General features: G+C 68.9%; 39 protein-coding genes (1 of these 39 running past the window's edge). 26 read left to right on the top strand and 13 right to left on the bottom strand.

Going from position 1 to position 57,671, the window contains the following annotated elements:
• A protein-coding gene (locus G5A46_RS19600; RefSeq protein ID WP_163852348.1) for a class I SAM-dependent methyltransferase crosses the window boundary here: on the top strand, positions 1-604 show its 3' portion. 587 nt of this gene lie to the left of the window's left edge; only the last 604 of its 1,191 coding nucleotides appear in the window; its start codon lies beyond the left edge, outside the window; the stop codon is at positions 602-604.
• A gap of 318 nt (positions 605-922) precedes the next feature.
• Here the strand turns inward: G5A46_RS19600 and G5A46_RS19595 are convergent, their stop codons facing one another.
• Entirely contained in the window at positions 923-8,860 is a 7,938-nt protein-coding gene (locus G5A46_RS19595; RefSeq protein WP_163852346.1) for a tandem-95 repeat protein, read from the bottom strand.
• A gap of 505 nt (positions 8,861-9,365) precedes the next feature.
• On the opposite strand from G5A46_RS19595, the gene G5A46_RS19590 reads away from it, so the two are divergent.
• The 3 genes from G5A46_RS19590 to G5A46_RS19580 all read left to right on the top strand — a co-directional run bounded on the left by G5A46_RS19590 (position 9,366) and on the right by G5A46_RS19580 (position 11,805).
• Positions 9,366-10,064, top strand: a complete 699-nt coding sequence (locus G5A46_RS19590) for a ParA family protein (RefSeq protein ID WP_163852344.1) — start codon at positions 9,366-9,368, stop codon at positions 10,062-10,064.
• Position 10,065: 1 nt separating this feature from the next.
• Positions 10,066-10,371, top strand: coding sequence for a chromosome partitioning protein ParB (locus G5A46_RS19585; RefSeq protein ID WP_163852342.1), 306 nt, complete (start codon positions 10,066-10,068; stop codon positions 10,369-10,371).
• Positions 10,372-10,776: 405 nt separating this feature from the next.
• Positions 10,777-11,805 (top strand): replication initiator protein A, encoded by a 1,029-nt coding sequence (locus G5A46_RS19580; protein ID WP_163852340.1) that lies wholly within the window; start codon positions 10,777-10,779, stop codon positions 11,803-11,805.
• An 88-nt stretch (positions 11,806-11,893) separates the two neighbouring features.
• Here the strand turns inward: G5A46_RS19580 and G5A46_RS19575 are convergent, their stop codons facing one another.
• Together G5A46_RS19575 and G5A46_RS19890 are read right to left on the bottom strand one after the other, a co-directional pair.
• On the bottom strand, positions 11,894-13,336 hold the full coding sequence (locus G5A46_RS19575; protein ID WP_163852339.1) for a glycosyltransferase family 4 protein: 1,443 nt from the start codon (positions 13,334-13,336) through the stop codon (positions 11,894-11,896).
• Between the two features lie 62 nt (positions 13,337-13,398).
• Complete coding sequence (locus G5A46_RS19890; protein WP_163852338.1) at positions 13,399-17,271, bottom strand: glycosyltransferase; 3,873 nt, start codon at positions 17,269-17,271, stop codon at positions 13,399-13,401.
• 306 nt (positions 17,272-17,577) lie between these two features.
• On the opposite strand from G5A46_RS19890, the gene G5A46_RS19565 reads away from it, so the two are divergent.
• Positions 17,578-19,203, top strand: a complete 1,626-nt coding sequence (locus tag G5A46_RS19565; protein WP_163852336.1) for a long-chain fatty acid--CoA ligase — start codon at positions 17,578-17,580, stop codon at positions 19,201-19,203.
• A 544-nt stretch (positions 19,204-19,747) separates the two neighbouring features.
• Positions 19,748-20,449 (top strand): TetR/AcrR family transcriptional regulator, encoded by a 702-nt coding sequence (locus tag G5A46_RS19560; protein ID WP_163852334.1) that lies wholly within the window; start codon positions 19,748-19,750, stop codon positions 20,447-20,449.
• 93 nt (positions 20,450-20,542) lie between these two features.
• On the opposite strand, the gene G5A46_RS19555 is transcribed toward G5A46_RS19560, so the two are convergent.
• A complete protein-coding gene (locus tag G5A46_RS19555) occupies positions 20,543-21,262 on the bottom strand; it encodes a GntR family transcriptional regulator (protein WP_163852332.1) in 720 nt (239 codons plus the stop codon).
• Between the two features lie 125 nt (positions 21,263-21,387).
• On the opposite strand from G5A46_RS19555, the gene G5A46_RS19550 reads away from it, so the two are divergent.
• Genes G5A46_RS19550 through G5A46_RS19540 form a run of 3 tightly spaced genes read left to right on the top strand, consistent with a single transcriptional unit; the run spans position 21,388 to position 25,813 of the window.
• Positions 21,388-23,457: a TRAP transporter permease gene (locus G5A46_RS19550; RefSeq protein ID WP_163852330.1), complete on the top strand. Its 2,070-nt coding sequence runs from the start codon at positions 21,388-21,390 to the stop codon at positions 23,455-23,457.
• A 43-nt stretch (positions 23,458-23,500) separates the two neighbouring features.
• The gene (locus tag G5A46_RS19545) at positions 23,501-24,478 is read left to right on the top strand and encodes a TAXI family TRAP transporter solute-binding subunit (protein WP_163852328.1); all 978 of its coding nucleotides are present in this window, start codon (positions 23,501-23,503) and stop codon (positions 24,476-24,478) included.
• Between the two features lie 6 nt (positions 24,479-24,484).
• The gene (locus tag G5A46_RS19540) at positions 24,485-25,813 is read left to right on the top strand and encodes a class-II fumarase/aspartase family protein (protein WP_163852326.1); all 1,329 of its coding nucleotides are present in this window, start codon (positions 24,485-24,487) and stop codon (positions 25,811-25,813) included.
• Between the two features lie 443 nt (positions 25,814-26,256).
• Here G5A46_RS19540 and G5A46_RS19535 read toward each other — a convergent pair whose 3' ends face one another.
• Complete coding sequence (locus G5A46_RS19535) at positions 26,257-26,997, bottom strand: LuxR C-terminal-related transcriptional regulator (protein ID WP_204318822.1); 741 nt, start codon at positions 26,995-26,997, stop codon at positions 26,257-26,259.
• A complete protein-coding gene (locus G5A46_RS19530; protein ID WP_163852323.1) occupies positions 26,997-29,930 on the bottom strand; it encodes a sensor histidine kinase in 2,934 nt (977 codons plus the stop codon). The genes G5A46_RS19535 and G5A46_RS19530 overlap by 1 nt, the downstream gene beginning before the upstream one ends.
• 164 nt (positions 29,931-30,094) lie before the next feature.
• On the opposite strand from G5A46_RS19530, the gene G5A46_RS19525 reads away from it, so the two are divergent.
• Entirely contained in the window at positions 30,095-30,784 is a 690-nt protein-coding gene (locus tag G5A46_RS19525; RefSeq protein WP_163852320.1) for a hypothetical protein, read from the top strand.
• Positions 30,785-30,922: 138 nt separating this feature from the next.
• On the top strand, positions 30,923-32,374 hold the full coding sequence (locus tag G5A46_RS19520; RefSeq protein ID WP_204318821.1) for a surface lipoprotein assembly modifier: 1,452 nt from the start codon (positions 30,923-30,925) through the stop codon (positions 32,372-32,374).
• A gap of 330 nt (positions 32,375-32,704) precedes the next feature.
• Here G5A46_RS19520 and G5A46_RS19515 read toward each other — a convergent pair whose 3' ends face one another.
• Complete coding sequence (locus tag G5A46_RS19515; RefSeq protein WP_163852316.1) at positions 32,705-33,769, bottom strand: hypothetical protein; 1,065 nt, start codon at positions 33,767-33,769, stop codon at positions 32,705-32,707.
• A 13-nt stretch (positions 33,770-33,782) separates the two neighbouring features.
• Positions 33,783-34,949, bottom strand: a complete 1,167-nt coding sequence (locus G5A46_RS19510; protein ID WP_163852314.1) for a nucleotide sugar dehydrogenase — start codon at positions 34,947-34,949, stop codon at positions 33,783-33,785.
• Between the two features lie 317 nt (positions 34,950-35,266).
• On the opposite strand from G5A46_RS19510, the gene G5A46_RS19505 reads away from it, so the two are divergent.
• From G5A46_RS19505 to G5A46_RS19450, 12 genes are all read left to right on the top strand, one after another.
• Positions 35,267-36,049, top strand: coding sequence for a hypothetical protein (locus G5A46_RS19505; protein WP_163852306.1), 783 nt, complete (start codon positions 35,267-35,269; stop codon positions 36,047-36,049).
• 1 nt (position 36,050) lies between these two features.
• A complete protein-coding gene (locus G5A46_RS19500; RefSeq protein WP_163852304.1) occupies positions 36,051-36,293 on the top strand; it encodes a hypothetical protein in 243 nt (80 codons plus the stop codon).
• A 444-nt stretch (positions 36,294-36,737) separates the two neighbouring features.
• Positions 36,738-38,090, top strand: coding sequence for a polysaccharide biosynthesis/export family protein (locus G5A46_RS19495; RefSeq protein WP_163852302.1), 1,353 nt, complete (start codon positions 36,738-36,740; stop codon positions 38,088-38,090).
• Positions 38,091-38,379: 289 nt separating this feature from the next.
• Positions 38,380-38,994 carry a response regulator transcription factor gene (locus G5A46_RS19490; protein WP_163852300.1) on the top strand — a complete coding sequence of 205 codons (615 nt, stop codon included), beginning with the start codon at positions 38,380-38,382 and terminating at the stop codon, positions 38,992-38,994.
• A gap of 242 nt (positions 38,995-39,236) precedes the next feature.
• Entirely contained in the window at positions 39,237-39,746 is a 510-nt protein-coding gene (locus tag G5A46_RS19485) for a putative pterin-binding protein (RefSeq protein WP_163852298.1), read from the top strand.
• 60 nt (positions 39,747-39,806) lie between these two features.
• Positions 39,807-42,614, top strand: a complete 2,808-nt coding sequence (locus G5A46_RS19480; RefSeq protein ID WP_163852296.1) for a PAS domain-containing hybrid sensor histidine kinase/response regulator — start codon at positions 39,807-39,809, stop codon at positions 42,612-42,614.
• A gap of 799 nt (positions 42,615-43,413) precedes the next feature.
• Complete coding sequence (locus G5A46_RS19475) at positions 43,414-43,560, top strand: hypothetical protein (protein WP_163852294.1); 147 nt, start codon at positions 43,414-43,416, stop codon at positions 43,558-43,560.
• A gap of 4 nt (positions 43,561-43,564) precedes the next feature.
• On the top strand, positions 43,565-44,530 hold the full coding sequence (locus tag G5A46_RS19470; protein ID WP_163852292.1) for a glycosyltransferase family 2 protein: 966 nt from the start codon (positions 43,565-43,567) through the stop codon (positions 44,528-44,530).
• Between the two features lie 34 nt (positions 44,531-44,564).
• Complete coding sequence (locus G5A46_RS19465; RefSeq protein WP_163852290.1) at positions 44,565-45,599, top strand: glycosyltransferase family 2 protein; 1,035 nt, start codon at positions 44,565-44,567, stop codon at positions 45,597-45,599.
• A complete protein-coding gene (locus tag G5A46_RS19460) occupies positions 45,599-46,651 on the top strand; it encodes a glycosyltransferase family 4 protein (protein ID WP_163852289.1) in 1,053 nt (350 codons plus the stop codon). Before G5A46_RS19465 ends, G5A46_RS19460 begins: the two co-directional genes overlap by 1 nt.
• Before the next feature lie 629 nt (positions 46,652-47,280).
• A complete protein-coding gene (locus G5A46_RS19455; protein ID WP_163852286.1) occupies positions 47,281-47,586 on the top strand; it encodes a helix-turn-helix domain-containing protein in 306 nt (101 codons plus the stop codon).
• A gap of 77 nt (positions 47,587-47,663) precedes the next feature.
• A complete protein-coding gene (locus G5A46_RS19450) occupies positions 47,664-49,448 on the top strand; it encodes a hypothetical protein (RefSeq protein ID WP_163852284.1) in 1,785 nt (594 codons plus the stop codon).
• A 205-nt stretch (positions 49,449-49,653) separates the two neighbouring features.
• Here G5A46_RS19450 and G5A46_RS19445 read toward each other — a convergent pair whose 3' ends face one another.
• The 4 genes from G5A46_RS19445 to G5A46_RS19430 all read right to left on the bottom strand — a co-directional run bounded on the left by G5A46_RS19445 (position 49,654) and on the right by G5A46_RS19430 (position 53,751).
• Positions 49,654-50,961, bottom strand: a complete 1,308-nt coding sequence (locus G5A46_RS19445; protein WP_163852283.1) for an HlyD family type I secretion periplasmic adaptor subunit — start codon at positions 50,959-50,961, stop codon at positions 49,654-49,656.
• Between the two features lie 96 nt (positions 50,962-51,057).
• Positions 51,058-52,836 carry a type I secretion system permease/ATPase gene (locus tag G5A46_RS19440; RefSeq protein WP_163852281.1) on the bottom strand — a complete coding sequence of 593 codons (1,779 nt, stop codon included), beginning with the start codon at positions 52,834-52,836 and terminating at the stop codon, positions 51,058-51,060.
• 140 nt (positions 52,837-52,976) lie between these two features.
• Positions 52,977-53,546: a hypothetical protein gene (locus G5A46_RS19435; RefSeq protein WP_163852279.1), complete on the bottom strand. Its 570-nt coding sequence runs from the start codon at positions 53,544-53,546 to the stop codon at positions 52,977-52,979.
• Between the two features lie 10 nt (positions 53,547-53,556).
• Positions 53,557-53,751, bottom strand: a complete 195-nt coding sequence (locus G5A46_RS19430) for a DUF6447 family protein (protein WP_163852277.1) — start codon at positions 53,749-53,751, stop codon at positions 53,557-53,559.
• A gap of 73 nt (positions 53,752-53,824) precedes the next feature.
• Here G5A46_RS19430 and G5A46_RS19425 point away from each other — a divergent pair, with 73 nt between their 5' ends.
• Positions 53,825-55,270: a tetratricopeptide repeat-containing sulfotransferase family protein gene (locus G5A46_RS19425; protein WP_163852275.1), complete on the top strand. Its 1,446-nt coding sequence runs from the start codon at positions 53,825-53,827 to the stop codon at positions 55,268-55,270.
• Between the two features lie 90 nt (positions 55,271-55,360).
• Here G5A46_RS19425 and G5A46_RS19420 read toward each other — a convergent pair whose 3' ends face one another.
• Positions 55,361-56,347, bottom strand: coding sequence for a glycosyltransferase family 2 protein (locus G5A46_RS19420; RefSeq protein WP_163852273.1), 987 nt, complete (start codon positions 56,345-56,347; stop codon positions 55,361-55,363).
• A gap of 146 nt (positions 56,348-56,493) precedes the next feature.
• Between G5A46_RS19420 and G5A46_RS19415 the strand changes: the two genes are divergently transcribed.
• Positions 56,494-57,276, top strand: coding sequence for a sugar phosphate nucleotidyltransferase (locus G5A46_RS19415; protein WP_163852271.1), 783 nt, complete (start codon positions 56,494-56,496; stop codon positions 57,274-57,276).
• On the top strand, positions 57,261-57,671 hold a 411-nt coding region (locus tag G5A46_RS19410; protein ID WP_163852269.1), incomplete at its 3' end, for an NAD-dependent epimerase/dehydratase family protein. The genes G5A46_RS19415 and G5A46_RS19410, both read left to right, overlap by 16 nt.

The raw sequence follows: 57,671 nt of genomic DNA, 5'->3' as shown, positions 1-57,671 counted from the left end.
CGAGGTGCCGGATGCCACCCGGATCTGGCAGACCGGCGCCTTCGAGGACATCTATTACGAGCATTGCAGCTATTTCACCGCCGGATCTCTGGCGCGGGCGCTGCGCCGCGCGGGCTTTGGCCTGCTGGAGCTGCGGCGCGAATACAACGGGCAATACCTGGTGGCCGAAGCGGTGGCCGATCCCGCCCGCGACCGCCCCGCCCCCCTGGCCGAACCGGCGCGAGAGACCACGCGCGCCATCGCCGGTCTGGCCACCCGTGCGGCGGCACAGATCACCGGCTGGCAGGGCTGGCTGCGCGGCGCCGCGCGGCGGGGAGAGCCGGTGGCGATCTGGGGATCGGGGTCGAAATGCGTGGCCTTCCTGCGCGCCATGGGGCCAGAGGCCGCCCGCGCCGTCACCACCCTGGTGGATATCAACCCGCACCGCGCGGGCCACTTTGCCCCCGGCATGGCGCTGCCCGTCTCCCGCCCCGAGGATCTGACCCGGTCCCCCCCGGCCAGGGTGATCGCGATGAACCCGATCTATACCGCAGAGATCACCGCACGCCTGGCCCGGCTGGGACTGAGCCTGCCGGTGCAGGCCCTGGGCACCCCGCCCGCCTGACACCTCGTCCGGCCCCCGCCTGCGCGCGCGGCGCGGTGGGCGGCGCCCGGTCCCCTGCCGGGGCACCCCGCCCCTGCCCCGTCGGGCAGGCCGACCGGGTTTGGCCCGCCTTCCATCCAACGGCGGCCGGAGCGGCGCGCCTCTGGCCCTCCCACCGGTCGAGCCCCGTCTTGCAGCCGGGCCGGTCTTGCGACCGGGGTCCGACCGCCGGGAGCAGCCCCCCCGAACCGCCCCCGCACAGAAAAACCGCCGGCCCCTGGGGACCGGCGGTTTCCGTTTCTGTCAGGCGGCGACCGAAGCCGCCGCGCTGTATGGATCTTAGGGAACCGGAGTGATCGCGATATCGATATCCGAGGACGTCACCACACCGACCAGGTTGGGCAGGTCGATGATGATATCGTCGATCCCGGTATCGGAAACGAATGCATCATCGTCGATGGACGCCCCGGTCCAGGCGGTGTTGCCCAGGACGTCGATCCGCAGCTGGTTGTTGACCTCGTCGAAGATGATCGTGCCTTCGACATTGGAGGCCGCCGTGGAGCTCCCGCTCGAGAAGGTGGCGAAGTTGATCAGGTCCGTGCCATCGGCATAGCTGGTCCCGCTCAGCACCCCATCAAGATCGCCACCGTCGATCCGGATCTTGTCCGTACCGGCCACGAAGTCGGTGATCACCATTGCGGTGTCATACCCCGGCTGGCCGCCGGCATCGTCGGCCAGAACGTTGCTGCTGACCACGAAGACATCATTACCATCGTTGCCTTGCAGCGTGTCGTCGGCATTGGACGCCGTCAGCACATCGTTGCCATTGCCGCCGTAAAGGGCGGTGCTGGAGATGTCGTCGGTCGAGATGACCAGACCCAGCTTGATGTTGCTCACCTCGGCGCTGCCGTTGCCGTTGACGTCCTCGAACGCACCTTCTTCCAGGGTCAGGGTGTCGATCTGTGCCTGACCGAAGGAGGCACCAGCTTCAAGTTCCTGGAAGCCCCACACATCGCCGAAGAAGCTACCACCCGGCGAATTCATCTCCACCGTCAGCGAGGTCGCGGTCACTGCCGTGCTGCCGTCCTCGATGTCATCGGCGCCGAGCGGGCCCTGCTCGATCGAGACATTGCCCCCGGAGCCATCGACCCAGGTGATCAGGGTGCCATTGCCGCTTCCCGAACCCAGGTTACCCTCGTCGATGTCAGCGACATCGAAGGTGCCGTTGAAGGTGATCGTCCCGGCGTCGTAGTCAAAGACGGCATCCGTGATGCTGAAGTCCGGGCCGATCCGGTCGATGATCGCCGTATCGTTGGCCGTGGCCGTGTTGCCCGCCGCATCCGTCACCGTGGCGGTGAAGGTCACGGTGCTGTCTTCCTTGAACCCGGCAGAGGTGATGTCACGGTCTGCAGAGTAGAAGGATGCAAGCGTCCCCGCGCTGCCCAGCGGCAAGTTCACCGGGTTGTCCGATGCATCGACCCCGCTGGCGGACAGGACCACATTTGCCCCGCCTTCGTTGGAGACGTTGCCGGTGAAGGTGACATCGTCCTCTTCATCGGCGTTGATCACGGAACCATCCGCGATGTTCAGCGTGATCCCGACAACCGTGTCCTTGGTCAGGGACGTGTCGTCCGTGGCCAGGTTGCCCGCGATGTCCGTCGCTTCGGCGGTCACGGTGACGTTGCCTTCGGCCAGGGTGGTCAGGTTGACGCCGGTGACTTCCCAGGCGCCGTTCTCCACGGTCACATCCTGATCGATGGAGTTGACCCCATCGGAGAAGGTGACCGTGACGGTGACCCCGTCAGCGATCCCGGAGACGGTGCCGCTGGCGTTGACCGAGGAGACTTCGGCTGCGTTGATGTAGCCATCGTCGATGTCATCGGTGGACACATCGTCGATCACGATCGACGCCGTGGTGTCGATCACCAGATCCTGCGTTGCCGCAGCACTGGTGTCGGTGGCGCCGAAGTTGTCCGTGATCGTCGCCGACAGGGCGTAGGTGCCGTCAGCGATCGGGCCTGCGGCCAGCGTGAAGTCCACGTAGCCGTTGGCGATGTCAGCCGCCATCAGGACGATCGGAGCAACGGGGGCGGATGCGCCCGTCAGGGTGACCGTGTCGCCTTCCTGAGCACCCGTCCCGTCCGTTGCGGTCGAGAAGGACACACGCACCACCGGCGCATCATTGTCGTTGGTGATGAAATCGTCGCTCTCGGCGCCGGTGTCATCCGTCACGGAGGTGATGGTCGGTGCGTCGATGGCCGTCGTGTCGTCCAGGTACAGATCAACGGCCTGCATGGCGGTCACGCCGGCGTCCACCTCGATCTGGATGTCGTTGGCGTTCAGAACACCGTCATCGTTGACATCGATCCAGATGGTCGGTGCCTCGGTGCCGTTGCCCTGCTGGAAGACCCAGTCGAGCTTGTCGTTGTTGGCCGTTGCGCCGATGGCACCCTGAGCCTGGGCGAAGTTCGCCGCATTGCCGACAAAGACCACGTCACCCGGGGTTTCACCCACTTCCTGCAGCACCGATTCCTCGATCAGGATCTTGTCGGATCCGCTGACGAAGTCGGTGATCAGGTCGTGGCTCAGACCGGAGCTGTCGCTGACATTGGCGATGCGGAAGACATCGTTGCCCTCGCCGCCGGTCAGCATGTCACCCTCGGAAGAGATGCCTTCGACATCCGCGCCGCCGGTGATGACGTCATCGCCGGAGCCGCCAACGATGGTGTCGTTGAACTGACCTTCACCGCCGAAGAGCACATCGTTGCCCGTGCCGCCGTCGATATCGTCAGAGCCTGCGCCACCGTCAACGGTGTCGTTGCCCGTGCCGCCTTCGACCGTATCTTCACCATCGCCGACCATGACCTCGTCATTGCCGCCGCCAGCCTGGATGCTGTCGTCGAAGTCGTGGTCGATATCGGTGGTGATGGAGCCCGACGCGTTGGAGGCGCTGCCATCGTAGTTCACCGCGGCGTCGAAATCGTTGCCGTCGATGTTCAGCATGTCACCGGATTCAAACCCGCTTTCGACGATCGTGGCGAAGTCGCCCAGATTACCGGTGGAACCGAGGTTGACGGTTTCGACGGAGTTGTTGTCGATCACCGGGCTTTCGATCGGGAAGGGCGACCCGCTGGTGATCTCGGTGATGTTCAGCGCCTCGAAGCCGGTGACGCCGGACAGATCCGTGGCATCCGTGGCACCCTGATCATCGCTGATCGCCAGGTTGAACACGTCGCCGCCATCGCTGCCGCCGGTAATCGTGTCATCGCCGTTGATGTCGCCACCGCCCACGGCATTCACCGTGATGTCGGCCGTGGTTGCACCGGCATCGAACATGTCGTCGCCGCCAACATCCCCTTCCTGGGAGCCGTCCAGCTCCAGCGTCAGGGCGTTGGTAAAGGCTGCATCCACCGTCAGCTGGTCATCGCCATTGCTGCCGAAGACCGTGGTCAGGCCGGCATTCTCTGCCCGCTGACCCAGGGTCGCGTTGATCGCCCCGGTGGTGGAGTACAGTTCCTCGACATTGCTGACACTGATGAAATCGTCGTCGATGAAGACGCCGCCCAGCTGATCGATCGCATCATCGCCCGACCCACCGTCGAAGGAGGTGGAGGCGCCCAGATCACCGCCGGCGATCTGGAAGACGTCGTCGCCCGCGCCGCCGTTGAAGTCGATGTCGTTGTTCACCCCGGTGTTGAACTTGGACAGGGTGTCATCGCCATCGGAGCCGGTGAAGTTGAAGCTGAAGTCGGCATCGACATCCGCTTCCGGACCGTTCGGGTTGTTGTTCCCGTCGATCACGACGTTCAGGCTGTCCTCTGCCTCGCCATTGGACCCATCGATTTCGATATCGGTCACGGTGCCGACATTGCCACCCTGGAAGGTGATGCTGTGGTGTTGTTCGTCAAAGGACCCATTGTCGAACACATCCCCATCGGATTGCAGGGTGTAGCGCTCGATGCTGGTCACCGTGTCGAGGTTCACCATCAGATCGATGTTGTTGCCGCTTTCGTTCTGCAGCTCGACCGTGTCGGTGCCGGCACCGCCATCGAGGGTAGTGCTGCCCCAAGTATTGGAGTCGATCGTGCCATCGGCCACCTTGATCAGGTCGTCACCGTCGCCGGCGCGAACCTCGTCAAGATAGGCATCGCCATCCGCCTCAAGAGAAATGATATCGGCAAAGTTGGTCGCGGTGATATCCGCCTGACCCGCACCTTCCAGGAAGATCAGCCCGGCGCCAAAGCCGCTGGCATCCACCGTGTAGCTGGATGCGTTCCGGCCATCAACGACCTTGAAACCATTGCCGTTGTTGTAGGCTTCGCTCCCGAGAGAGACATCTCCGTCCCGAATATCCAGAACCTCGACATTCCCGACATTCGCGAATGCGCCATCGCTGACAGTATTCACGGTGTCCAATTGCAGAACGTCGCCCATGTTCGCCGTCATGAAGAAGGACGCCGGAACATTGTCGGTATCAAAGCTGTCGATCCCGGTATCCGCGCCACCGTCGATGCTGTCGTCAGCGCCGAAATTATCGCCAAAGATAAACAGGTCGCTGTCCGCGCCGCCGGTGATCTGAACGGTGTTGAGGCTGCCCTGCGCATGATCAACGGTGAATTTCTCCGACGCGGTCATTTTGGAGCCATCCAGGTGGATGGACTGACCGTTGTCGAAGTCCGCATGAAGCGTGATCTTTTGCTGGCCAAACAGGGAGGGGAAACCGCCAACCTTCTGCGTCACCGGGTCTACCGTATTCTCGACAAGGAGGGTTTCCACCCCGGTCACGTACTCGCCCAGGATTGCGTTGACGCCGCGACCTTCGATCACGATCGTATCATCATCGGCGCCACCTTCCACAGTGTCGTCGATGTTCAGTTCCCCGTCATCGAAGATGAAGATATCGTCGCCAGCGTTGCCATACAGTTCATCATCGCCGTCGTTCGCGGCCAGGATATCGGCCCCTGCCCCGCCTTCCAGCGTGTCGTCGTTATGGCTGCCGACCAGGGCGATGCCCTTGGTCAGGACAGACGCGTCGAAATCCAGGCTGGTCGCGTTGGTGGCGTTCACGACGATCATGTCGTTGTTGGCGCCATCATTGTAGGTTTTGAACTCGGAGACACTGCCGATGATGAATTCGAACACGCCATTGCCTTGGGAGTTCGCATCCTCAATCACGTTGATGCATTCGAACTGGGTAACGTCGTTCAGCCCATCGGTTTCACCCGAGGAATTGCTGCCGACGATGTTCAGAACGTCCGTGCTGGTATCGGCAGCGCCGGCTGCGTCATGACCACCGGCCAGGATATCGTAAGTGCCTGCGGAAGAGGTCGTGTTACGCCCCACCAGGGTCTCGCCGCGGGTCCAGACCTTGTCGGAGCCCATGCCGCCATCGACCCGCTCTTTCGAGACGTCGGAGCTGCTGCCGGTGTCGATGACATCATCACCGGAACCGCCGTTCAGAATGTCGGAGCCATCGCCACCCAGCAGGATATCGTTGCCGATGCCGCCGAGGATGTAGTCGTTGCCTTCCTGACCGCTCATGAAGTCATCGCCGGAACCGCCGAAGATGTCGTCGGCACCGCCTTCGCCACCCAGCACATCGTTACCGGCAAAACCGCGCAGCACGTCGTTTTCGTCAGACCCGTCGATCCAGTCGTTGCCGCCCGTGGTGCTGCCGTTGAAGGTCACACCCTGGTTGGCATCTGCCAGGGACAGTTCCACGCCACCGGTGCCGAAGGCGTTGATCGTGTCGATGTCATCGGGCGTATCATGGTCAAAGCCCGTGACATTCGCATCGTGATCCGCAACGCCGTTGCTGCCGAAGAGCGTGAAGGAATTGACAGGCGAGGGTGCCGTGATGGTCACGCTTCCGGCTTCCAGACGCACGTTGCTGACGATGTCGTCATCGCCCATCGTCACGCGCAGGTCGGAGGTGATGTTCAGCGTCTCGGATCCGGTGCCCTGGCCGTCGTTGTCCAGGTCGTGGATGCGGATATGGCCGGCGCTGTCCTCGACGATGATGTTGATCGTTTCGACCGCGCCATCGATGTTCAGCGTGCCCACGTCCATGCCGGAAGTGGTGGAGTTGGTGATCCGGATGTTGATGTTGTCATCACCGGAAGTCTTGGAGTCGCGGCCGTCGAAATCGACATCCACGTCACCGCCGGTGGGATCGTTGGTCAGGTTGTCCAGCGTCAGTTCAAAGGTGGTGTCACCGCCAACCTGCACACCGTCCGCGAAGTTGAAATCAACATCGGCAGAGCTGTTGGTGACGCGCAGATCCGTGGCGTCGGTGCCGGACAGATCGTAGTTCGCTTCGTCGGGGCCAGGGCCTTCCTCGCTGGTGACCTGGATGATTTCCACGCCGGTGGTCTCGAAACCGGAGAAATTCGCATTCCCCTGGGAGAAGACCTGCAGCATGTCGGCATCGCCGGCACCGCCGTCGATCTTGTCGCCCGCGTTCAGCGTGCCTTCGGCGCCGACCACGATGTCGTTGCCCGCCCCGCCGGAGATGTTGTCGATCCCCGCGGTCAGCTGGTCGTCAACCGGAGTGACGTTGATCGTCACGGTGCCGGTGTCGGCCGTACCCTCACCGTCGATGACGACGTAGGTGAAGGACGCCGTGCCGTTGAAATCGGCCGTCGGCGTGAAGGTGTAGGTGCCGTCGGCATTCATCGTCACGGTGCCGGCGCCGTTGGTCGGCTGCGACTGGACCGAGTAGGTCAGCGTGTCGCCGTCGATATCCGTCGCGGAGACGGAACCGGTTTCGGCCACATCCTCGAAGGTGTCGAGGGTGGAATCATTGGCCACGACCGGATCGTTGGTCGGCGCGACGTTCACGGTGATCGTCTCGCTCAGCGTCACGGTACCGTCGGTGACGGTGTAGGTGAAGCTGTCGGTGCCGTTGAAATCGGCGTTCGGCGTATAGGTGAAGGTGCCGTTGGCATTCACGGTCACGGTGCCGTTGGCGGCGACCGGTGCGGCCGGGCCGTAGGTCAGCGTGTCGCCGTCGATGTCGGAGGCCACGGGCAGCGTGCCGTTCAGCGTCGCATCTTCGTCCACGTTGTAGGACGCCGCGACCACGCCGGTGGGCGCGTCGTTGACCGCACCCACGGTCAGGGACACGGTGGCCGTGCCGGTGCCGCCATCCGTATCGGTGACGCGGTAGGTGAAGCTGTCGGTGCCGTTGTAATCGGCATCCGGCGTGTAGGTGTAGGTGCCGTTCGGGTTCATCGTGACCGTGCCGTTGGACGGGCCGGTTGCGACGGAATAGGCCAGATCGCCGGCCGCATCTTCGGTGTCGGCGCCGCCGACGGTGGCGGCGACAGAACCGTCTTCGGCCACGGAGGCGGAACCGCCGGTGCCCACGGGCGCGTCATTGACGGAGGCGACGGTCACGGTGATCGTGCCGGTGTCGGTGCCGCCATGGCCGTCCTTGACGGTGTACTTGAAGCTGTCGGTACCAAAGAAATCGTCGTTGGAATCGTAGGTGTAGGTGCCGTCAGCGTTCATGGAGACGGTGCCGTTGGACGGGCCGTCGCCTGCTTCGATCGTGTAGGTCAGCGTGTCGGCATCGATATCCGAAGCGGAGGCGGAGGCGGACAGGATGCCGTCTTCGTTCACGGTTTCGAAGGTGTTGGCACCGACGGGGGCGGTGTTCTGGTAGGCGGCGATGAAATCATCGGTCTCGCCCTGGGCCGCGGTCACGGTGGCGGCATCGTCGGTCACGCCATCCAGGATATTGGTGGCGGAGGCGAAGGCCTCGGGCTCGGTCGTGGCGGTGAAGGGCTCGGAATCGATGCCGGCATCGGCGGCGTCGGTGGCCCAGTCGGCGGCGACCTCGATCTTGTTCATGACCGTGGCGCGGTCATTGAAGCCCGGGCCGTTGTCCTGGGCGCCGGAAATGATGTTGATGATCAGCTGGCCGATGTTCTCGGGGTTGGATTGCAACTGGTCGACCCAGTAGTCCAGCCCTTCCTGGTCGGGCACGCGGTTGAACAGGTTCAGGTAGACCTGGCTGATGAAGACGTTGGCATTGGCAACGTTGGGCGAGGTGAAGAAGGGGTATTCCTGCGTCGTCTCGTCCTGCACGGAGAAGGAGGCGGCGATCTGGGCCAGGCTCATGCCGGCGTTGCCGTCCTCGGCCCCGTCGCGGAATTCATTGTAGCGGCCGATCCAGTAGCTCAGACCTGCGGGGTCCGGGGCGCGATCGAAGTAACCAACGTAGATCGCTGTGATGGCGTCTTTGGCCGAGAGAGCCGAAAGGTCGAGTGCCATGATAAATTTCCCTCTGTGATGCGGCGTCGGATCTGCGTCCGTTGCCCCCTGAAAAATGTTTGTCGGCCCGTCTTCAGCCCGCGAAAAATGTCTGCGCATGCCGACGAAAAAGTGCCGGTTCCGCGCGGAATGACCTCCCGGGCCAGTCCAGACGGACCGGCTCGGGAGGGTTTTACCCGCATTTTCGGTGCCGGCCAAGAACTTCTGTATAGCAAATCGTATACCCCGTAGTGAAATCACTGTAGTGCGCTGATATTAAAGTATATTTTTTGTTGATTTTCGTCCCGGAAATGTCCCTGTCGCGGCCCTTTTTTGCCCATTTCACCCGTTGCGTCATGTGCATACGGGACGCGACGTCACATATTTTAGCTTACCGGATAAGCTTAAATACCCGGTAAGTTTAAATACCGGGTAATAATAATTATCCGATAACTTGAAAAATCGGGTATTTCAGTTTATCCGGTTATAAAAAATACCGGATAACCGAAAACAGGAAGGCCCGAACATGCCCACCATCGTCATAGCCTCCCCCAAGGGCGGGGCCGGCAAATCAACCACAGCGGTTCTGCTGGGCACCGAACTCGCCCATGCCGGGGCAGAGGTCGCCATGCTGGATTGCGACCCCAACCATTCCCTCACCCTGTGGGCCGGCCGCAGCGCCCTGCCGGACCGGATCGACGTCCTGTCCGATGTCGGCGAAAGCGACATCGTGCGCCGGATCAAGGGACAGGACCAGGACGGGCGGATCGTCATCGTCGATCTCGAGGGGGTCGCTTCCCGGCTGGTCAGCCGCGCGATCTCCCAGGCCGACCTGGTGATCACCCCGATGCGCGCCACGACCCTGGACGCCACCATCGGCGCCCGCGCCCTGCAGCTGATCGGCGAGGAGGAGGAGGCCCTGGACCGCGAGATCGCCCATGCCGTCGTCTTCACCATGACCCGCGCCATCCGCTCCCGCCAGCACAAGGGGATCATCGCCTCGCTCTCCGCGCAGGGGGTCGACGTGATCGAACCGGGGCTGCTGGAACGCGGCGCCTTCTCCGCGCTGTTCGAATTCGGCGGCGACCTGCGCACCATGCCGCCGCAGGGCAACATGGAAGGCGCCCGCGACAATGCCCGCGCCTTCGCCATGGCCGTCTATGCCCGTCTGACCGGTGAGGCGGGAACCGAAGGGAAGGGGACCGCCATCCCGGCGGAGGCCTGACATGGACAGCGACAAGCCCGCCTTCTCCATCGACCTCGGCAAGCTCAAGTCCCGCCGCAAGGAACCCACCCCCGCCGCCGTCCGCAAGACCGAGGAAGTGGCGGAGAAACACGGCTTCACCGAGCGTGCCCCCCGGCGCCGGCGCGGCCGCCCCGCCAGCCCGCGCACCGGACAGGTCCATGCCAAGGTGATGCCCGAGGTCTCCCGCGCCATCGCGGCGGAAGCCAAGCGGCGCGGCGTCCAGCAAGGGGTCCTGATCGAGGAGGCCTGGGCCCTCTACACCGCGCAGCACGATCCGGAGGGCTGAGCGCAGCAGGGGCGACCGGTCCCGCATCTCTTTGCCCTTTCACCGGCGGGGCATGAGCGCCGTCCCCGCACCGGCGTCTCGCCGCAGGGTGTTAGAATCGTGTTATTAATGTGTTACGGGTTCCCGCGGCCCTGTTTTCCTGTTCATTTCCAATCCCTTGCGCAGACCCCCCGTGTGTAAAGTGGTGATTCACCGTGTGCAAAGTGGTGATTCTGCGTGTGCAAAGTGGTGATTCGAGCAGTGCCCCGCCGCCCCCTGCATGACAGGCCCCAAACCGCGCTCGGGGCGGGGGCTGCGCGGCGGGAGCGTGTGTGAAGTGTCGTTTTTCCCTTGGAGTGTGTGAAGTGTCGTTGTAGGGTCGAACGTGTGTGAAGTGTCGTTTCATCTCAGCAGAAAGCCCCCGCGATGAGCCTCTCCCATCCCCTTCTCCCGGACCGTCATCCGCAGGGTGACTTCTTCGTCTGCGATATCCTGGATGCCGCGCCCAAAGGGGACATGGGGTCGATGGAACATCCGATCTTCTCGCTCAGCACCAAACCCGATACCCGACCGCGCAAATACGAGCACAACAACATCTCCATCGAGATCAAGCCCTCCATCGACGGGCTGGCCACGGTCCATGACCGGGACGTGCTGATCTACTGCATCTCCAAGCTGATCAAGGGCATGAACGAGGGGCTTGAGCCGCAGCAGGTGATCCGCTTCCAGGCCGCCGACCTGCTGAAGGCGACCAACCGCATGACCACCGGGCGCGGCTACGACCTGCTGAAGGCCGCGATGGAACGGCTGGCCGGCACGCGGATCTCCACCAACATCACCACCGGTGGCCAGGAAGTCTTCGAGACCTTCGGCCTGATCGAACGCGCCAAGATCGTGCGGGAAACCCGCGACGGCCGGATGCAGGAGGTCGAGGTCAAGCTGAGTGATTGGGTCTTCAACGCCATCCGCGCCCAGGAGGTGCTGACCCTCAGCCGGGAATACTTCCGCCTGCGCAAGCCGCTGGAGCGGCGCATCTACGAGCTGGCCCGCAAGCATTGCGGCCGACAGGCGGAATGGCGCATCGGGCTGGACACCTTGCAGAAGAAATGCGGCTCCGGCTCTTCGCTGCGCGAGTTCCGCCGCCTGGTCCTGGCGATCGCCGACCAGGACGAGAAATTCGGCCACATGCCCGATTACGAAATCCGCTATGACGAGACCCGCGACACGCTGATCGCCCGCAGCCGCGGATCGGTCGGGATCGAACCGCGTGAGGACATCCGGATCCCGCAGCTGGATCCCGACGTCTACGACATGGCCCGCGAAGCCGCCCCCGGCTGGGACGTCCGCATGATCGAGGCCGAATGGCGCGCCTGGGCCACCGAGGTGCCCCGCAACCCGGAGATGGCGTTCCTGGGGTTCTGCAAGAAATGGTACCACCGCCGCGGACGCCCGTGACCGTCGCCCTGGCCCGCGCCGCCCGGACCGGACGTCTTGGGATGTCGCGCTGTGCGGGCCGAAGCTGGCAACGGGGGAGGGGGGTGGTTCAGGCGCCGGCGGCCAGCACGTCGCGGGCCACGTCCTGCCAGCCGCGCAGCCGCGTCTCCGCGATCCGGAGCTCCAGCGCCGCGCGGTGGCCGGGATCGGTGATCAGCCGGGCACAGGCCGCGCGCAGGCTCTCGGTGGAGGCGGGGTCGCAATATTCGACCATGTCGCCGCCCACCTCGGGCATCGAGGACACGGCGGCCACCACCGCCGTCCGCCCGTAGCCCAGGCTTTCCCCGATCGGCAGGCCCCAGCCCTCGTAGAGGCTGGGCATGATGGTAAACAGGCAGCTGCGGTACAGGTAATCCAGCTCCGCATCGCCGGGATGGTCGATCAGCTCGACCAGCCCGCCCAGATTGCCCGTGGCGGTCATCAGTGCCTCGAAATCCGCGTTGCCCCAGCCCTTGCCCCCGGCCAGCACCAGTTTCGGCATCTCGATGGTGCGGTCCGCATCCAGCCGCGCCCAGGCCCGGGCCAGCCGCCACAGGTTCTTGCGGATGTCCCAGGTTCCGACGAACAGCACAAAGGGATATTTCGCCAGCTGCCGCACCGCCGGGCTGACCCCGGGCACCGCCGCCAGCGCAGCATCGCGTCCGAGCTGGTCAGCGGTACGGTCAGCGCCGCGCTCTGCCGGGGGGGGGCTGGCCGCGTCATCGCTCTCCGGTGCCATCAGCCCGGCCTGGGCCAGCGGCACGGTGATCATCGGCCGCTCCACCCCCGCCGCCCCGAGATGGGCGCGCAGGTCGGTGGCGGTATGGTCGGAATTGGCCAGGTACAGCGTGGTGAACCCGATCGAACCTTCCAGGGCCGCCCGGAACCGGCGCCAGTGATCGGCCGGCACCAGGCCCGGCATCAACAGCGGGATCAGGTCGTGGATCAGGGTCACGACCTCCATCCCCGCGCCCTTCAGCCGGGTCAGCTCAGGCGCCAGCGCGGGCACGTCCCAGAAGGCGCCCAGCACGAACAGACGGTCCCCGGCGCGCGGGGCCAGCGGTTGACCGGCCGCCGGCCCGGTACGCCGGATGCTGACCGCCTGGCGCCACTCCTCCAGCGTGGTGCCGCGTTTCTCGAAATGGCGCCGCCGGCCGCGCGCCGCGTTCCAGCGGCGCAGGATGAGCTGGCTGACATATTGCCCGCTGCCCTCCCGCAGACCCTCCAGGCTGGGCAGGGCACGTTGGCCGACCAGGCCGGTCTGGGCGGTGAAATTGCGGTCCAGGTCGCGACCGTCGGGGGCGGGGCGATAGGGCAGGGTGACATAGCCGCCCGTCGCCGGATCGACGAACCCCAGAAAGACTTCCGCCGGGCCGGTGCCGGACGCCCCTTCCCGGACCAGGCGGGCGGCATGGTCGATGACCATCAGCGACACCCGCTGGATCCCCGAGATCCGGCTGGTGCGCGCCAGGTGCAGGCGCAGGTCGCTGACGTCGAAGATGAACCGCTGCATGGTCGAAGTCCCGTCTTTGGAAAGAGGCCGAGGAAAGGCAGCGCCGATATGACCCGCGCCGGTCAGGGGTGCAAGGCACTTGCCCCGGCATCGGCGACCAGCGCGCAGAGCTGCCGCCACAGCCGTGGCCCGAGTGTCGAATAGGCATGGGCCGCCCGCCAGTCGGCGGCGTGGTCCAGGCTGCGCGCCGCCGCGCCCCGGGCCGCGCCCAGCCCGTCCAGGATGGCCCCCAGCCCCTGCGTCATCTCCGCCGCCGAGGCGCCGGGCAGGCGCAGCACCAGGTCGGCCACGTCATCGAAGATCGGCAGCGGCGTCACCGCCACCGGGCGGCCCACCGCCAGCGCCTGCCGGACCGCCCCCGAGGCCGATTCCTGGGTCGGCCGGTAGGGAAATACCAGCAGGTCCGCCGCCGCCAGCCGGGCCAGGCTTTCGGCATCGGGCAGGAACCGGGTCTCCATCCGCACCGCCCCCTCCAGGTTCAGGGCGCGGATCCGGTCGCGCACCGTCGCGATCTCCGCCTGCGACTCGGGCACGGGATATTCCGCGTTGACCATGTGCAGCCGCACGTCCCGCCCGGTGGCGCGCAGGCCGGCCACCGCCTCCAGCAGCTCGGGGAACCCCTTCTGCGGCAGCAGGAACCCGTAGGAGGCCAGGGTCACCGGCGCGCCGGGGGCGGGCGGCACCCGCGGGGCGACCCGCGCCTGCGGCACCCCGTGGGGAAACAGGGTCACGGTCTCCGTCAGGCCGATGCGCTTCAGCCGGTTCATGTCATGCACGGAATGCACCAGGATCCGGCTGCACAGCCGCAGCGCCCGCGCCAGGCCGGGCAGGCGCCGTTCCGGGGGCAGGCCGCTGTCATCGGTGGCATGCATCATCATGACGACCTGGCGCCCCGCCTGCCGCGCCCGCGCGATCAGCGCCTCCAGATGCGGAAAGCTGAAGAAGCCGAAGTTGAACTGGATCACCAGGACCTCCGGGTCCGCCCCCTCCACCGCGGCGGCCAGCGCCCGCAGGTCGTCCTGTCCGCCCTCGTGCCAGCAGCGCAGCGTGGTGGGCTGGTCCGCCTCCGGCCGGTCCGCCGCATGGGCGGCGAAAACGGTGACCTCGTCGGGGATATGCGCGATCAGATGCGCCGAGTAGGTGGCGATGCCGCAGCGCGCGTTGAAGGTGGAGACCCAGCCGATCCGGGGCGGCGCCGCCGGCGGGCTGGCGGCGATGCGCGCCACCGCCGCGCGGCTGCGTCGGGCTACCTCTGCCCAGGAATGCTGTTCCAGCAGCTGGCGCCGGGCCTGCTCCGCCGTTGCGGCGTCCGGGGCGCCCGCCGTCCGGGCCGCCCGCATCCGGCGGGTCAGATCGGCCACGTCCGGGTCCGCCCAGACCGAATTCCATGCCCCCAGGTGGCTGTCGGCGGGGGCAAGATCATAGTCGCAGAACTGCACCAGCGGATTGCCCTCGAAAATGCGCTGCCCGCTCCAGCCGGTGGTCAGCGCGGGGGTGCCCGCCAGCACCGCCTCCGCCACCGGCAGGCAGAAGCCTTCGGCGCGGGACGGGGCGACCAGGAGATCCGCCGCGGCATAGAGGCTGCGCATCTGGCCGGGGGTCAGATCGTCCTCGATCACCCGGATCGGCGGCAGGTCGGGATGGCGCGCGCGCAGGGCGGTGACCTGGTCGTGAATGTCGTTATGGGGGTTGGGGTGGGTCTTGATGACCAGGGCGATATCGCCCCGCGTCCCCGCAGGCGCGGCCGTGGCCCCCGGACCGAAGGCCGCCGCAAAGGCCGCCAGCAGCACGTCCGGCCCCTTGCGCGGAAAGCACGAGGACACATGCAGGATCATGAAATCCGCCACAGGCAGCAGCCCGTCGGGCAGCGCCGCCGCGGCGATGTCCAGGTGATCGACGCCGTTGCCGACCACCGCCAGCGGTACCGCGATCCCCTGGTCGCGAAAGATCCGCGCCACATGCGGGGCGGTGACCAGGGCGCCTTGGAGATGGGCGTTGAAATCGCGGGCGTAATCCAGCGGCAGGCCGGTTTCCTCCCAGGCATAGCCATGCAGCAGGGCCAGCGGGCTGGCGATGTCATGGCTGCGCGGCGGGAACATGTTGCGGCTGGTGACAAAGGCCGCCTCGGGCGCCTGGTCCGCTCCGGCCCGGACCATGGCCGCCAGGTCGGGATGGGCGGCCAGGAACGCCGGGTCGGCGGGGTAGGGGCCCGGCCCCTCCGCCGAGACCAGGCTGACCGCCACATCCTGTGCGGCCAGGGCGCGGGCCGTCTCCCGGTTGACCGTGGCCAGGCTGTAGGAGCTGTCGATCGGCCCCTCCAGCCGCCAGGTCAGCGGCACGGGCAGGGCGCGGGGGCGGATCGCGTCCCGCAGCATCGCGGTCAGCGTCGCCAGGGCCCGCGCCACCCGGTCGAGATCCTCGGCCGGGGCGCGCGCCGTCTCGGGCAGGGCGGCCAGGCGATCCGCCAGCCCCCCGGTCAGCGCCGCGATCCGCGCCACGCCCGCCGTCCAGCTGTCCGGCTGCCCGTGACCTGCCGGACCAGGGCCTGCCGTCCTGCTGCCGCCCAGCGTTCCGCCACCTGTGGTCCGGCCGTCGGCGGCGTCCGCTCTCGTCTGCGCTTCCTCCGCCGTCTCCGTCCCGGTCGCGCCCCCGACCATCGGGCGGGGGGGCTTGGCGGCGGCCTGCGCCAGCACCGCCAGCGTCGCCTCGGCGGCGGCGTCCCAGGAGAACCGCGCCGCATGGGCGGCCTGGGCCCGGACCAGATCGCCCCGCCAGGGGGCGTCTTCCAGCCCGCGCCGGATGGCGGCGGTCATGGCGGCGATGTCGTCGGGATCGAACCGGGCGTCGGCGGGCACGATGACCTCCCGCAGGGCGGTGCGGTCGGCGCCCACCACCGGGGTGCCGCAGCGCATCGCCTCCAGCGCGGGCAGGCCGAACCCCTCGTGCGCGGAGGGCATCACGAACAGCGCCGCCTGCGCATAGAGCATCGGCAGATCCGCCTCCGCCACATGGCCCGCCAGCACCAGCCGCCCCGGCGCCGCCCCGTGCCGTTCCGCCGCCTCCCGCGCCCATTGCGTTTCCAGCTCCGTCAGCGGGCCGGCCAGCACCAGGTCGTGCCGGGCGCGCAACGCCTCCGGCAGGGCGGCCCAGGCCTCCACCAGGGCAAAGACGTTCTTGCGCGGCTCCGCCGATCCGATATGCAGCAGATAGGGCCGGTCCAGCCCCATCCGGGCGCGCAACGCATCCGCCGCATCCACCCCGCCGGGCATCGGGCCGAAGGCCGGGCCGGCATCCTCGGGGATGACGGTGACCCGGTCGCCGGGGATCTCCGTCGCTGCCAGAACCTCGGCCCGGGCCGAGGCGGAGATGGCGATCAGCCGGTCATGGCGGGGCAGATCCGCCAGCCGGGCCTGGAAGAAGGCGGCAAAGCGCGGATTGGGATCCAGGTACCGTGCCGGGTCGGCCAACGGGATCAGGTCATGCACCGTGGCGACCCGCGGGATCGCGGGCAGATCCTCCGCATCCTCCGCCGGGAGGGAGACGAAACTGTCCGTCTCCCCCTCGAACAGAGAGGGGCAGAAGACCACGTCAGGCGCCAGCCCGGCGATCGCCGCCTCCCGGATCCGGGCAGAGACGGCCTTGCGCCAGGCGCCGCCCGCGACATCCAGCCCCGCGCCGGGCAGACCGGGAAAGACGTGGATCCGTCCCGCCCCGTGCAGCGCGGAAAAGGTGCGTTGCACCGCCGCCACCCCGCCCAGCCCGGCGTTCAGCAGCAGGTGCAGCTCATGCCCTGCCGCTTGGGCGGCGGGGATCATCGCCTGGGTCAGGCTGGTGGCATAGCGTCCGATGCCGCGCAAACGGCTGCCGCTCTGGACGCATTGCAGGTCGATCAGGATGCGCATGATGTCCGGGCCTCGTTCTGGTTCCTTCTCCATCGCCTCCCGCCGGGCAGATGGCAAGATGCAGGGGCGGCGGGACACGACGCGGCGTCGTGCGCAACATTCTTCTGGACAATCGTTCGGAAGGCATGTCCAAACTCTGCCCGCCAGGCGGGGAGGCCAAGGCAGGGAGGCGGCACCACATGACATCACCGGCAACATGCCCCGCGACGGCCCGCCCCGGACCCGGCGCGTGCCCGGATGCATGGCACCCGATCCGCGCCCTTTCCCGTCCCTGCCCCTTTCGCCCCGCGACCCCATGACCGCCATGACCGCCGCGGCCCCATATCCAAGGAGAGACCCATGTTCGGAACGATGATGACCCAGGCGCTGACGGTTTCGTCGCTGATCGCCCATGCCGAGAAATACCATGCCGGAACGGAGGTCGTCTCGGTCGAGACGGACGGCACCACCGCCCGCTCCAGCTGGGGCGAGGCCGGGCGCAATGCCCGTCGCCTGATGTCGGCGCTGGACCGGCTGGGGATCGACCCGGGCGCGCGCTGCGGCACCATCGCCTGGAACAACCGTCGCCACCTGGAAATCTACTTCGGCGCCGCCGGCGGCGGCCGCGTGACCCATACGATCAACCCCCGGCTGACGCCGGAGCAGATGATCTACATCATCAACCACGCCGAGGACCAGGTGCTGTTCCTGGACCGCACTTTCCTGCCCGTCGCGGCCAAGCTGGGCGCGCATCTCAAGACGGTGAAACACGTCGTGCTGATGGGCCCCCGTGACGAAGAGGCCGCCGCCATGGTGGACGGCCTGGTGTTCTACGACGAGCTGCTGGAAACCGGCGATCCCGACGCCTCCTGGCCCGATCTGGACGAGAACGCCGCCGCCGCCCTGTGCTATACCTCAGGCACCACGGGCAACCCCAAGGGCGTGCAATATACCCACCGCTCCATCGTGCTGCATTCCATCGGCGGCAACCAGCCCGACGGGCTGAACATCGCCGCCCGCGACGTGGTCATGCCGGTGGTGCCGATGTTCCACGTCAATGCCTGGGGCACGCCCTATGTCGCCGCCCATGCGGGGGCCAAGCTGGTGCTGCCCGGCCCGAACCTGGACGGCGAAAGCCTGGTCCGGCTGATCGATGCCGAACAGGTCACCCTGTCTCTGGGCGTGCCGACGATCTGGATGGGTCTGCTGGCGGCGCTGGAGAAGACGGGGTCCAAGGCCACCTCCATGACCCGCACGGTGGTCGGCGGCTCGGCCCTGCCGCCCTCCATGCTGCGCGAGTTCCGCGACAAGTACGACGTGGATCTGGTCCATGCCTGGGGCATGACGGAAACCTCGCCGCTGGGCACGCTGAACCAGCTGCTGCAAAAGCACACCGACCTCCCGGAGGCCGAGCGGCTGAAGCTGCGCGAAGGCCAGGGTCGCCCGCCCTGGGGCGTCGACCTGCGCATCCTGGACGAGGCCGGCACACCCCTGCCGCATGATGGTGAAACCCAGGGCGAATTGCAGATCCGCGGCCATTGGATCGTGGAAAGCTACTTCGGCCAGGAGGCCAGCGCCCTGACCGATGACGGCTGGTTCGACACCGGCGACGTGGCCACCATCGACGCCGACGGTTTCATGGTGATCCGGGACCGCTCCAAGGACATCATCAAGTCCGGCGGCGAATGGATCTCCACCGTGGAGCTGGAGAACATCGCCATTGCCCACCCCAAGGTCGCCAATGCCGCGGCCATCGCCGCGCGCCATCCGAAATGGGACGAACGCCCGGTGATCCTGGCCGTGCCCGTCCCCGGAGAGACCCCCACGGAGGAAGAGATCCGCGCCACCTTCGAGGGCAAGGTCGCCAGCTGGCAGATCCCCGACCGGGTGATCCTTGTCGAGGATCTGCCCCTGGGGGCCACCGGCAAGGTGCTCAAGAACAAGCTGCGGGAGACCTATGGCGACGTGCTGATGGACCAGGCGTGATCCTGACGGCAGGCGCGGGGGCGGCCACCGGGGCGGCGCGCTGTCCGGCGTTGCCGCTCGTCGGAGGGCATCGCCCGGTGTCATCCGGCCCGGTCCGGCGGGGCGCGGCTCCGGGGCCGCGCGACGGCGGGGGGGCCGCCCGCTTCCGCCCGGCCGGGGCGGGCCCGGCCCGGCGCCATCCCGGCGCGACCGGGGCAGGGCGGCCCGGCCCGGCCGGCCATGGCGGGGCGTCGCCGTGCGCCGCGGCACCGGCCGGGCCGACAGCGGGCCGAAGCGCGGATCCCGCCGGTCCGGACCGCGCCGGCTGCCGCCGGGCCACAGGGGCCCGTACCGCCGAAACGGAGGCCGCCGAGGGCCGCCGCGGTATCACGGCTGCCCCGCTCCCCACCGCTGTCGCCCTTTCATCTCCGTCTCTGCCTCCGTTCCTGTCACGGGTCCTGCCCCTGCCCTTGGCCCAGACCGGGGGTCGGCGGCCTCGGGCCTCTACTTGGGTCTGGCCTCGGGCCTTCGGCCCTGCTTCGCTGCCGCGCGCGGGGGCGGCGCGGTGACCGGGGCCGATGCGCCCCGGGGCGGGCCACCGGCGCCCGGCTCCTCCGTCGGGGACAAGGCAGGCCCGGCCCGGGTCGCGGACCGCCCCGGCCCCGCTCGCCGCCTGCGCCGCAAGGAGGAGCTGGCCGATGCCGCCATCCGCACCCTCAAGCAGCTGGGCTATGCCCGCACCAGCCTGCGCGACATCGCGGAGCGGTCGGACGTGGCCGTCGGCACCCTGCATTACTACTTCGCCGACAAGACCGAGCTGATCGGTTTCTGCGTGCGCCGCTACAAGGCCAGGTTCGTGGCGACGATGGATGCGACCCTGGCCGCCGAACCGGGCACGGAGCGTCTGGCCGAACGGTTCGCCCAGGGCCTGGCCCAGTCGATCCGCAAGGAGGCGGAGGCGCATCGGCTGTGGTACGACATCCGCGCCCAGTCGATGTTCGACCCGGCCTTCCGGGAGGTGGTCCAAGAGATCGAGACCGCCCTGATCGCCCTGCTGGCCCGCTTCTTCGCGCGGCTGGAGGGGGCGCCAGCGCATCCCGGCACCGCGCTGGATGGCTACCTGCTGATGGATGCGGCCTTTTGCTACCACCTGCAACGGTTCCTGGCCGGGGACAACACCGCGCCCGGGGTCTTTGCCGATCACGCGCTGGCCCTGCTGCGCCCGCTGCTGACCCGCGAGGCCGGGGCAGAGGGTCCCCGCAGCTGACGCCGGCGAGGGTGCGCCCGCCGGTTCGGTCGCCGGGATCGCGGCAGGACGCCCCGGACCCGCGGCCGATCACGGGCGGGGGTCCGGGGCCTGTCAGGCCTGGCGCCGCAGGTTGATGTCGTAGCTGTAGTGCCGGGCCGGCAGGATGCTGAGGGTGATGATCTGGGCCGCGCCGTCCTTGTCGAGATATCGCCGGCGCAACTCCAGCGCATGATCGCCCGCCGCGACCTGGAGCGTCCTGGCATGTTCGGCCGGAACCGGCGCGGCCCGGATCGACTGGCGGATCTCGTGGATCACCACGTCGTGCCGTTCCTCCAGTAGCGCATAGACCAGGCCGGGGTAATCGGGCACCGCCTCGGCGATGTCCGAATAGGCCTCGCTCAGGTAGACATCCGTCCAGCCGACCGGCGCGGACAAGGTGTCGATATGCCGGGTCTGGCGGATCAGCACCCAGCGGCGCCCCGGCCGGTCGTCCAGCCGGCGCGCCAGGGTCTCGTCCGCGATCACCGGTACGGTCTCCACCACCTCGCGCCAGGACGGCCCGGCGAAGTGCATCAGGTCGCCGGTGGCGGACATCGAATGCACGTAGGTGCGGGGCGGCTCCACGGACAGGACACGGGTCGCGGCGCCCTGCCGACGCTCCACCAGGCCCAGGCGTTCCAGCTCCCGCATCGCGCTGCGAATGGTGGAGCGGCTGACCTCGAAACGGGCGCAAAGCGCCGCTTCGCTGGGCATCGCATCTCCGACGCGGACTTCCCCCGATTTCAGGTCAGCCATGATTCGGGCGGCGATCTCGGGATAACGCTTCTTCAATTTTCCAGCCTTTCCAGCCCCTTGGCGGGGATCCTTCCGGGGTGTCTTGACCCAGGTTCAAATATACCGCAGCCTATCCGCACAAGTCAACTTGTTCGAATAAGTTGACACGGGAGGACACAGACATGAGCAACGCCGCATCAAGCGATGCAGCCGACCTGGATGCCGAGGGGCTGGATCGCAGCCTGCCGGCGCGGCTGGCCATCGCGCTTGCCCTGGCCTCGGCGCTCTATGCGCTGTTCCACCTGGCCGTGCTGAATTTCTGGTCGATCGACGAATGGGTCTACCGGGTGATCCACGTCAACATGGGCGCCGTTCTGGCCTTTGTCGGGCTGAAGACCGTCAAGGGAGAGCGGGCGCGCCTGGTCTGGATCGCCGATGCGGCGCTGGTGGCCGGGGCGATCGGGTGCAGCATCTACGTGGCCGTGAACCTCGAGATGCTGATCATGCGCACCGGGGTCATCACCACCACCGGCGACCTGATCTGCGGCGCGGTCGGCACGCTGATCGTGCTGGAATTCGCGCGCCGCGTGTCGGGGCTGGTACTGCCGATCATCGCGCTGGTCTTCATCTCCTACGTCTTCGTGGGGGAGTGGCTGCCGGGCATCCTGCGCCATTCCGGGTTCCAGGCGGACAATTTCGCCTCCTTCCTCTACAGCCAGGACGCGATCTTCGGCATGACGGTGGCGGCCTCGTCGCGCTACATCATCCTCTTCGTGGCCTTCGCGGTCTTTCTGCAGGCCTCGGGGGCGGGGGAATATTTCATGCGCCTGGCCATGGCGCTGTTCGGCGCGGCGCGCGGCGGACCGGGCAAGGTCTCCGTCTTCTCGGGATTGCTGTTCGGCACCGTCTCCGGCTCCGCCGTGGCCAATGTCGTGGCCTCCGGTACCTTCACGATCCCGATGATGCGCCGCGTCGGCTATCCGCGCGAAAGCGCCGGCGGGATCGAGGCGGCATCCTCCTCCGGGGGGCAGCTGGCGCCGCCGGTGATGGGGGCCGGGGCCTTCATCATGGCCGAGATCACCGGCATCCCCTATTCCGAGATCGTCGTGGCGGCGGTGCTGCCCTGCCTGCTGTTCTACCTTGCGATCTTCCTGACGGTGGACCTGCAGGCAAAGCGGCTGGGCCTGCACGGGGTGCCGCGCAAGGAATTGCCCCGGCTGCGGGAGCTGGGGCGCGATGCCTTCCTGCTGCTGCCGCTGGTGGTGCTGCTCTATCTGCTGTTGTCGGGCTATTCGATCATCGCGGCGGGGACCTGGGGGCTGGCCTCGACCCTGCTGGTGCTGATGTGCCGCGAGATCGGGTTCCGGTCCCATGTGCTGGCCCTGCCGCTGGTGCTGTTCGTCGGCCTGCCCCTGACCGGGATGCAGGTGAATTTCGCCGGCGCCATCGCCAGCCTGGCCAGCGCGGCGCTGATGATCGTGCTGGCGCTGATGCGGGGCCGCGGCGGGCAGCTGCCCGCGACCCTGCGCAGCCTGGGCCGCACCACCTACGAAGGCCTGGCGGATTCCGCGCGCAAGTCGTTGCAGCTGATCAGCGTGATGGCCTGCGCGGGGATCGTGGTCGGCGTGCTTGGCCTGACCGGGCTGGGCGGACGCTTTTCCTCGGTGTTGCTGGCGGCGGCGGGCGAAAGCCAGGTTCTGGCCTTCATGCTGGCGATGATGATTTCCATCGTCCTGGGCATGGGGATGCCGACCACGGCGGCCTATGCGATCGCGGCGGCGGTGGTCGCGCCGGCCCTGCAACAGATGGGGGTGTCGGCGATCGCGGCGCATATGTTCGTCTTCTACTGTGCCGTGATCTCGGCCATCACGCCGCCGGTGGCGATCGCGGCCTTTGCCGGCGCGGCCATCGCCGGGGGCAAGCCCTGGCCGACCTCGATCCGGGCCATGCGCTACGGCATCGCGGCCTTTGTCCTGCCGTTCATGTTCTACACCAGCCCCGAGATCCTGTTGCAGGGGTCCTGGACCGAGACGCTGCATGTCTTCGTCACCGCGCTGATCGCCATCTACCTCATCGCCGTCGCCGGCGAGGGCGAGATGTTCGGCCCGGTCGGACCGGCGGTGCGGGGGCTGGCCGCGCTCGCGGCGCTGCTGCTGCTGTGGTCCAGCCTGCCCACCGACCTGCTGGGCCTGCTCATCGCGGCCGGGCTGGTGCTGTGGACGCGGCGCGCGCGCCTGCAACCGGCCCGCTGAACGTATTCTCGAAACCCCAGGGAGCCACCAGAGGAGGAACTCCATGACCAACCTGAACAGACCCATCATCGCGGCCATCGCCGCCATAGGCCTTGCCATTCCGGCGGCGGCGCAGGACCGGCCCGGTTCGATGACCATTTCCACGGCCTCGCCCGGCGGTGTCTACGCGGTCTACGGCGAGGGCGTGGCCCAGGTCGTGTCCGACGTGGTGGGGGTGCCGACCTCCACCCGCCAGACCCAGGGGCCGGCGCAGAACCTTGTCCTGTTGCAGGCCGGGCAGACGGAGCTGGCGATGACCACCTCCGGCCCCGCCTTCGAGGCGATGAGCGGCGCGCTGGAACTGGCCCCCGGCCAGGAATACGCCGGGCTGCGCGCCCTGTTCGCCATGTATCCCACCCCGTTCCAGATGATCGCCCCGGCCGACAGCGGCATCGCCGCTCTGGATGACCTGGCCGGCAAGCGTGTCGGATCGGGCCCGCGCGCGGGGACCGGCGGCACCTACTGGGTGCGCTGGCTCGAGGCGATGGGCATCGACGCCGACCTGCAATATGGCGGCATCGGCGACCAGGCCAGCCAGATGGCCGATGGCCGCCTGGACGCGGTCATCACCGCGGGCGGCATTCCGCATCCCTCGTTGTCGGAGCTGGAGAACACCCAGGATGTCACCATCTTCGGGATGGACGAGGAGACCCTGGCCGGTATCCTGGACAGCAACCCCTATGCGGTGCGGTTCACCATCCCCAAGGGCACCTACGAGACCCCCGAGGGCGACCTGACCACCGCCGCCATGTGGAACTTCGTCGTCGCCGATGCCGGCATGTCCGATGATCTGGCCTACGAGATCACCAAGGCGGTGCTGGAAAGCAACGCGCGCATGGTCTCCACCCATTCGGCCGCCCGCAACACGCTGGCCGAGAACATCCTGCAGAACACCTTCATCCCGCTGCACCCTGGCGCGGCCCGGTATTACGCGGAAATCGGGGTGGAGATCCCGGAGGCCATCGCCCCGGCGGCGGAGTAACCCGGCATGAGCCTGGCATCGACATCTCCGGGGCTGCTGTCCCGGACCACCGGCTACCTGCGGGCCTCCGGCGTCTTCGACGAAGCCGGCACCGTCGATGCCTACCTGGAAGTGGAGGCCGCCCTCGCGGAAGTGGAGGGCGGCCTTGGCGTGATCCCGGCCGGATCCGTCGCGCCGATCGTGGCCATCTGCCGCCGCGAGCTGATCGACATGGACGCGCTGCGCCGCGATGCGGCGGCGGTGGGCTATCCCATCGTCCCGCTGGTGGCGCGACTGGCGGCGCTGGCAGGCCCGCATGGGCAATGGGTGCATTTCGGCACCACCACCCAGGACGTGATGGACACCGCGCAGGTGTTGCAGCTGCGCCGGGCCCTGACCGGGGTGCTGGCGGATACCCGGCAGATCGAGGTCCGGCTGGCCCGGCTGTGCGACCGCCACCGGCACACGGCCATGGCGGGGCGCTCCAAGTTGCAGCACGGCGTCCCGATTTCCTTCGGCTACCAGGTCGCCGTCTGGCTGGATCAGATCCACCGCACGCGGACCGGGCTGGAACGCGCGCTGGAGGCGGCCAGCGTGGTGCAATTCGGCGGTGCGATCGGCACCCTGGCCTCCCTGCGGGGGGACGGGATACGGGTCCGCCGGGCGCTGGCGGCCCGGCTGGACCTGCGGGAGCCGGCGATCTCCTGGCATGTCAGCCGCGACCGGATGGCCCGTCTTGCCACCGCGATCGCCGCGGCGCTGGCGGCCCTGGGCAAGATGGCCGGCGACATCGCCCGGCTGATCGCCACCGAAGTCGCCGAGCTGGGCGAACCGGCGGCCGAGGGGCGCGGCAGTTCCTCGACCATGCCGCAGAAACGCAACCCGGTGATGTGCGAGGCCATCGTGGAGGCGGCGCGCAACGTCCAGCACGTGCCCGGCCTGCTGCTGGATTGCATGTTGCAGGAGCACGAACGCGGCATCGGCCATGGCTACCGGGAACGGGCCGCGCTCTGCGATGCGGTCCGCCAGCTCTCCGGGGCGGGGACGCTTGCCCTCGACCTGCTGGCCGGGCTGGAGGTGAACACCGACCGGATGCAGACCAACCTGGGCCTGACCCGTGGCCTGATCCATGCCGAGGCGGTGATGATCCACCTCGCCGGGACGCTGGGCCGGATCGAGGCGCACCATGTCCTGCGGCAGGTCGCCCGCGAGGTCATGACCTCGGGCCGGGACATGCAGACCGCCCTGGCCGCGATCGGTGTCGATGTTCCCGAGGAGGTGTTCTCCGCCCCCGGCCAGATCGCCCCCGCGCAGGAGATGATCGACCAGGTGCTGGAGATGGTGCAGGCCTCCTGACGCGCCCCCGCGCCATCCCGGCGCCGAAAACCGCCCCCCGCGCGCGGCCTGAGATGGCGCATGGCCGGGGTGGGCATCGTGGTGGAGCGCTGGCCCGCGTCCGGCCTGAGAGGCCCGCCCGGGCAGCACCGCCATCGGGCGCCGCCCCCGCCAGACGGGGGGCCGCCGTTGCCCGCCCGGCCCTCGCGCGCGACACCTCTCGGGGCGGGGCGGAATGGGACGGGCCGCAGCCTGCACCCGAGTGGTCGTCTTGATACCGTGACACCCTCCTCCCTTCTCTCCCGCGCCCCCCGCGTGCGGGAGAGAAGGGAGGAGGCCGCACATTGCTGGGGGCCTTCATGGCGGGAAGCAACGCGCGGCCCGGCCTCTTGCGCACGGGACGGGGCAAGAGGCGCCTGACGGCCCCGGAGCGGCCCCGCGTGCGGGGCGGGGCGGGGCGGGCGCTATCGGCCGGAGGATTTCGCCGCGTCCTTGCCGGCCGGGGGAAGACCCCCGCCGTGGTTCAGCCCCATCCGGGTGGCATGCCAGGCCGCCTCGGCACGGGAGGAGATGCCCAGCTTGCGGTAGACCGACTTGATGTAGCTGGCCACCGTGGTGTCGGCCAGACCCAGGGCGCGGCCGACCTCGGAATTGCGCATCCCGCGCGCGATCAGGGCCAGCACCTCGGTCTCGCGCTCGGTCAGCCCGTGTTCGGGCGGGCTGCTGGGACCGGTAAAGCTGAAATGCGTCATGATCCGCCGCGCGATGGAGGGCGACAGCGCCGGCACCCCCATGTGGATCTGGCGCAGCTGGTGCACCAGGATGCTGGCCGGGTTTTCCTTCAGCAGGTAGCCGTCGGCCCCCGCCGACAGTGCCCCTACCACGCTGGCATCATCGCCCATCACGGTGGTCACGATACAGATCGGGTGCGGGCTGGCCGGGGCGGGGCCGCCGGGGGCAACCCCGCCCGGGGCAAGGCTGTCCCGCGGGGCGGGCCTGGCATGGATGGCGCGCAGCAGGTCCAGCCCCGAGCCGTCCGGCAGCCCCAGGTCGATCAGCGCCAGGTCGAAGGGCTGGTCCAGCAGGGCACGGGCGGCGCGCAGGGTGCCGGCGGTGGTGACCTGCGTGTCGGTAAAGGCCTCGGCCACGATATCGACCAGCCAGCGGCGGGTCTCGGCGATGTCCTCGACGATCAGGATGCGCATCAGGCGGTCGCCTTTCTGCCCGCGGGGCCGGGATGAGAGCCGGTGACAGCAGGCGCCGCACCGGCAGGGGAGGGCTCGGCAGGGGGCCTGGGCACGGGCGGCCTGGGCACGGGGGGGCTGGGCACGGGGGGCAGGTCGGAGGCCATGCCGGCCCCCGTGTCGTTGACGGCAGGGCTGGCCCCCTCACTGGCGCTATGATCTGCGCTGGCACCGGTGCTGTCATTGCCCCCGCCCCCGTCCTTGTTCGGGCTCCCCTCCCGGTCCTCCGCCCCGCCGGCGACCGGCGCGGGCGCAATGGCACCGGTGCCCCGGTCCGGGACGGCGGCGGGTCGCACGGAGGGGGCCGCAGGTTCATCCCGGTCCGGGACGGCGCTGCCGGGCTCCGGGGCGGGGCCGGGCAGGGGCAGCGCCACGTCGATCCGCGCGCCGTTGCTGTCGGGGCTGACGGAAAGCGTGCCGCCGCAGCCCTCGATCCGGTAGCGCAGGTTGACCAGGCCATTGCCCGTGCTGCTCCATTGCCGGCGCCCACCGGTCCCGTCATCGGCGATCGTGACGCGCAGCAGGCCGCCGGCGGGGATATCCTCGGCGGAATTGTCCGGGGTCCGCCACAGGGTGATCATCACCTGCCCGGCGCCGGAATGGCGCAGGATGTTGCTGACGCTCTCGCGCAGCAGCGCGCGCAGGGTCTGGACCAGGCCGGGCGGCAGCCGCACCGGCGCCGCCTCGGGCGCGGACAGGCCGTGGTCGCGCCAGTCCAGCGCGATATCCGCCGCCTCCAGGTGGTCGCCGATCTCCCGGCGCAGATCGGCCAGCAGCTGGGCCAGGATCATGTCCTCCCGCGTCGGGTTGGAAATGATCTGCCGCAGGTCCGACAGGGTCTGGCGGATCAGGCTGTCCTTGCGGTCGGGATCATGGGAATGCAGCGCGCCCAGCAGCTGCACGCCGATATTGTCATGCATGTCGCGGTTGATGCGGCTGCGTTCCTCCTCCACGGCGCGGTCATGGTCGCGCTGGCGGGCGATGGCGCGGTCCAGCATCTCGGTCACGCTGCGGGCCAGGCGCTCGTCCCGGCGGGAGAACAGCCCCCGCCCCTGCCGCGCCCAGTGCAGGCGGATCGCGGGCAGGCCCTGGGGCATCGGGATGTCCAGAACCTCCCCCCCGTCCAGCAGCCGCGCGGCGCCGGTGGCGGGCGGGCCCTGGTCGATGCGCAAGGGATCGAACAACCGGTGCAGCAGGGCCTCCAGCGCCCGTGCGCGCCCGGGCGCGCCGCTGGCCAGGGTGACATCGCCGACCAGGGCGAACAGCTCCTTGCGGGGGAGGCCGCGATCGTTCTGCAACCAGCGCCCCAGCAGGTCGCGCAGCGGCAGGTAGATCACCCCCACCAGCGCCAGCGCCAGGCCAAGCGCCGGCGCCCGGTCCAGTGCCAGCACGTAGATCAGCGCCGCGTCCAGCGCCAGCAGCAGGACCATCCCGCCCAGGTAGAACAGGATGCGGAACGACCAATCGGCCAGGTCGAACAGCCGGTAGCGGGCGATGCCCATGGCCAGCCCGCCATAGATCACCAGAAAGAACAGGAAGGCATGGCCCTGCGACAGCCGGGGCGTGGTGCCCATCAGCACCGGCAGGGTCACGGTCAGACCGAACCCGCCCGCGCCCAGCAGAACCGACAGGCCGAACCAGCCCAGCATGGCGCTGGCCGTGGGGTTGCGGCGGTTGCGATGGGCCTGCACCAGCACGGCGCCCAGCAGCACCAGCATCGCCCAGGCCACCGGGATCTGCCGGTTCAGTAGCGCGTCCGGCCAGTCCAGCCAGACCGTCAGGACGCTCAGCCCCAGCAACAGCGTCACCAGCCCGCGCAGCCAGCCCCCGGCAAGCGCGCGCCGCCAGGCCGGGGCCTTGGCGGGGGGCATCCCCTCCAGCCGGGCGGGATAGATCAGGAACAGGTTGATCATGCCCACGCCGAACAGCAGCGTGCCGGTGTAATTCACCCGCGAGGCAAAGGTGAACAGCCCCTGCGGCAGCGCCAGTTCGCGGGTGCTGTAAAGCGCCGCGGCATAGGCCGACAGCATCAACCCGACCCCGGCCAGGACGAACATCTGCACCGCCCGGTCGCTGCGCCGCAAAGCCATCACCCAGCCGCCCACCACCACCGCCACCAGCCCCACGGCGATCTGCACCCAGAATACGCCGGGCAGGTCGGACAGCGGCCGGGAGGGGGCCGGGGTCAGCACGATCTCCGTCACCGTGGCGGGGCCAGCGGCCGGTTCCATGTCCGGGGCCGGGGCGGCTGCCCTGCGTGGCCCGGCACTTTCCTCCGGGATGTCTCCCGGCCCCGATTCCGACCCTGACCCCGGACCCGAGTCCGGCACGGCCAGCGACAGCACCACCGGCCCGCCCGTCAACGCCATATGCAGCCCGCCCTGGCGGCGCAGGAACAGGCGCAGCAGGTCGGGGGTGGGCAGGGTGTCTGGTTCGTCGATCAGGTCGCTGGGGTGCAGCGCACCGGCAAAGGGCCTCCCTGCGGCGGAAGCACTGGCGGCGGAAGCAGGCAGATCCGCAACAGAAGGGCCGGCACGGGACCGATCGGCGCCCCCTGTGCCCTGACCCGGTGCCTCCGGCGCGTCCGCCTGCGTGCGGCTCCGCTCCACGCTGGCCCCCTCCGCCCCACCGGGCGCTGCGCTTCCCGCATCCGGAGGGGGCGCTGCGGCGGATCGCAAGCCGATCAGGCGCGACCCGGGCCGGACCTGCCCGGCGGCCGGTCCCCGGGGATCCACCGATTGCACCAGGAAGCCGGGGGCCGATGCCGCTTCGGCGCGCAGCTCCAGCCCCAGCCAGGGCTGCGCCAGCGCGGCCCACAGCACCAGCGCGGCCGCCCCCAGCCCCAGCCCCAGGGCGGACAGTGCGATCAGCACGGGGGAATAGGCCTGTCTCATGAACTCCGCTGCCTGATGATGTTGTCCGGCGCCGTGTGCCTGAACCGTCACGTCTTGCCAGAGACTAGAGAGTCTTTTCCCCTCCTGCCTACCCCTGAACGGGGGGGAGACAGGTTTTCAGCGCCACCCCATACCCTTCGCATATTCTTTCAAGGGGATAAGACATGCAGATTTCACAGCTTTCCCGACTGGGCGCGGCCCTCCTGGCGACAACCGCCCTGGCAGGGTGTCTCGGCAGCGGCTCCGGCGGCTCCGGCGGCGGCGGAGGTGGCGGGGCCGGTGGCGGCGGGGGGGGCGGAACCTTCCAGCAGAACTTCGACCGGGTGTCGGGGATCGTGCCGACCTCGGACATGCCGACCACCTTGCAGGGCAGCTATTCCGGCGCGCTCAGGGCCGATGTCAGCGATGCCACCGCCGTGGTCGGCCAGGTCGAGGCCGATATCGACCTCGACGTGGACTGGACAGACGGCCAGCAGGCCAACCCGTTCACCGGCACCGTCTCCAATTTCCGGGGCAGCCTGAAGGATGGCGAGACCCGCGATATCGACGGCACGCTGACCGTGGATGCCGCCATCCCCGGCACCATCCTGCGCACGGACAACCCGGCGATGACCTTCAACGGGGTCAACGTGCCCGCGACCCAGACCGGCGCGATGAGCGTGACCATGTCCGGCGCCCTGACCGAGGATGGCCGCACCGCCGACACCACCCTGCTGCTGGGCGGCAATTTCCTGGGCTCCGGCGCCACCGCCGCCGTGGGCGCCGTGTCCGGCGGCTACAAGGAACAGGGATCGGCCAATCCGGGGATCTTCGACGGGTCCGTGGCCGGGCAATTCTACCTCGAGGCGAAGTGAGGCCCCCCGCCATCACAGGCCCGTCATGACCGGAACACCATGAGCCGGGGCGCCATGCGAGACACGGCCCGCCCCGCGCGACCCCACTTGCAGCGGACCCCGGTCGGAGGCAGCGCCGTCCGGGGTCCTGCAACCGCGTTGGCGGCAGTCGCCTGGCTGCTGCTGGCGCTGCCCCTGCCGCTTCTGGCGGCGGGGGCGCAGGACACGATGATCGACAGGGCCTCCGAAACGGGAGCGGGGGCCGCCGCGACCATGGCCACCATCGCCGGCACCGCGCCTGCGGGCCGGGCCCCGGCGGCATTGCGCGGCACGCCCGGCCACGGGCCCGAAACGAAGACGAAGACGGGGGCGGAGGCCGCCGCGGTGCTGGCCCGGGCGGAGGCGCAGATCAACGCCGGATCTCCCGCCACCGCCATCGCCGCGCTTCAGGCCCTGGGCCCCAGGTCCGACCGCGCCACGGAGCTGCGCCGCCTCTGGGCCCTGGCCGTGGCCCATGTCCGGGCCGGCCGGCCCCGCGCCGCGCTGCCCCAGCTGGAGCGTCTGGTCTCCCTGGCGCCGGGCAATGCGACCTACCGGCTGGAACTGGCCACGGCGTTGGAACGCGCGGGGCAGGAGGCGCGCGCGCGCTATCATTTCGACCTGTCGCGCGGTGCCGACCTGCCCGCCGCGCTGGCACAGGAGGTCGACCGGCGGATCGACCGTATCGACCGCGCCCGCACCTGGGAGGGGCGGTTCCGCATCGCCCTGGCCCCCGAAAGCAACGCCGCCCGCCGCACCGCCGCCGAGACGGTGACCCTGGGGTCTTTGCCGTTCCGCCTGAACCCCGCCGCCCGGGCCCGCCCCGCGCAGGGCCTCGACCTGGGTCTGGGGGTGACCGCGCTGCCCCGGCTGTCCCCGGATCTGCGCCTGCGCCTGGGGTTGGACCTGGATGCGCGGATCTATGACGGCGGCGCCCCCGACGACCTGCGGCTGCGCGGCGAGCTGGGGCTGCTGCACCTGGGCGATCGCCGCCACCGGCTGGGCGGCGGGCTGCTGCTGGACCGACGCTGGATCGATGGCGCGCCCTATTCCCGGTCGGCGGGGGGCTACCTGACCTGGGGCCGGGCGCTGGACGCGGCCGGGCGCAGCGACCTGTCGCTGACCCTGCTGCGGGATCGCATCCATCATGACGGCGCGCCGGGGCGGGATTTCACCCGCTCCCTGGCGGCGCTGCGTCTGACCCGCGTGGTGACGCCGCGCCTGCAACTGCGCGCCGGGCTGCGGCTGGAACATCGCGACAGCGCCACCGGATCGGAGGCCGGACAGGGCGGCGGGATCACCCTGGGCGGGCAATATGCCTTTCGCGGCGGGCTGCTGGCGGATCTGGAGCTGGACTTCGCCCGGATGGACCGCGACGCGGCCGACGCCTTTTTCGGCATCCGGCGCCGCGACCGGACCGGCACCCTGACCCTGCGCCTGACCCATCGCGACTGGACATTGGCGGGCTTTGCCCCGGTGCTGGAGGTGCAGGCGGAACGGCAACGCTCCTCCAACGCGATCTACAGTTTCGACAACCGCCGCGCCTCCCTGGGCCTGACCCGCCGGTTCTGAAGGCGGCGCGGGACGGGCGGCGCCCCCCACCATCCACACCGGAAAGGTCGCGATGTCCGTGCCGGCGGCATCGGCCAGGTCCGGCGCACCGGGGCGGGCGGGGCGGGGGCAGCCGTTCCGCCGGGCCGCATCCGGCGGGCCTGGGGGGTGGCCCGGAGAACATGCGCCCACGCCGTGCACAGCCAGCCTCGGGCACAGTCTCCCCCGATCTGCCGCGGAACATCCCGGCCCCGGTGCGCGCGCGCCACCCGTCGGAACGGCCGCAGGGTGGGGGCGCTCCCTGGTCCCGTTGCCGCTGGCCCGACGCTTCGGGCCGGGCGGTGCGTCGGATCAGCCCGGTGTGATCCTGTCCGATGCCCCGCCAAGCCGGGCGCGCCAGGCCTGTTCCGGGGGCGACAGGGGGACCGGATCGGGCAGGGGATCGGGGCGGAGGGACGTCGCCTCCGCCGCCGCCTCCCTGCCGGGCGGTTGCGCCTGCGCCTGGCGCCGCATGCGCAGGGCGTGCAACCATTTGCGCAAGCCCCGGCGGCGGGTTGTATGCGCCACCTGGGCCAACCGGGCCTCCACCGTGCCGATCCGCTGCTCAAGATTGTCGGACCCGGCGGTGAGCCGGGCATCGAAGCGCCGGGCCAGATCGGCCCGATCCGGCCCCGGATCGGCGGCAAAGGCGGTGCGAAACGCCTCCGTGACCGCCGCCGGGCCGGGCGCCTGGGCCACCAGCGCGATCCGGGGGCTGACCCCGTGCAGCACGTCGCCCAGCGTCACGGGGCGGTGGGCCAGGGTCTGGTCTCCCTCCCACCGCAGCAGGCGCAGCCGGACCAGCCCGGCCGCCCGCAGCGCCGCCTGCGCGTCCCGCAGGGACAGCCGCAGCGGTGGCGCGTCCGCCGCCTCGGGATTGGGTCCGCCCAGCAGCAGGATCCCGCCGGGCCGCAACGCCGCCGCAAAGCCGGCAATCCGCGCCGCCGCGCGCCCTGCCGGGTCACGCGCCAGCAGGTCCAGATCACTGATCACCGCCAGGCCGGCCCCGGCCTCGGGATCACCGCCCGGCCCGGCCCCGCCAGCTGTCACGTCACCTGTCCCGCCAACTGTCACGGCATCCGTCGGGCTGCCCGTCAGGCCCTCCCCCCCGGTCGACCTGCCGGCGGCCTCGCCGGAGGGGGGCGCCGTGGTCACCAGCAATCCGGCCTCTTCCATCAGGCGCGCCCAGGCCCCCGTGCCGCCGCTGCCGTCCCAGGCCCGGGCCTGCGGGTCCAGCTGCGCCCAGGGGACGACCAGGGACAGGTAGCATCGCTGCCGCCGCGCCTCATCCGCGTGAAGCCACAGCGGATCGTCCGCCGCTCCGGCGGTTATCCGGGCGGATTGTCCTGCGGCGCGCTCATCGGAACCCTGCGTCATCTCCCGCCCCCGCTCAATCCGCGCCGAAGAGGTCACGGGTGAAGACCTTGTCGGCGACATCGGTCAGATCCGGGGTGCGGCGGTTGGCCACGATCACGTCGGCCTCCGCCTTGAACGCCTCCAGGTCACGGATCACGCGGGAATTGTAGAAAAGGTCCTCCGCCAGGGCGGGCTCGTAGACCGTCACCTCGATCCCCTTGGCCTTCAGCCGTTTCATGATCCCCTGGATGGAACTCTGCCGGAAATTGTCCGACCCGGCCTTCATCACCAGCCGGTGGATCCCCACCACCCGTGGCCGCAGCGCCATGATCCGTTCGGCGATGAAATCCTTGCGGGTGGTGTTGGCGTCGACGATGGCGCGGATCAGGTTCTGCGGCACCTCGGTGTAATTGGCCAGCAACTGGCGGGTGTCCTTGGGCAGGCAATAGCCGCCGTAGCCGAAGGAGGGGTTGTTGTAATGATCGCCGATCCGGGGGTCGTGACCGATGCCCTCGATGATGGCGCGGCTGTCCATGCCGTTGTCCAGCGCGTAGCTGTCGAGTTCGTTGAAATAGGCCACCCGCATGGCGAGATAGGTATTGGCGAAAAGCTTGATCGCCTCCGCCTCGTCAGGTCCGGTGAACAGCTGCGGCACGTCGGTTCGGATCGCGCCCGCCGCCAGCAGCCGGGCAAAGGTCCGGGCGCGGGGGCTGTCCTCGCCCACCACGATGCGGGAGGGGTGCAGGTTGTCGTAAAGCGCCTTGCCCTCGCGCAGGAATTCCGGGCTGAAGATGATGTTGGAACAGCCCAGCCGGGCATTCAACGCCCGGGTATAGCCCACCGGGATGGTCGATTTGATCACGATGGTCGCGGCGGGGGCCAGGCGCTGCACATCGGCCACCACCGCCTCCACCGAGCGGGTGTCGAACTGGTTGGTGATGGGGTCGTAATTCGTCGGCGTGGAGACAATGACGTAATCCGCTCCCGCATAGGCCTGCGCCGGGTCGGTGGTGGCGGTCAGGGACAGGGATCGGTTGGCCAGGTAATCCTCGATCTCGGGATCGGCGATCGGACTTTGCCGGGCATTGACCTGCGCCACCCGTTCGGCCGACAGGTCCAGGGCCGTGACCTCGTTTTCCTGGGCCAGCAATACCGCGTTGCTCAACCCGACATAGCCGATCCCGGCCACGGCGATCCTCATGAGGCCCGTCCTTTCCCTTGCAGCGGCCCGGCGGCCCAGGATGGCGGCCCGGCCAGTTCCGCCACTGTTAGCAGCCCGGGCCGCGATCTCAACCTTTCCGTCCTCCGGCACGGCGGCCTCGGGAGGTTCGGGTAATTTCAACCCGTCTGTCCGGATTTTCACCATTCCTTCATTCCTTGTGGGGATGAAGGCACAGGTGTGGCCCCAGAGGTGCACCCGCGCGCCGTCGGGGGTCACACGTCTTGCGGGAAAACGGTGCATGATGCAGTGTGGCGTCAGTTAAATTTTGGCAATCCGGACAAGGGTGCAGGATCCAGATGTTTGAGAAACTTGGGAAATTCAGTGCAGTCGCCGCGCTTTCGGCCGCGGCTCTGACGGCCGGGGCGACAGCGCCCCTGGCCCAGGCCGCGAAACCGTCGGCCAGCGTGACGATGTTCGGCGCCGACACGGCCTTCATCCTGCCGCATGGCAGCATCTTCATGGGCGCCACGGCGACCGATCCGCGCGGCGGCGTTTCCGGCGCCGGAACCGACGGGGACCTGTCCTTCGGGGCCGGCTTCGGCAACCCGATCGACGCGGTCGGGCTGGAAGTGGACGTCAACGTCACCAGCCTGTCGGATGATTTCGGCGATTCCGGCAGCCTGACACTGAAAGTGGCGCGCGCGCTGCTGTTGCAACCCAACCACGTGATCTTCGGCTCTGTCGCCGCGTCCAACCTGGGCGCCTGGGGCGATGACAAGGCCTCGGACGAGCGTTGGAACGTCGCCGTCTCCGGCCTGACCCAGATCGAGGGGCCGGCGCTGGTGCATCCGGTGATGTGGACCGTGGGCTACGGCTCCGATTCCGTGCTCAGCACGCCCGGGTCCTCCCTGACCGAGGACGGGCTGTTTGCCGGGGTCGGCATCGGCGTGACCCGTCACCTGGGCGTCGCCATCTCCGGGACGGAGAACCAGCTGAACGCCGGGATCGGCGTCACGGTGCCCGGCGTCGACGGGCTGAGCGTGTCCTACGGCGTGAACGACATCACCGACAACATGAACCGCAAGCAGCAGATGCTTTCCGTCAGCTACACCCTGACGGATGTCTTTGGAGGACGCTGACATGACCAGAACTTCCCTGATCCCGGCCCTTGGGGCCAGCCTGGCCCTGATGGCCGCACCCGCCCTGGCCGGCGGCGTGTCCCAGCCCAACAATTCCGGCAGCGCGCCGTCCGCGAGCGCAGCAGCCGTGACCATCGTGACCATCGTGACCGGTGGCGACACTGGTGGTGGCAGCGTCGGCGGCGGCGCCGTGAACGGCCTTCCGGACCTGGGCGCCAGTGTGATCGCCCTTTATGGCGGCTAGGCCACCTTCGGCAGCCAGCCCGGCTGCCTGAATCCTGAAGGCCGGGGCGGCCGCATCCGGCGCGGCCCGGCCACAGCCAACCAGACGCGGCGCCCCTTGGCGGCGCCGGCGCCGCAGCGCACGGCTCTCGCCCTCCGGCCCGGCCGGGGAAATCGCGGCGGTATTGTGGGCTTTTGGGCACGGCTGCCAGGAAAACCGGGCACCGGGCCGATCGATCGTTTATCCGGCCCCGCCAATTCTGGCACATCTGGGGCGATTGTTACGAGATTTGTGAACCGGAGCCCGACATGGCGCGCAGAACGCCGCTGCGGGATCCTCCGAGAGGGACGCGGGAATGCTGACGGCAGGGCAGGAGCATAGATCTCCGCAGGGGCGCCCCCTGTGTCGCCATGCGTCATCCGTCCGCCGACCCGCCGCGCCCCCCTGCCAGAAGGTATTCCGCCCATGCGTCTGATCCGCTTTGTCCCGCCGTTGCTGCTGGCCCTGTCCGGCTGTGGCATCGTCTATCACAGCCCCTCGGTCCCGACCTCCAGCGCCGACGGATCTCTGAGTGTCGTCGACATGGACGCCGCCTCGGTGCAGCAGGCCAATGCCACCCCCTACGTGCCGCGCCCGCTGCCCGCGATCTTCAGCCAGACGGGCGGCACCGGCACGGGGATGCGCGGCGCGGGCCCGGTGCCCGATCCGGTGCTGGACCGGCGCCAGAAACCCATGGGCCTGACCACCCGCCTGCCGCCCGCGCCCCAGCCGGAGGCCTATCGCATCGGCGTCGGCGACGAGGTTCTGCTGGCCACGCCGCAGGTCGGATCCACCGTCGAACAGCTGACCGGGCTGCTGGCCGCGCAGAACGCGCGCCAAGGCTATACCGTGCAGGACGACGGCGCGATCGCCATTCCCAATGTCGGCCGGGTGCAGATCTCCGGCATGACCCTGGAAGAAGCGGAGGCGGAGCTGTTCCAGCGCCTGGTCGAAAACCAGATCGACCCGTCCTTCAGCCTGGAAATCGCCGATTTCAACTCGCGCAAGGTGTCGATCGGCGGCGCCGTGGCCCAGCCCGCCGTGGCCCCGGTCACGCTGACGCCGCTGTACCTGGACGCGGCCCTGGCCGCCGCCGGGGGCGTCACGGTGGAGGACATGGATTACGCCTCCGTGCGGATCTACCGCGATGGCGGGCTGTACCAGGTGCCGCTGACCCGGCTTTACGGCGATGCCAGCCTGCCCAAGATCCAGCTGGTCGATGGCGACAGCGTCTTTGTCGACACCGCCTATGACCTGGACCTGGCACAGGCCTATTTCGCCGAACAGATCCAGCTGGCCCAGTTCCGCCAGGCCTCCCGCATCGCCTCCCTCAACGAGCTGAATTCCGAGGTCGCCCTGCGCCGTGGCGAGCTGGAGGAGGCCCGCGCCAACTTCCGCACCCGGCTGGAGCTGGAATCGGTGGACCGCGATTACGTCTACCTCAGCGGCGAGGTGAAGACCCAGACCCGCTATCCGCTGCCGTTCGGCAATACCGCGACGCTGGCCGATGCGCTGTTTTCCTCCGGCGGGATCGAGACGACCACCGGCAACCTGCGCCAGATCTACGTGATCCGGGGCAGCGAGATGCCGGGTGATCCCACGGTCACCGCCTGGCGGCTGGACGCGGCCAATGCCACCAACATGCTGCTGGCCACCCGGTTCGAACTGCGCCCGAACGACATCGTCTTCGTGGCCGAACAGCCGGTGACGCGCTGGAACCGCGTGATCCAGCAGATCACGCCGTCGCTGATCAACGCCTCGGTCGCCGCGGTCGACTGACCCCGGCCAGGCAGGCGCAGGCCAGATAGGCAGATCGACGGGGCCGGGGATCTTCTCCGGCCCCTTTGCGTGCCAGGCATGGCTCGCAGACATGAGCCCCGGACACGGAAACCCGACACGGAGCCCGGCACCGCACCCGACACGGGATGAACCGCGGGGTCGGAGGCGGGGCGGCTCATGCGGGCCGGAGATGGGGCCAGATACAGGCGTGACGCCATGGGCCTGCCCGCTTTTTGTCGTGCATCGGACGCATTCCCGGACTACGAGTAACAAAAATCAGGAGACGACGATGCGGGTACTGATCGCCGATGATCATGATCTGCTGCGCGACACGCTGGTCATGTTCCTGCAGGCGCAAGGCGATATCGAAACCAGCACTGCGGCGGACCTGGACGGCGCGCGCAGGCTGATCGAGGCCGAACCTCCCTTTGACCTGGTGCTGCTGGACCTGAACATGCCCGGCATGAACGGGCTGGACGGGCTGAAACAGGTGCTGGACCTGGACGATGGCCCCCGGGTCGCGCTGCTGTCCGGGCAGGCCACCCGGGAGACCGCCGAAAAGGCGCTGGAGGCCGGCGCCGCCGGCTTCGTGCCCAAGACGCTGTCGGCGAAATCCATGATCGCGGCGGTGAAATTCATGGCCATGGGGGAGCAATACGCGCCCATCGACTTCATGACCGCGGCGGAGGAAACCCCCGCCCACCCCCTGGCGGAAAAGCTGACCCCGCGGGAGCTTCAGGTGCTCAAGGGGCTGACGGAGGGCAAGTCCAACAAGGAAATCGCCCGCGATCTGGATATCACCGAACCGACGATCAAGCTGCACATGAAGACGCTCTATCGCAAGCTGGAGGCCTCCAACCGCACCCAGGCCGCCCTGATCGCGCGCGAGGCCGGCCTGTTCTGATCCCGGTCCGGGGCCGTCTCCGCCAGGCGCTGGCCCCCCCGGTTCCTGAACACCGCTCCTTTGGTCATCGGCCCCCTGGCCGTGGGCGGACCTCGCCCCGCCGTGACCCGCGCCCTTCCGCGAGGGCGTCCCGGCCCCCGTCCTATCCGTTCGGGTAGGCTCCCCCACCCGATACCCAGTTGGGCCGGCGGGCGTTTTCGTGGCATTCCTTGGGTCAAACGCGATCCAAGAGGACTCCGCCGATGTTCCGTCTTCCAGTTCCCATGGCCGCTGTCCTTGCGGTCTGCCTTGCGGCCCCTCTCCATGCGGGGGATCTTCCCACGCCGGAGGGGGCCGTCCTTCTTACCGTCACCGGTGCCATCGACCGCACCAATGCAGAAGGCGCGGCACTCTTCGACCTGGAGATGCTGGAAGAGTTCGGCGGCACGGAGATCACCACCACCACCATCTGGACCGAAGGCGAAAAGCAGTTCGAAGGCGTCTCCCTGCATCGGCTGATCGACGAGCTGGGGATCGAGGCCGAGACGCTGAAAGCCACGGCAATCAACGACTACGCCGTTGAAATCCCGATTGAAGACGCCGTCGAAGGCGGGCCGATCCTGGCCTACCGGATGAACGGCGACACGATGTCGGTGCGCGACAAGGGGCCGCTGTGGATCGTCTATCCCTATGACAGCAACGCGGCCTATCGATCGGAAGTAATCTATTCGCGCAGCATCTGGCAACTCGACCGCATCGAAGCGGTGGAGTAAGTCGTGGTCCCGAGGGGGCGCGGCCGATCCCCGGCCACCGCCCGCCGAGGGGAACCCGCGATGTCGACGAACAGCACCCGTGTCCGCCGCAGAATACTGCTGTCCTTCCTGCTGGGCGCCCTCGGGATGGGCGCCCTTGCCTTTCTGGGCGCCAATGTGGCGCGGGACCTGCGGCTGCTGAATTCGGCCAGTTCCGACAACGTGCAATGGACCCTGTCCCAGGCAGAGGTGGAATTCCTGGAATTCCGCTCCTTCATCAACGAGGTGGAGGACACCGCCGGGCTGAATACGCTGCGCCGGGAATACGACATCTTCTACAGCCGGGTCAGCACCCTGCGGCAGGCCTCCATCTACGAGGATCTGCGCGGCGTGCCGCAATTCTCGCGCAACCTGCAAATCGTGCTATCCTTTCTCGACCGCAGCGTGCCGCTGATCGACAGTCCCGACCCGGCGCTGCTGGCCGCGCTGCCGGAGCTGGCGGCGCGCACCGATCTGGTGCGTCCGCATGTGCGCGCGCTGTCCAACTCGGGGCTGGAGTTCTTTGCCCGCGACAGCGATGCCCGGCGCGAGCGGATTTCCGTCACCCTGTTGCAGATGGCCGGCGGGGTGATCTTTCTGGTGCTGACGCTGCTGCTGCTGGCGCTGTATCTCAGCCGGCTCAACGCGCTGAACATCCGTCGCCGGACCGAGGCGATCGAAGCCGGACGCCGGATGAACACCGTGACCGGCACCGCCCTGGACGCGGTGATCGTCAGCGATGCGCGCGGGCATATCCTGGATTTCAACGCCGCCGCCGAACAGATCTTCGGCCATGCCGCGCGCGATGCGATCGGCCGTGACCTGGGCGACCTGATCATCCCCGACCACCTGCGCGCCGACCATGACGCGGGGATGCGCCGCATCCGCGCCGGAGAGCCCCCTCGCGTCGTCGGCAAGGGCCGCGTCCGGCTGGAGGCCATGCGCGCCAATGGCGAGGTCTTCCCGGTGGAATTCGCCGTGCAATCCGCCCAGACGGCGGAAGGGGAGATCTTCATCGCCTTCCTGCGCGACATCTCCCACCGCATCCGCGCGGAGCAGGAGCTGGTCAAGGCCCGCGACCGCGCGCTGGCCGGGGAAAAGGCCAAGACCGAGTTCCTGGCCACCATGAGCCACGAGATCCGCACCCCGCTGAACGGGCTTCTGGGCAACCTGTCGCTGTTGCAGGATACCCCGCTCAGCGCGCAGCAGGAGCGGTATGTCGGGCATATGATCACCTCTGGAAAGCTGTTGATGCGCCATGTCTCGGACGTTCTGGACATCACCAAGTACGACGCCGGGAAATTGCAGCTGGACCCGGTGCCGATGCGGGTCAGCCGGCTGTTGCAGGACATCGTCGACAACCAGGGCGGCGCCGCCTCGGCCAATGACACGATCCTGACCTGGGCCTGGGAGGGCAGCTCCAACGACTGGATCCTGGCCGATCGCGACCGGCTGCAACACATCCTGATGAACGTGATCGGCAACGCGGTGAAGTTCACCCATGGTGGCCGGGTGGAAATCCGCGCCATGCTGCATGCGCCCGGGCTGGTCGGCGACCGGTCAGAGCTGGAAGTGCGGGTCAGCGACACCGGCATCGGCATGACCGCCGAACTTCAGGGCCGTATCTTCGACGATTTCACCACCGGCGACACGTCCTATGACCGGCAGGTCGGCGGCACCGGGCTGGGGCTGGGGATCGCGCAGCGCTTTGCCCGCGCCTTTGGCGGGCGCATCGACGTGGACAGCGCGCCGGGTCGGGGCAGCACCTTCCGGGTGCGCCTGCCCGTCGATCCCGCCCCCGCGCAATCGGCCATCCCCGCAGAGACGGCCGCCCCGCACAGTGCCGTGGCGGAGACCGGATCAGCGACGCCGGCCCCGGTCCGGCCCTGTCACATCCTCCTGGTCGAGGACAACGAGATCAACCGCGTCGTCGCGCGGGAGATGCTGGGCCGTGCCGGGCACCGCGTGACGGAGGCCCATGACGGCCAGCAGGCGGTCGACGTGACCCGCGACCAGCGCTTCGACCTGATCCTGATGGACATCAGCATGCCGGTGCTGGACGGGCGCGGCGCGACCCGCGCGATCCGGGCGGGGCAGGGGCCCTGTGCCGGGGTGCCGATCATCGCCCTGACCGCCAATGTCCTGGCGGAGGAACAGGCCGCCTTTCTCACCGACGGGATGAACGACATCCTGACCAAGCCGCTCTCGCGGGAGGCGCTGGCGCGGATGCTGGCCACGCATCTCGGCCCCGACCGCGTGCCGGAGGAGGGCGAGGAGGAGACCCCGGAGACCGCACGGGGGGTCAAGGCGGACACGGGTCCGGCAGCGGCAGGCGGGCAGCCCGCCGCGCAGGGGCCGGGGGGGGGAGACCGGTCTGAAACGGGCGCGCGCCCGGATCCGGCCTCCCCGGTGGCGGCCGGCGACGGCCCGACGACGGCAGAGGAAGGCGCATCGCCAGAGGCAGAGGCAGAGGACCATCCCGATGCCCCGCCCCTTGTCGATCCGCGCCACATGACCGAATTGCACGAGACCCTGGGCGCCGCCCCCCTTCAGGGCCTGTTGGCGCGCTTCGCCGGGGAGACCGAAGACCTGCTGGCCTATCTCTCTCCCGACCCCGACGCCGGGAACGCGCCCGATCCGCTGAGCGACCTGGTGGAAACCGCCGCGCGCACCCACCGGGTCGCGGGAATGGCCGCCACCCTGGGCGCCGCGCGGTTCCGCGCCGCCTGTCTGCAAGTGGAAGCCGCCGCGCGCCGCAACCAGCCCGATGCCCTGCAACAGGGCATCGCCGCCCTGCCGGCCAGCTGGGCCGCCACCCACACGGCCCTGTCCCGCGCCATCAGCACCTGACCGGCAGGGCCTCCGCGCGCCCGCCGCTTCGGCGCAAGGCCCGGCCGGGTCCGGCGCGGCGATCTTCCCGCCACCGCCCCCAGCGAGGCGCCCCTCAGGGAGACGGCGAGAGGGGGGAGACGCCCAAAGGGTGAGCAGAGGGACAGCCGGACTGGCACCACAGCTCGGACCACAGGCGCGCCCAAGGCCGCATGCGGGCGGGCGCCGCCCCGGCCGCTCCCCTCGATGGGCAGGATCGCGACACCGGGCGCAGCGCCGGCCGGTCCCTGGGCTGCACGGCTGAGCCGCCGACCTCCGCAAACACCGCCCGCAAGCATCGCCTGCAAACATCTCCCGCAGGTCTGGCCGCGCGTTCTTCGCCACGCGGCACCCGGCCCGTCATGCCGCGCTGTTCCGGTCGCCGTTTCGCCCTCCTCGGCCGCCCCTCGGGCCGGTGTTCTCGCCGGCGGCGCCGCTTCGGGGGCTGTCCTGGCCGGGGCACCGGCCCTTTTCCCGCCCCGCCTGTCACCCCGCCGACCCGCATCCCCGTCACCTGCCATTCTGTCACCTGGCACCCTGTCACCTGGCACCCCGGCGCCCTGTCGCGGCACCCCTGTCGCCCCGCCCGATCCCGCCAACCCGGCCCCTTGCCGACGCCCTGTTCCGCGTCAAGACCCCGCCGCGGGGGGAAAATTCCCCCTGACCTATCCGTCGGGGTAGGGGACGGCGCGCTTGTCCTGTGCCCCCCTCCCGTGGCGTCCGGGACGGGGCGGGCGGGGGCGATTAGACAGGTGGTGTCCCAACGAAGGAGCGCCACGACATGTCTTCCTCCCTGACCCTCTCCTCGGTCCTGCCGCTGCTGCTGTTGGCGACACTTCTCCTTGTTCCGGCGGCGGGATTTTCCCTCTCCCGCCGCCGGGCACCCCTGCTTGCCCGCGCCGGATCCGGCTCCCGTCAGAAGGATTGATCCCATGACCGATGCTGCCCACATCACCCCCGAGACCCGGACCGCCCCGCCCCCCGCCGTCACCATCGTCCTGCCCTGCGGCAATGACGCCGAGACGATCCTCGACACGCTGGAAAGCCTCAGCCTGCAGACCTTCACCGATTGGGAGGCGATCTGCGTCGATGACGGCGCCACCGACGGGACGCCGGTCCTGATCGCCACCGCCGCCCAGCACGACCCCCGCATCCGGCTGCTGCGCAACCCCGGCCAGGGCCTGGCCATGGCGCGCAACAGCGCCGGGCTGGACCATGCCCGCGGCGGCCTTGTCGCCTTCTGCGCGCCGGGCGACCTGTGGCAGGCGGACAAGCTGGCCCGCCTGGTGCAGATCCTGGCCGACCCCGCGATCGACGCCGCCTATGGCCGGGTCGGGCTGTTCGCCCACACCCCCGCCGATACGCGCGGCCATTCCCCGGTGGCCGGGGGCGACCTGACCATCGACCGGCTGCTGGGCGACAATCCCGTCTGCTCCCTGTCCAACCTGACCCTGCGCCGGGAGGTTCTGGCCCGAAGCTACGGGTTCGACACCACCATCCCCGGCGGCGGCGACCTGGAATGGATGGTCCGTCTGGTCGGTGGCGGCGCCCGCGTGGTCGGCGACGCGGCGCTGCACGGCTGGTGCCGCGCCTGCGCCGACGACCTGGCCGCCACGCCGGACAACAGCAACGAGAACCGCCGCCGCGCGATCGAGACCGCCGCCTGTTTCGGCGTCACCCCCAGCCTGCGCAGCCGGGCCCGCCATCGCCGCCACCTGGCCCATCGCGCGCACCGCCTGGGCCTGGGCCGGGCGGTGACCCTGCACCACGCGGTGATCGGGATGCTGTGCAGCCCGGTCGGGTTCCTCGGCCCGCTACGGCCTCCCGCGCCGGGGGCGATTCCGGCCCGGCGTCCGCGCCCTGGACGGGCGGGGTCGTCGGCCTGCCTGTCGTCCTGACCCCCCTGGTTTTCCGCCTGAAAGTCCGCCTGTCATGACCTTTGCCTCGATCATTCTGCCCGCCTGCAACGCCCAGGACCTGCTGCCTGAAACCCTGGCTGCCCTGCTGGCGCAGAGCTGGCCGGATTACGAGATCCTCGTGGTCGACGACGGCTCCTCCGATGCAACGGCGCGGATCGCCCGCAGCCATGCCGCCGACCTCCGGATCCGTGTCCTGCGCCAGGCCAATCGCGGGCTGGCGGGCGCGCGCAACAGCGGCATCGCCGCCGCGCGGGGCGCCTATGTCGGGTTCTGCGACGCCGGTGACCTGTGGCACCCCGAGAAACTGGCCCGCCATATCGCCCACCTGGAGGCCAACCCCCGCATCGGGGTCAGCTTCGCCGGGGCGACCCTGATCGCCCCCGCCGCCCGGCTGACCGGCGGGGCGCGGCGGCCGCGCCTGACCGGCCTCACCGCCGCCACCATGCTGCGCCACCCCCCGATCAGCGCCGGGTCCGGCCCGGTGCTGCGCCGCGCGGTGCTGGACGAGATCGCCCACCGCCCCCGCCAGGATCCCGACCGCACCTGGTATTTCGACGAAACCTTCCGCCAGCCCGAGGACACCGAGGGCTGGCTGCGCATCGCCCTGACCACCGGCTGGCAGTTCGAGGGCCTCCCCGGCCGGCTGACCCGTGTCCGGACCCCCGCCGGCGCCCCGACCAACGCCCCCGCCGGGGACGCTGCCGGAGAGGCCGATCGCCAGTTGGCCGCCTGGGATCGCATGGTGGCCAAGCTGACACCGTTGAACCCCGCGTTCTTCGCCGCCCATGCCCCGGCGGCGCGGGCCTATCGGATGCGCACGCTGTGCCGGGACGCGATCCGGCGCGCCGATCCCCCCGCGGCCCGCAACTGGGCCCGCCGCTGGCTGGCCACCTCGCGCCGGCCACTGATAGAGGCGCCGGCCAGCTCTGCGCTGACCCTGGCGGGAGCGGCCGCGCTCAGCCTTTGCGGCGGGCGTTGCGCGGGCGCCGCGATGCAGAGGCTGACCGGGCTGCGGCGGCACATCTCCGGCCGGGCGGAGGCCCTCTGATGCGCGTGCTGCACCTGGTCGACGACACCACCGCCGGCGGCGTGATGCGGGTGATCGATCACCTGCTGCGCGGACGCGGAACGGGGCAGGGGGTCACCCACCACCTGCAAGTCCTGACCCGGGGCCGGCTGCTGCCTGCGCGGCTGGAGGCCGATGTCATCGTCTCGCACCTGCGGCTGGGCTGGCGCCAACTGCCGATGCTGGCGCTGATGCGGGCCCGGCAGCGGCGTCTTCCGATGGTCCATGTCGAACATCACCACACCGCCGCCTTCGTCGCCGAGAACATGCGCCACGGCGCGCGGTTCCGGGCCATGCTGCACCAATGCTATGCCCTGTTCGACCGCGTGGTCGCGGTCAGCGGGCCGCAGGCGCAATGGCTGGTGCGCAGCGGCGCGGTACGGGCCGAGGCGATCGCCACCATCCGCCCCTGCGTGGACCTGTCGGCCTTTCGCGCTCTGCCTGTCCGGCCCCCCGCTCCGGACCAGCCCGTGCCCGGCGCGCCCCGGCTGGTGATCGGCGCCATCGGGCGGCTGGACCGGCAGAAGGGCTTTGACATCCTGATCGCCGCCTTCCGCCGGCTGCCCGATCCCGGCCTGGCCCTGCATGTCTACGGGCTGGGCCCCGAACAGGCCGCCCTGCGCCAGCTGGCCGGGGGAGATCCGCGCATCCGGTTCATGGGCTTTGCCGACCCGGTGGCCGCCCAGTCGGCGGTGGACGTCGTGGCCATGCCCTCCCGCTGGGAACCCTATGGGCTGGTCGCGGTGGAAACACTGGCCGCCGGCCGCACCCTGCTGATCAACCCCGTCGACGGGCTGAGCGATCACATCCCGCTGGGCGCCCGGCCGGTCGCCGCCCCCGATGTCGATGGTTGGCACGCCGCTCTCGCCACCCTGGAGGGCACCGGAACGCCCCGCGCCGGAGACGATGCACCCCGGGGACATGCCCTGGACCTCAGACCCGGTCCCGCCCATCTCGAAGCGGCCTTCAACGCCGGATGGCGCAGGCTGTTGGCCGAGGTCGCGAAGGCCCGGTCGGAAAAATATTTAACATAACGTTGATTAGCCGATCGATCTTTTGATGAGGTGTACGCAAAGCAGGAGTGTCACCCATGCGCAAAACAGAAGTGTCACTCTGCCCTCAAAGCAAGATGAAGACGGTGGCCGCTGCGCATGTGCTTGCGCGACAAGTCGGCACACGGCTGACCTTTTCCTAGATCGCCGTCGGATCATCCTGGCCGAGACGGAGCTGAGCCGTGCCCTGCCCGGCTGCACTTGCGACAGCGCCAGGGGCACTTCTACCTTGCAGGACAAGCGAGATTTCAACTTGGCTGCAACACGTTGCCCCTTGGGAAAGATCACGAAAACAGCATCTTGCCGCAGGGTTAATCAAAATTTTCCGATCCGACCATAGGCCTGCGGGTGGAGAAATGGCAAAAGGGTGTTACACGTCAAACGAGAATTCTGCTGTGAAAGAAACATCTGAAGATGCAACCCCTGACGGCGCGGAACCCATGCGGGACAGCGCCCGACCGCCGAAACGGAACCGTAAAACCGGCGGGGCGGCGCCATCCAGAATTGCCAGCCGGGGCGCGGTGCTATATAGTGGAGCACTGAACACACCTTCCGACCCGCCTGACCGGAAGGCGCCTTCCTCTGAAGCTGCCACACGAGGACACGAAGACATGCTTGCCGAACTGCACAAGACAACGCCCGAAGAAAGCAAGGAACAGCGCGCCGCCCTTGGCCAATGGCTCAAGCAGCTGCGCGAGACCGCCGGCCTGTCGCAACGCGACCTGGCCGACCGCCTTTCGCTGGATTACTACACCTTCATCTCGCAGCTGGAGAACGGTCGCGGCAAGATTCCCGCCCATCGCTACGTCGAATGGGCCGGGGCGCTGGACCAGGATCCCCGCAGCTTCGTGAAGCGCCTGCTAAGCTATTACGAACCCTCGACTTACCGGATCCTCTTCGAAGAAGAATCCGCCTGAGCCACCCCCCGGAGGCCTGACCGGATCACCGATCCCCGGGCCAGACAGACACCCGACGCGCGGAGACAGGCCCGTCCATGGTCCAGATCGTCCAATTCCCAGGCCGGCACGGCAGCACTTCGACCGGGGATTTCCTCCAGGACGGGGGCGACACCCTGTCCTTTGACGGGGCGGGCGCGGATATCCGGCTTCCGGCGCTTGAGGCGGCGCCGCAGAATCGCCAGGTGCGGGATTGGTCGAACCAGGAACTGGCCGATCTCTTCCGGGTCAAACGGCTTCTCGATGCCGCCGGCGTCCCCAACGAGGTCGATCGCGGCCTCACCGACGAGGGGGAGCCCTGGTTCGTCTTCTGCAAGCTGGATGGCGACGTGTTCATCCACATGTGCCGGATGGACGGGGCCTACCTGCTGGACAGTCCGAACATCCGCACCCCCCTGCGCGGGCGCAATTTCAACGACCTGATCGCCGATTTTACCGGCCGCGCGCTGGACAACGACCCCGCGACCGAAGACCGCCGGGTGATCCGGCTGGAGCGCGGCGGGGCGGTCTTCCTGCATCCCTCCGCCTTGCTGGCCGCGCTGGTCTGGACGTTGTTCATCGCCTCGGACGAACTGGTTCTGCTGGCCCCCGGCGAGGACGCGGCCGCCACCCCGGATGCAGACGGGACCGCCGCCACCCTGTCGGGATTGCCGGTCGAAATCGCCGCCCGCGCCGGCCTGACAAACGAGGCGGACAGCGACCTGCTGCGCCCCACCGCCGCCGGGCTGGAAACCGACGCCCTGACCCATCGCGACGGCCAGGGCGGCAGTCAGGGCAGCATGATCTTCGGGCAGAACAGCTATGCCCTGGGGCTGAGCGCGGTAGCCATCGGCATGGGCGTCATGTCCGACAGCGCCTTCACCGACCTGCGGCTGGGCGATGCCGGGCTGGGTGACCTGCTGGCCCGGCTTTTCGACGGCGATCCCGACAGACCGGCCGGGCCGGACGGCGACGACGCCACGCAGCTGGCCGCCAGCGGCCCCGGACAGATGCTGATGCAGGCGCTGGACGACGTGATCGACCTGCTGCTGAACACGCAAGCCGACGACGCGGAGCGCATGATCGCCGCCATGACGGAGGCCGACGCGCCCGACATGACTGCCATGCTGGACACCCGCGGCTTTGCCGACAGTCTGAAATCCGCCGGGCCCGACGACATGATCGCCGATATCCCCGAAAGCGGCGCCACCCCGCGCATGGCCAAGACGGCGCTGCCGGACTGGGCCGAACCCGCGGCGCCCCGCACCACCGATCCCGCCCCTACCCGCCAGGACGCCAAGGTCGACACCGCCGCCTCCGAGAAGGCCGAGACCGTGGACCTGCCCGCCCCCGCACCGACCCTGACGATCGCCGATATCCGCAAGATCTTCAGCCTCGAGCTGAAGGAATTCAGCCTTGGCGGCCAGACCGTGCAAGCCAGTTTCGAGGTCACCGAAGACCTGCTGACGGATTACGGCCTGGTCGGCAGCACGACCGGCACCGGCACGGACAGCACCGCCTCCAACGGCCCGGACACCCTGGCCGGGACCGATACCGCCGCCCTGCCCGCGTCCGGGTCCCCCGGCGACACGATGATCGACTACCCCGCCTTCGTGAACAGCGAATTCTCCATCCAGGCGCGCGACCTGTTCCTGCACCTGCTGGCGGATGCCCAGGATGCCGATCTGGTCTTTGCCGGCAACAGCATCATGCTGCTGGACAATGACGCGTTGAACAGCGCCGCCGGGGAAACCATGAAGATGGATTGGCTGTCCGGCGACGGCAAGGTGATCTCCATCATCGGGTTCCGCTCCGATTTCGAGGATTTCCACCTCATCGCATGACACCCCGGCAGCGGCCCGGGGATTGTGGCGGATGGCGGATGGCGCGGGATCGCGCAGCGCGCGCCCGGAACATCCCCCCGGAACAGCACCGGACCCGCATCGAAAAAGGGGCCCGCGCGGCCCCTTTCGCATCCTCGCGCATTCTCCGGCCAGCGCCCCTCCCGGGCCGCCGATCTGACGGCGCGCGCGCCGGAGCGGCCCGGCGCTATTCCTCGATCAGGCTCTTGCGGATCGCGTCCATCAGCGGGGAGGCGATGTAATCCACCACCCGGCGTTCGCCCGTGGTGATGATCACGTCGGCCGGCATCCCCGGCGTCAGGCGGCCCTCGATCTCCTCGGGAACCTCGACTTTCTCCACGTCGATCCGGGCCAGGTAATAGGGGGTCTCGTTCGGGTTGTCGGGGGTGATCACATCGTTGGAGACCGATTGCACCTTGCCCAGCATGATCGGCGTCAGGCGGGTCTTGAAGGCGGTGAACCGGACCTCTGTCGCCAGGCCGGGGGTGACGCTGTCGATATCCACCGGCGAGACGCGGGCATTGATCACCAGCTGCTCGTTCTCGGGGACCAGCTCCATCAGCACGTCGCCGGGGCGTACCACGGATCCGATGGTATGCACCTTCAGATCCTGGATCGTGCCCTTGCCGGGCGACCGGATCTCGGTCCGGGACATCACGTCACCCGCGACCTTGGCCCGTTCCTGCAATTCGGTCAGTTCGGCCCGGATCTCTTCCAGCTCGTTATTGGCGCGCTCGCGGTATTCCTGCTGCACTTGCAGAGCCTGCAATTCCGTCTCGCTGATGACATTGCGGGCCTGGGCGATCTCGGAAATGATCTGGCCCAGCGTCGCCTCGATCTGGATCAGCTCGTCCTCGCGCTGGCTCAGCAGGTTCTTCTCGATCAGGCCGCGTTCGCCGCCATCGCGCATCCGGTCCAGCATCTCGGTGTAATTGGTGATCCGGCGTTCCAGCGCGGAGCGCTGCAATTCCAGCCCGTGGATCTGTTCATGGGTCTGTTCGACCCGGCTGGCCAGGATGTTGCTTTGCGATTGCATGATCGACTGCCGGTCCCGGAACAGGTCCGCCTGGTCCTCCACCGCCGCGCGCACCACATAGGTGGCCTCCGGGTCGGTCAGGTCGGGCGGGAAGTTCAGGATATCCTTCATGCCGCGCTCCGCCAGCAGGCGGACCTCGACCACGCGCGCCACGTCCAGCCGGTTGGAAATCATCTCCACGTTGGAGCGGGCCTCGACACTGGACAGCCGCAGCAGCACCTGGCCCTCCTCCACGGTGTCGGCTTCCTTGACCAGGATTTCCTCGACGATGCCGCCCTCGAAATGCTGCACCACCTTGCGGTTACTCTCCAGCGAGATCTGGCCCGAGGCGACCACGGCACTGTCCAGCCGGGCGACGGCGGCCCAGCCCCCGAAGACCCCGAACGTCAGGAAGATCACCGACATCCCCAACAGGATGACCGGACGTGTCGCGGGTTTCTTGATCGGTTTCCGGGCCATGGTGGCAGGCTCCCTGCGGGGTGGGTGGCGGAATCTCCCGCCCCGCGTGCGAATGGCGGGACGGCAAGGGATGGCGGGACGGGGCCGGGCGGCGGATCAGCCCTTGCCGCCCCCTTTCGGTGCGGCGCCCAGGGACACGACCGCGGGCTTGGTCGCGGGCTTTCCCCCCGCCACGGCGGCGGCGGGCTGCGGCGCGGCGGGGGTGGCCGCCGGCGCCTGCTGGAACATCTCGCGGGTGGGGCCGAATTTCTCCACCTGGCCGTTGACCAGCATCAGCGCCTTGTCGGACATCGCCAGCAGGTTGGTCTTGTGGGTCACCAGGATGACCGTCTTGCCCATCTTCTTCAGCGTCTGGATACAGGAGATCAGCGCCTGTTCGCCCAGGCTGTCGAGGTTGGAATTCGGTTCGTCCAGAACCACCAGGCTGGGTTCGCGATAGACGGCGCGGGCCAGGCCCACGCGCTGGCGCTGACCACCCGACAGGGAGGTGCCGCCATCGCCGGTATCGGTCTCGTAGCCCTGGGACAATTTCTGGATCATGTCATGGGCGCCCGACAGGGTCGCCGCCTTGATGATGTCCTCGTCCGCCGGCTCATCGGCAAAGCGGGAGATGTTCTCCGCCACGGAGCCGCGGAACAGCTTCACGTCCTGGGGCAGGTAGCCCAGGTGCCGGCCCAGCTGTTCGGGATCCCAGTGCCGCATCTCCGCCCCGTCCAGCCGCACCGCGCCGGAGGCGGGTTGCGTCACCCCCACCAGGTGGCGGACCAGCGTCGACTTGCCCGATCCCGACGGCCCGATCACGGCGAGGATCTCGCCCTTGGCAACAGAGAAGGACACGCCCTTCAGGACGGTGTCCCGCGTGCCCGGCACCATGGCAAAGAGGTTCTCCACCGACAGCTCGCCCTTGGGCGCCGGCATCTCGATCCGCTCCCCGTCGTCGGGGACCTGGGTGAACAGCGCATGCAGCCGCTTGTGGGCCTGGCGCGCGGCGACGAATTGCTTCCATTGGCCGACCGCCTGTTCCACCGGGGCCAGCGCACGGCCCATCACGATGGAGGCGGCGATCATGATGCCCGGCGAAATCAGCTGGTGCAGCGCCAGATAGGCGCCGGTGCCCAGGATGGCGATCTGCAACGACATGCGGACGAATTTCGACGAGGCCATGATCAGCCCGGCCCGGCCCGAGGCGCGGGCCTGGTGGTCCAGCATCGCGTCATGCTGGTTCAGCCAGCGGTCGGTCAGCTGGCGTTCCATGCCCAGGGCGCGGATGACCTCGGCGTTCTGCATGGTGGTCTGGACGAAATGCCCGGCCCCCTGTCCCGCCTGGCCGGCTTTCTGCAACTCGCTGCGGGTGGCGAATTCATTGGCCAGCGCCAGGCAGAAGATGATCACCGCGCCGCCCGTGGCCACGATGCCCAGCATCGGGTGGAACAGGAAACACAGCACCAGGAACAGCGGCACCCAGGGCGCGTCGAAGAAGGCCAGGATGCCCTGGCCCGTCATGAATTCGCGCACCTTGTCGATATCGCCCAGGGCCACGTGAGAGGTGCCGCCAGGCTGGGCCGTCTGCTGTTTCACCACCTTCTGGAAGGTCGAATTGGCCAGGGCATCGTCGAAATGCAGCCCGGCCCGTACCAGCAGCTTTGACCGGGTGTATTCCAGCAGCCCGTAGGCCAGCAGCAGGGCCAGGGCGATCGCGGAGATGGCGATGAGGGTGTATTCGTTCCGGCTCGACAGCACGCGGTCATAGATCTGCAGCATGTAGAGCGGGCCGACGAACATCAGCAGGTTCACGAAGAAGCTGAAGACGATGGTCGCGACAAAGGCGGTCCGAAATCGGGAATATGCGATCTGCAAGGAATTTTTCTGACGCATCGTCCAATCCGTTTCTGAAGGCCATGCGGTGACGAAAATACTATCACGAAATGCACGGCTTTCCTATCCAAAGCCACGGATGCTGATACAGGCTTTGCGCCCGGATGTATAGTAATTCTCCCACCCCACGGGACGTTGCGTCAGTTCAGGCGCAGATCCGCCAGCGGCGCTTCGGGGTCGATCCAGGCCGGCCAGAACGGTTCCGCCCAGCCGGCCTTGCCATATTGGCCATGCAGCACGCCCAGCCATTGCCGCAGCGCGGCCTCCCGCAGGGTCAGCGTGACAAGGGGAGCAGGGGCGGGAGCGGATTCTGCCGCGCGATCGGTTTCGGCGGGGCCGGTGAAGTCCAGCGCCAGGGCGCGCCCGGTCTCGGCGGGGCGGACGCGGACGCCATGGGCCAGGGCGCTGAACCCGGCCGGCCCGGCGGCGCCGGAGCCGGGGCCCGTCGTCACCCCCTTCTGGGGGCGGATCGCGCCGACGGCGGCAGCCTGGGTAAAGCGTTGCGCGGCCTGCGCCTGGGCGCGGGGGGCCGGCGCGGGGTCGAGGGCCGCCTGGGCCGTCAACCGTTTCAGAAGCGATGGCACCAGCCGGTTCAGCAGCCGGCGGGTCAGCCAGAGAACGCGCACCTGGTCATCCGACATCTCGACGGACAACCGCACGCGGTCCTCCGTCTCGACGTAGAAGGTGGTAAAGCGCCGGACGCTGGCCATCGCGGGGGGGTCAGCCCTCTTCGGACTTGAGCAGATCCGCCAGGTTGCGGGCATAGGCGTTGCGCGCGGTCTGGATCACGGCGGTCTCGTTGCGCAGCTCGTCCAGCTTGCGATCGCAGAACGCGACATTCTGCAGCTGGCGGCGCGAGTCGTCGGTCATGGTGTCGGTTTCGTATTCCTTGCCGTCAATGGTGATTTTTGCCATTGGGTATCCTGCCTTTTGTTGAAAATGTCTTTCCCGACCATCACTACCCAATGCCAGGGAAGGGTTCAATTGCATGTCAGCCCCGCATGATGCCAAAACCACCGACGCCATCGCCACGGCGGCCGCCTGCCTGACCCGGCGGGAATTCGAGGCCTTCGACAAGGCGCTGGACCAGGCCGCGGCACTGGCCCCGGACGACCCGGAGGTGATCCACCTGCGCGGTCTCGGCCTGTTCGAGCGCAAGCGCACCCCCGAGGCCTTCCCCCTGGTCCTGCAGGCGGCCCGCGCCCGGCCGCGCAATACCGCGATGCTGCACAACCTGGCCGCGATCCAGATCTCCCTGGGGCATTTCAAGGATGCCGAGGCGAACCTGCGGCGCGCCATCCGCCTGCAACCCGATTATGCCGAAGCCTATCACACCCTGGCCGGAATCCACCGGTTCGCCCCCGACGATCCGCTGATCCCGGCGATGGAGGAACTGGGCCGCAGCCGGCAATTCACCCCCCGCGATGCGTCCTTCCTGTGTTTCGCCCTGGCCAAGGCGCAGGATGACGCGAACCGCCCCGACCATGCCTGGCCCCTGCTGGAACAGGCCAATGCGCAGATGCCGGCGGAATACGATGCCGACGGCGAAACCCGCGACCTGGACCGCACGCTGGAGATCTGCACCGCCGATTTCCTGCACGACCGGCAGCAATACGGCCATCCCAGCCCGGCGCCGATCTTCATCGTCGGCATGCCCCGGTCCGGCACCACCCTGCTGGAAAGCCTGCTGGACGCCCATCCCCAGGTCCACGCCGCGGGCGAATTGCCGGTGATCCCGGCCATGGGCCGGGCCCTGGCGCAGCGCCACGACCTGCCCCCCGCCCGCCAGGGCCATGGCCCGACCCTGGCCCGGCTGACCCCGGCCGAACTGCACGGCAGCGGCCTGGGCTACCTGAACGCGGTGCGCGACACCTCGCGGCGCTGGTTCGACCGTTTCACCGACAAGTTGCCCGACAATGCCCTGAACCTGGGCCTGATCGCCGGGGTGCTGCCCCGGGCGCGGGTGCTGCATATCATGCGCCATCCGCTGGACGTGATGCTGTCGATCTACTTCCAGCGCTTCACCTCGGTGCCCTACGGATTCCGCCCCGCCGACATCGCCGCGCATTGGCGCAATTACCGCCGGGCCATGGCCCATTGGCGCCAGGTGCTGCCGCCGGGAATGCTGCTGGAGCTGCGCTACGAGAACCTGGTGCAGGACCGCGACTTCGCCCAGAGCCTGGTGTGGGATCACCTGGGGCTGACCGGGCAGGTCGGCCATGTCCGCGCCGCGCCCGGCGCCGCCGAACAGCGCACCGCCAGCCGCTGGCAGGTGAAACAGCCCGTCTATCAATCCTCGCGCCAGAAGTTCCGCCGCTATGCCCATCACATGGGGGCCTTCATCGACGCCCTGGGCGGCATGGCCGAGATCGACCGCATCGTCGCCCAACAAGAGGCCCGTTGCGCCCTGCGCGCCGCCGCCACCACCGGCTGAGCGGCAGCCCGCCCCGCAATCCTGTCCCGGAACCGCGCACGCCCCGGCGCCCTTGCGGCTGGCGACAAGCTGGCAAAGGGCATGCGGGCCCTACGCCTGCCCCCCAGCCCCGCCCTGGCCAGCGCCATCCCCCCGGCCATCCTCCCGACCGGCCCCCGCCCCGCCGCCAAGCGCGCGGCGCAGCTGGTCCCTGGCCCGGCCATGGGCCTGGCCCAGGATGCGCAGCACCCGGCCGCGATCCGCGCCCATGGCACAGTTGCGGAACTCGGTGATCTTCTCGATCACGGTGATGCCGGTGGCAAGCTCGGAAATCTCGTGCTCCCGCCCCCGTTCCATCAGCCGGGCCACCAGCCGCGCCTCGGCGCGGGTCAGGTGGGGAAAGAACAGGGTCAGCAGCTCTTCGCGGATCGGGGTGGCGCCGGTGCGATAGGCCTCCTGGCGCTGGCGCACATGGCTGCCGCCATGCTTGCGATAGCGCAGCAGCGGATCGGTGATATTGGCGAACCGCGCCCCGGCCACCATGCAATCGTTCCAGAACCGATGCCCCTCTCCCATGCGGACGACACGGAAATTCAGGCTGTGCGCCTGCTGGAAATCGCGGCGCATCATCACCGTGGGGGAATGGATCGCGTTGCCCGCCACCGACAGGAAATGCGCCTTGATCAGCCCGTCCTCCGCCGGCTGGATCACCGGCTTGTCCGGTTGCCCCGCCTCGAAGGTGATGTAGCTGGAGCCCAGCACATGCACCTGCGGATTGGCCTCCAGAAAGGCCAGCTGCCGGGCCAGCCGGTCGGGCATCATGATGTCATCGGCATCGACCAGGGCGACGTAATCACCGCGCGCACGGGCAAACCCCAGGTTCCGCTTGATCGGGGCCTCGCAGACGAAGGGCAGCGCGATCACCTCCAGCCGCGGATCGCCGGTGCCGCGCAGGATCTCCACCGTGCCGTCGGTCGAGGCGGAATCCACCGCCAGGAATTCGAAATCGCCAAAGCTCTGGCCGAGGACCGATTGCACCGTCTCCGCCACGAAGGCGGCGGCATTGTAGGTCGGCATGATGATGGAAATGCGGGGCATGGGTCCTCCTGCGCCGGGCGGTGCGCCGACCATTCCGACTGTGGCGCGAAAAAGCAACGGCCCGGCACGCGGATACCCGCGCAAAAGTTGCGTAACGTCAACAATGCCCCTAGACCCGGATGTGTACAGGACAGGGGACGGGGCCCGTGCAGGTTGTCATTCTTGCCGGCGGGCGTGGTACGCGGATGGCGGAGGAAACCACCGCCCGGCCCAAGCCGATGGCCGAGATCGGCGGCCGCCCGATCCTGTGGCATATCCTCATGCATTACGCCGCCCATGGCTTTGCCGACATCACCGTGGCCACCGGCCATCTGGGCGGGATCATCCACGACTGGATCGCCGGCGGCCCGGCGCGGACGGGCCTGCCCCCGCATCTGCGCCTGCGTGCCCGCGACACCGGGGCCGACACGAACACCGGCGGCCGGCTGCGCGCCCTGGCGCCGGATCTGGACGGCGCGCCCTTCCTGCTGACCTGGGGCGACGGGCTGTCGGATGTGGATCTGCGCGCCCTGGTGGCGTTTCACCACGCCCATGGGCGGCTGGCCACGGTGACCGCCGTGCGCCCCCCGCCCCGCTTCGGCCACCTGGACCTGGAGGGCGACCGCGTCGCCCGCTTCCGCGAGAAGCCGCCCCGCGCCGAGGGCTGGATCAACGGTGCCTTCTTCGTGCTGGACCCTGCCGTGCTGGACCGGGTCGACGGCCCCGACACCCTGTTCGAGGGCAGCCCCCTGCAATCCCTGGCCCGGGACGGAGAGCTGATGGCCTTTCGTCACGAGGGCTTCTGGCGCTGCATGGACACCCCCCGCGACCGGGCCGCGCTGAACCGGATCTGGGACAGCGGGCAGGCGCCCTGGCAGACCTGGCCGGCGGATGCCGCGCCGGTCCCGGCGCCACAGATCCAGGAGGGACCGACATGCATGTCCTCGTGACCGGCCACCGGGGCTATATCGGAACGGTGCTGGTGCCGCGCCTGCGGGCGGCAGGCCACGCGGTGACCGGGCTGGATTGCGACCTCTATCGCGGCTGCGACTTCGCCGGCGCAACAGGCCCCGCCGATCAGCCCGAGGCGCTGCCGCCCCTGCGCCATCTGTCCTGCGACCTGCGCGATCTGACCCCGGCGGATCTGGAGGGGATCGACGCGGTGATCCACCTGGCCGGCCTGTCCAACGATCCGCTGGGCGATCTGGATCCTGCGCTGACCCACCGGATCAACACCCTGGCCACCCTGCGGCTGGGCCGGCTGGCGCGGGCCGCGGGAGTGGCGCGGTTCCTCTTTTCCTCCAGTTGTTCGAATTACGGCGCGGCGGCGAGCGACACCTGGCTG

The sequence above is a fragment of the Pseudooceanicola aestuarii genome (genome assembly GCF_010614805.1).
In the GTDB taxonomy this organism is placed as follows: Bacteria; Pseudomonadota; Alphaproteobacteria; order Rhodobacterales; family Rhodobacteraceae; genus Pseudooceanicola; species Pseudooceanicola aestuarii.
Note: the sequence above shows the minus strand (reverse complement) of the source record. Positions and strands in the feature narration are given on the sequence as shown.

Excerpts from the sequence above, each read along its gene's own strand:
- G5A46_RS19585 (WP_163852342.1), top strand. The coding sequence starts at position 10,066 with ATGGACAGCGACAAGCCCGCCTTCTCCATCGACCTCGGCAAGCTCAAG.
- G5A46_RS19480 (WP_163852296.1), top strand. The coding sequence starts at position 39,807 with ATGTCGACGAACAGCACCCGTGTCCGCCGCAGAATACTGCTGTCCTTC.
- G5A46_RS19425 (WP_163852275.1), top strand. The coding sequence starts at position 53,825 with ATGTCAGCCCCGCATGATGCCAAAACCACCGACGCCATCGCCACGGCG.
- G5A46_RS19490 (WP_163852300.1), top strand. The coding sequence starts at position 38,380 with ATGCGGGTACTGATCGCCGATGATCATGATCTGCTGCGCGACACGCTG.
- G5A46_RS19420 (WP_163852273.1), bottom strand. The coding sequence starts at position 56,347 with ATGCCCCGCATTTCCATCATCATGCCGACCTACAATGCCGCCGCCTTC.
- G5A46_RS19540 (WP_163852326.1), top strand. The coding sequence starts at position 24,485 with ATGAGCCTGGCATCGACATCTCCGGGGCTGCTGTCCCGGACCACCGGC.
- G5A46_RS19465 (WP_163852290.1), top strand. The coding sequence starts at position 44,565 with ATGACCTTTGCCTCGATCATTCTGCCCGCCTGCAACGCCCAGGACCTG.
- G5A46_RS19460 (WP_163852289.1), top strand. The coding sequence starts at position 45,599 with ATGCGCGTGCTGCACCTGGTCGACGACACCACCGCCGGCGGCGTGATG.
- G5A46_RS19510 (WP_163852314.1), bottom strand. The coding sequence starts at position 34,949 with ATGAGGATCGCCGTGGCCGGGATCGGCTATGTCGGGTTGAGCAACGCG.
- G5A46_RS19455 (WP_163852286.1), top strand. The coding sequence starts at position 47,281 with ATGCTTGCCGAACTGCACAAGACAACGCCCGAAGAAAGCAAGGAACAG.
- G5A46_RS19470 (WP_163852292.1), top strand. The coding sequence starts at position 43,565 with ATGACCGATGCTGCCCACATCACCCCCGAGACCCGGACCGCCCCGCCC.
- G5A46_RS19495 (WP_163852302.1), top strand. The coding sequence starts at position 36,738 with ATGCGTCTGATCCGCTTTGTCCCGCCGTTGCTGCTGGCCCTGTCCGGC.
- G5A46_RS19580 (WP_163852340.1), top strand. The coding sequence starts at position 10,777 with ATGAGCCTCTCCCATCCCCTTCTCCCGGACCGTCATCCGCAGGGTGAC.
- G5A46_RS19440 (WP_163852281.1), bottom strand. The coding sequence starts at position 52,836 with ATGCGTCAGAAAAATTCCTTGCAGATCGCATATTCCCGATTTCGGACC.
- G5A46_RS19505 (WP_163852306.1), top strand. The coding sequence starts at position 35,267 with ATGTTTGAGAAACTTGGGAAATTCAGTGCAGTCGCCGCGCTTTCGGCC.
- G5A46_RS19595 (WP_163852346.1), bottom strand. The coding sequence starts at position 8,860 with ATGGCACTCGACCTTTCGGCTCTCTCGGCCAAAGACGCCATCACAGCG.
- G5A46_RS19545 (WP_163852328.1), top strand. The coding sequence starts at position 23,501 with ATGACCAACCTGAACAGACCCATCATCGCGGCCATCGCCGCCATAGGC.
- G5A46_RS19500 (WP_163852304.1), top strand. The coding sequence starts at position 36,051 with ATGACCAGAACTTCCCTGATCCCGGCCCTTGGGGCCAGCCTGGCCCTG.
- G5A46_RS19565 (WP_163852336.1), top strand. The coding sequence starts at position 17,578 with ATGTTCGGAACGATGATGACCCAGGCGCTGACGGTTTCGTCGCTGATC.
- G5A46_RS19590 (WP_163852344.1), top strand. The coding sequence starts at position 9,366 with ATGCCCACCATCGTCATAGCCTCCCCCAAGGGCGGGGCCGGCAAATCA.
- G5A46_RS19890 (WP_163852338.1), bottom strand. The coding sequence starts at position 17,271 with ATGGAGAAGGAACCAGAACGAGGCCCGGACATCATGCGCATCCTGATC.
- G5A46_RS19575 (WP_163852339.1), bottom strand. The coding sequence starts at position 13,336 with ATGCAGCGGTTCATCTTCGACGTCAGCGACCTGCGCCTGCACCTGGCG.
- G5A46_RS19485 (WP_163852298.1), top strand. The coding sequence starts at position 39,237 with ATGTTCCGTCTTCCAGTTCCCATGGCCGCTGTCCTTGCGGTCTGCCTT.
- G5A46_RS19550 (WP_163852330.1), top strand. The coding sequence starts at position 21,388 with ATGAGCAACGCCGCATCAAGCGATGCAGCCGACCTGGATGCCGAGGGG.
- G5A46_RS19475 (WP_163852294.1), top strand. The coding sequence starts at position 43,414 with ATGTCTTCCTCCCTGACCCTCTCCTCGGTCCTGCCGCTGCTGCTGTTG.
- G5A46_RS19530 (WP_163852323.1), bottom strand. The coding sequence starts at position 29,930 with ATGAGACAGGCCTATTCCCCCGTGCTGATCGCACTGTCCGCCCTGGGG.
- G5A46_RS19525 (WP_163852320.1), top strand. The coding sequence starts at position 30,095 with ATGCAGATTTCACAGCTTTCCCGACTGGGCGCGGCCCTCCTGGCGACA.
- G5A46_RS19435 (WP_163852279.1), bottom strand. The coding sequence starts at position 53,546 with ATGGCCAGCGTCCGGCGCTTTACCACCTTCTACGTCGAGACGGAGGAC.
- G5A46_RS19430 (WP_163852277.1), bottom strand. The coding sequence starts at position 53,751 with ATGGCAAAAATCACCATTGACGGCAAGGAATACGAAACCGACACCATG.
- G5A46_RS19445 (WP_163852283.1), bottom strand. The coding sequence starts at position 50,961 with ATGGCCCGGAAACCGATCAAGAAACCCGCGACACGTCCGGTCATCCTG.
- G5A46_RS19450 (WP_163852284.1), top strand. The coding sequence starts at position 47,664 with ATGGTCCAGATCGTCCAATTCCCAGGCCGGCACGGCAGCACTTCGACC.
- G5A46_RS19515 (WP_163852316.1), bottom strand. The coding sequence starts at position 33,769 with ATGACGCAGGGTTCCGATGAGCGCGCCGCAGGACAATCCGCCCGGATA.
- G5A46_RS19535 (WP_204318822.1), bottom strand. The coding sequence starts at position 26,997 with ATGCGCATCCTGATCGTCGAGGACATCGCCGAGACCCGCCGCTGGCTG.